Source organism: Umezawaea tangerina (assembly GCF_003002815.1).
Taxonomy (GTDB): Bacteria; Actinomycetota; Actinomycetes; order Mycobacteriales; family Pseudonocardiaceae; genus Umezawaea; species Umezawaea tangerina.
Genome location: NZ_PVTF01000026.1, coordinates 1 through 56,728, shown reverse-complemented (window position 1 = coordinate 56,728; position 56,728 = coordinate 1). Strand labels below are relative to the sequence as shown.

The window sequence follows — 56,728 nt, the reverse complement described above, 5'->3', positions numbered from 1 at the left end:
GAAGCGCACCGCAGCCGGTACCGAGCGCAGGTCGTCGACGCGAGCGAGTTGGTCGCTGTCCTCCACGCTCACTCCCATCCATACGTTGGAGGGCCAGTCGAGCTTGTCGGCCAATTTACGAAGCCGGGCCGAACGCTTCGTGAGCACCTGGTAGGTGTGTTGAGGGGTGTCGGCCATGACCTGGAAAACCTGCCGCACGAAGGCCAATGGGACCTTGGCGTGGAACAGGTCGCTCATGGAGTTGACGAACACCACCCGCGGGGTGCGCCACCGGTAGGGCTGGTCAAGGGTGTCCGGGTGCAGCGTGACCCCGAATCCGGGGCCTGACGTGCGTGGATCACCGTCGTTCTGGTACTTCTCCGCACCCATCGCCTTGAGCCGCTTGGACAGGGCCAGCGCGTAGCAGTTGTCACAGCCCCTCGAGATCCGATCACACCCTGTTGTGGGGTTCCAGGTGACCTCGGTCCACTCGATCGTCGAGCGACTGCCCATGACGTTGCCTGCCCATCCTCAACACCAGTTCGAACACCGGTTCGACTTTTCTTACGAGGTAGTCGTAACTTAAATCTCGTAAGATGACCATATGGCGTCACCGGATCGAGTTCTTCTGCGGGACAGGTCGCAGGCCGCGTTCGGCCAGCGCTACCGGCTGGAGGTCATGCTCGCGGTGCTCGATGCCGAAGACGGGTTCGTCTCGCTGAGCGCTCTGGCCAAGTATCTGGACGTCACCATCAGCAACCTGCAGGGTCCGATTCGGTCTCTGGTGGCGCTCGGCCTGCTGACACCGGTTCCACACGGAGATTCACGCCACCGCTTCTATCTACGCAACCCAAGCACGGCCTGGAACTGGGCAGAAGAGCTCCGAGATCAAGCTTTACTCGACATGGAAACGGTTCGGCCAGGTCCTCATCTTTCGCCATCGTCAGGGTGAGTCTGTTCCTGTCGAGCCGTGCTGCAGTCCAAGCTCATCGCGACGGTGTCGGCTGCCGGATACATACCAGCTGCGCCAAGTGTCCGATCAGGACTTGAGTTCCCAGCTACGTAGCGGTATGACCCAGCCATGAGGTCACACTGGCACGCAAAGTGATCGAAAAGGCGATGAGAAAATCGGCGGTTGCGTGTCCCCAAAGGGGTCAAATTTCGGAGTTCAGGGGTGTCGACCCAGACCACACTCCTGGAGGACAGCATGACCCGGCCGGATCCGAGTAACCATCGTCTGCTGTACACCCCCGCTGAAGCGGCAACGCTGCTGGCTGTCCGTGAGTCGTGGCTGCGGCGAAAGGCTGGCCTTCGGGAGATTCCACGTACCTTCGTGGGCAAGCACCTTCGGTTCTCCGATGCCGATCTACGATCGATCGCAAAGTCCGGCGCTCGTGCGCCTCGAACTCGTGATGGTCGCATGAGGACTACACCCCGGCGCACCAAGTCCTCTTCGGACTAACAGAAGTTCTTGTACTGCAATGCTTGCGCTTCTACGCGTATGGAGCGTTCATGCATCTGTCACGCCCGTGACCCCCACACCACAAAGCGAGAAGGGCTCCCACATGGCCTGGGCGGAGCAGTCTGGAAGCAACCACTGGCGCGTACGATTCCGCCGCGACGACGGCTCGATCGGCTCCATACCTGGCTTCCACAGCCAGAAGGCCGCCGAAGACCATGCCGCCGATCTGGAGTCGGACCAGCGGCGCGGCACCTGGCTCGATCCCACTGGAGGCCGCACCACGCTCGATGAGTGGCTGGTCGAGTGGCTCGAAGCGCTCGACGTCGACATCCGCACGGAGGACAACTACCGGGGCATGCTGCGCAACCACATCCGGCCCCGTTGGGGCGACACCGCGTTGGCCGGCATCACCAATCTCAAAGTTCAGGCGTGGGCCAAGCAGCTGCGGGCCACGAAGCTCGCTCCGACCACCGTCGCCGGGTTCGTGAAGCTGCTGTCACAGATCCTCACCGATGCTGCCGAGGAGAAGCTGATCACTGCCAATCCGATTCGGCCTCGGAGGCGTGGACGTCGCAACCATGCCGCCCGCGTGCCCGAGAAGGTCTGGGCGGATCCGGCCGAAGTGCTGCGCGTCGCTGATCAGATCGCTGCTTGCTACGACCCCGGCGCGGCCGTGCTGGTGGTCACCGCAGCCTGGACCGGTGCACGCTGGGGTGAGTTGACCGGCTTGCAACGCCACAACCTGCACCTGTTTGACGACGACACCGGAGTCATGATCGTCGACCCGCAGAATGGTGCGCTGCACGAGTCGGCGGGCGGCAAGTTGTGGCTTGGCCCGCCGAAGACGGAAGCATCGGTCCGCACCATCGCGCTCGTCCCGCCCACGGTCCGGCTCTTGCGAGCGCACCTGAGCACTCACCGCCACGCGCACGTGTTCACCAGTCCTGGAGACCACCTGCATCGCCGCAGCAACTTCAGCCGCCGCGCCATGCGCCCCGCCGCCGACGGGAACCTCCAGTGGGCCAACCCGATCCTGCGACTGCATCCGGTCAAGCCCGGCCTGACTTTTCACGGGCTTCGGCATAGCCACAAGACGTGGATGATCGCCGACAGCATTCCCGAGATCGCCCAGTCGCTTCGGCTCGGCCACATCCTCAGGGACCCCGTCCAGCGCACGTACTCCCACGTCGCACCGGAAGTCACCGTCCGACTTCTTCAGCGCCTGCAAGATCGGTGGGACAAGGCGATCGCCGACGTCGGCGACAGCACCTGGCGCAGAGCGGCCCAGTAGCCCTGACACCGCGGTACAGCCCACGCCGACACGGGATCCGGTACCCAACCGGCGTGGTCGCGGTTAGCGGGGCGCGAAGAGTCGCGACGATAGACAACCCGACAGGGTGAACGGTGCTGGAGCAATATGGCTGACCCTGTTTCGGGTCATTCCAGGCCGTGCTCCAGATTTGCTCCAGTTTCGGAGACGCAGTCCACAGTGGACGCACAGACAAGATCACCCGCTGACCAGGTAATCCCAGGTCAGCGGGTGATTTGCGTTCTATGTCAAGTTGTGGAGCTGAGGGGACTCGAACCCCTGACCCTCACACTGCCAGTGTGATGCGCTACCAGCTGCGCCACAGCCCCGTGCTTCCACGTTCCCGGTGGTCACCCGCCGTTCTTGTGTGGTCATACCGTACAACATCAGCCCCACCGGATAAAAATCGGGGGTCCCCCATCGCCGTTCGCCCTGATAGAGGAGGTGCGACGGCCCGCCCCGTGAGTGGCAGGGGCGGGCCGTCGGGGGTGATCTCAGGCCTTGAGGAGGTCGGAGATCCAGTTCTGGTTGTCGAGGCTGATGAGCTTGTCGCCGACGGCGACGGCCGGGGTGCCGCGGAAGCCCTTGGAGCCGTCGCTGCGCTCCGCCTGGAGGTGGGGGGTGGCGTCGGCCTTGTCGAGGTCGGCGTCGAGTGCCTGGTTGTAGGTGCCGTTCTCCACACAGGACTTGAAGGTGTCGCCGGTGATGCCCAGATCGGCGCCCAGCTGGGCCAGTTGGGCCTTGGTGTAGCCGGCTCCGCCTTCCTCGGGCTGCTTGGCGTACAGGGTGTCGTGGAACTCGGTGAACTTGCCCGCGTCGGCGGCGCAGACGGCGGCGTTGGCGCTGTCGCGGGAGTAGCCCTCGGGGTCGGAGAGGCGGACCAGGAGCGGTAGCACGTGGTAGCGGATGCGGAGGTCGCCCGCTTCCACGTGGTCGCGGAGCTGGGAGCCGTACTTCTCCTCGAAGGTGCCGCAGATGGGGCAGAGGAAGTCCTCGTACACGTCCACGGTGACCTTGGCGGTGTCCTTGCCGACCAGCACGGTGGCGTCGGCCTGGCGCTGCACGGGGACCGAGAGGGCCTTGAGGTCGGCGGCGGGGGTGAGGGCCTCCGGTGTGGACGGTTTGTTGAGCACGATGCCGACGACCAGCGCGGCGGCCAGTGCGGCGACGACGGCCACGCCGGTGAGGATCTTCTTGCGGTCACCGCCGGTCGACCCGCGTGCGGCGGCCACCGACTTGGCCGCCTGTTGCTGCTGCTTCCTCTTGCGAGCGTTCCGCTCAGCCCCACCCACGTCTTCGCGTTCCTTCCGTGCGCCTACTGCCCGAGAGGCTAGCGGCGGAGGCTGAGCGGAACCTGAGCGTTCACGCGTCGGGCTGGCGGGGGCGGCCGCCGACGCGGGCGCCGGTGGGCAGTTCGGGGCCTTCGTCGAGGGCGCCGCACTCGCCCGCGACGACCTCGGCGACGCGCTCGTCAACGGGCCTGGTCTCCTCGGCGACGAGCCAGAAGGCGATGGCGACGACCATGATGGCGCCGGTCACGGTGAACGCGGCCTGGTAGGAGAGCCTGTCGGCCAGCACGCCCGCGAGCAGCGGGCCGACGATGGCGCCGAGGTCGGTGACCATCTGGAACGCGGCGAGCACGGGCCCGCCCTTGGCCTTCGAGCCGATCACGTCGGCGACGACGGCGTTCTGCGGCGGGTTGAGCAGGCCCGCGCCGACGCCCGCGACGAGCGAGGCGACCATGAACAGCGGCACGGTGCCGGTGAAGCCCATGCCGAACGTGCCGACGGCCGACACGGCGAGCCCGGCGACGGCCATCGGCTTGCGGCCGATGCTGTCGGAGAGCTTGCCGGACAGCATCAGCACGGACGCGTTGCCTACCGCGAACACCGACAGCGAGATGCCCGCGACGGCCGGGCTGCCGTGCAGCGCCTCGACGACGAACAGCGGCACCAGCGAGATGCGCAGCCCGAACACCGCCCAGCCGTTGGCGAACCCGGAGGCCAGCGAGGCGCGGTAGGCGCCGGACCGGATCGCCTCGCGCACGGGCATCGTCCGCTGCGCCTTGTTCTGGTCCAGCGACGCGAGCGTGGACCGGCGCAGGAACAGCCACACGAACGCGGCCGCGATGATCAGCGCCACGGCGTAGGCGACGAACGGCGTGCGGATGGAGAACCCGACGAGCCCGGCTCCGACGATGGGGCCCGCGATGTTGCCGAGCAGGAACCCGGTCGCCCACAGCCCGGACGCGCGGCCGCGCAGCGGGGCGGGCGTCAGCCGGATCAGCAGGCCGACCGCGGCGACGGTGAACATGGTGGAGCCCACGCCCGCGACCGAGCGGAACACCAGCAGCATCCAGAAGTGGGTCGCGAACCCGCACGCGCCGGTGGCGACCGCGACGATCAGGATGCCCGCGACGTAGGTCCCCGTCTCGCCGAACCGGGCGACCAACCGTCCACTCACCGGCGCGAACAGCAGCCTGACCAGCGCGAACGCGCTCACGACGGCGGACACGGCGGTGGTGCCGACGTCGAAGCTGGCCGCGTACATCGGCAGCACCGGGGCGACGATGCCGAACCCGATGGCGATGATGAAGCTCGCCACGACGAGGACCCACACCTCGCTCGGGAGTCGGGATCCTGCGGTCTTGACCACGTCGGTCCCCTGCACTCACGGCCTCCCAGCATCGTTTAGCTGTGCTAAAGATATAACCGGTTGGCCACCGATCTCAATCCAGCAGTTCGTCGACCCTGCGGACGTAGGCCGTCACGGGGTAGCCGGACCCGAAGCCGCAGGCCTCCGCGAACCGCTCACCCGCACCGCCCTCGTCCACGTGCGCAGCGACCAGCAGCGCCCCGGCGTCGCGCAACGCGGCCACCACACCCGACACCAGGTCGACGCCGATCCCCCGCCGCCGTCGCGCGGGCAGCACCACGACCTGCTCCACCAGCCCGACGCCGCGTTCGGTGAACCCGCCCGCGAACCCGACGACCCGCTCGCCGTCGTCGACCACCAGCTGCACGCAGCGCGGGTCGTCCCAGCGCTGCCCGAGGTGGCGCACCAACCGCCGCTGGCCGCTGAGCCGCAGCCCGAGCTCGTCCGCGACGAGCACCGCGACCTGCTCCAGGTCCACGTCCCGCGCGGGTCGCACCCGTGCCGGGAGTTCCGGCCGACCGCGGTGCACGACGGCCATCGACTCCTCGACGGCGTACCAGCCCGCGTCGTCCGCGATGCCCTCGATCTCGGCCACGGTCGTCGGCGAGGCGTACACCACGGCCTCGGCGCGCCCGATGTCGGCGAACGTCCGCTCCAGCCGCATCAGCGTGCCCGCGACCTCCGCCGACGACCCGTCCAGCGCGCAGGCGAAGTTGCCGGACGGGAACGGGTTGTCGCGGTTGACGACGACCGTCGCGCAGCCGACCTTCCCGATCTTGCCGTACCGGACCGCGCCCGAGGCGACCCGTGCCGCCTCGACGAGTCCGGCCAGCTCACGGGCTCGGTACGGGTCGAGCAGGTCGGGGTCGTCGGGGTCGTGCAGCGGGTCAACCACCCGGTCAGCGTGACACGTCGCGGCCCTTCCAGGTCACGCCGCGCCACGCCGTCGAGCACGCCGCGTCCCCCCTCCGGCCAGGTTGGCACACTGGCTCACCGTGGAACTGCCGAACCTCCCAGTCCGTGCCGTGCTCGACGACGTGGTCGGCGCGCTCGCCGAGCGGGGCTGCGCGGTGCTGGTGGCGCCACCGGGTACCGGCAAGACGACGCTGGTGCCGTTGGCGCTGGCCGAGGCGCACGCGGGCCGGGTGGTCGTGGCCGAGCCGCGGCGGATCGCGGCCCGCGCGGCCGCCGCGCGGATGGCGTCGCTGCTGGGGGAACCGGTCGGGCGGACCGTCGGGTACTCGGTGCGCGGTGACCGGAAGGTGTCGAAGGCCACCCGGATCGAGGTCGTGACGTCGGGGCTGCTGGTGCGCAGGCTCCAGTCCGACCCGGAGCTGGCGGGCGTGGGGACGGTGCTGCTCGACGAGTGCCACGAGCGGCACCTGGACGCGGACCTGCTGCTCGCGCTGCTGCTGGACGCGCGCGCCGGGCTGCGGCCGGACCTGCGGCTGCTGGCCACGTCCGCGACCGTCGCCGCGGACCGGTTGGCCGGGCTGCTCGGCGACGCGCCGGTGCTGCGCGCCGAGGCCAGGACGTTCCCGACGACGACGGAGCACGTCGCACCGGCGCGCCAGGAGCGGATCGAGGGCTGCGTGGCCCGCGCGACCCGGCGGGCACTGTCCGAAGGGGACGGTGACGTGCTCGTGTTCCTGCCCGGTGCGGCGGAGATCCGACGCACGGCGGCGTTGCTGACGATGCCGGACGTGGACGTGCTGACGTTGCACGGGCGGCTGTCCGCGGGCACGCAGGACGCGGCGCTGCGGCCGGGCGCGCGGCGGCGGGTCGTGCTGTCGACGGCGATCGCGGAGTCGAGCCTCACCGTGCCCGGTGTGCGCGCGGTGGTGGACTCGGGGCTCGCGCGCGTGCCGCGGGTGGACCACCGGCGCGGGCTGTCGGGGCTGGCGACCGTGCGGGTGTCGATGGCGGTGGCCGACCAGCGGGCCGGTCGCGCCGGACGCGAGGCGCCCGGCCGGGTGTACCGGTGCTGGCCGGAGCACGAGCACAGCACGTTGCCGCGCTACCCGGAGCCGGAGATCAAGACCGCGGACCTGACCAGGCTGGCGTTGGAGCTGGCCTGCTGGGGCACACCCGACGGCAGCGCGCTGAACTGGTGGGACGCGCCGCCCGCCGGTGCGCTGGAGGTCGGGCGGACGGTGCTGCGCGCGTTGGGGGCGCTGGACTCCGACGGCCGCGCGACCGACCGCGGCAGGCGGATGTCCGACCTCGGGCTGCACCCCCGGCTGGCGCGCGCGTTGCTGGACGGGGCGGTCGAGGTGGGCGCGCGCACGGCAGCCGAGGTGGTGGCGCTGCTGGACGACGACGCGCTGACCGACAGCGCGGAGCTGTCGACCGCGTTGCGGGACCTGCGGTCCGGGCACACCGACCGGTCGCGGCGGTGGTCGCGCGAGGCGAAACGGCTGGCCGAGCTGGTGACCGGACGTGGGCACGACGACCCGGCGCTGGTGGTGGCGCTGGCGCACCCGGAACGGTTGGCGCGGCGGCGGTCCGGCGGTGCCGGGGTGTACCTGATGGCGGGCGGGACGGCGGTGGAACTCCCGCCCGGTAGCGGTCTCGGCGACGCCGAGTGGTTGGCGGTCGCCGTCGCCGACCGCGAGCCGGGACGCAGCCACGGCCGGGTCCGGTTGGCCGCACGGGTGGACGAAGCCCTTGCCGTGCAAGCGGCTCCGGCACTGGTGTCCACTGTGGACGAGGTGCGCTGGGACCGCGACGTGGTGGCCGACCGGGTCCGGCGGCTCGGCGCGATCGTCTTGTCCAGCAAGCCGTTGCGCGATCCCCCGGCCGCCGCGGTGCGCGACGCGCTCGTCGCCGGGCTGCGCTCCGAGGGGCTGGGGCTGCTGCGGTGGCACGCCGACGCCACCCGGTTGCGCGAGCGGTTGGAGTTCCTGCACCGCGTGCTGGGCGACCCGTGGCCGGACGTGACCGACGAGGTGCTGCTCACCGGGGTCGACGGGTGGCTCGGCGGCGCCCGCCGACGGGCCGACCTCGCGAAGATCGACGCGGAGAAGGTGTTGCGGCAGCAGCTGCCCTGGCCCGCGGCCGGGCGGTTGGACGAGCTGGCGCCGGACCGGCTGGAGGTGCCGTCGGGGTCGCGGATCCGGATCGACTACAGCGGGGCGAACCCGGCGCTGCTGGTGAAGGTGCAGGAGGTGTTCGGGTGGACCGGGACGCCGCACATCGCCGACGGGCGCGTGCCCGTGGTGCTGCACCTGCTCTCCCCCGCGGGCCGGGCCACCGCCGTGACCGGTGACCTGGAGTCGTTCTGGCGGACCGGCTACCCGCGGGTGCGCTCCGAGCTGCGCGGCCGGTACCCCAAGCACCGCTGGCCGGAGGACCCGATGACCGCCCCGCCCGCCCGGCGGTGACCGCACAAGTGCGTTGCGCGCGCCCGGCTTCGTGACGACTGTCTGCACAGCATGATCGGCGGCCGCGGTCCGCGGCACGGGAACGCCGTGCGCCCCCTTTCGAGTGGTTCCGGAGAACGGGTGAAACGCGGGCGCGCGGCGGAACCGATGATCCATGCGTTCGCAGGGCGCGATCCACGCGTCCGCGGGCAGTTCCGAGCTTCGGTCGGGGTCACGTTTCGGCGATGAGGGGCCAAGGACAACCATGACGGCAGATGCGGGACGCCCGGCACGGGCGTCGGTGCGGCGGCAGGAGTGGTCCGCCGTCGCACCGCCGGACCACCAGCGGATCAGGGAGATCTGGGAGGAGGCGTTCCCGCCGAACGAGCGGAGCGAGCACGACACGGTCTCCCGCCGCGACAGCACCTGGCTGTGGACCGCGCACCTGCCCGACGAAGGGCTGGTCGGGTTCGCCACCGCCCTGCACCTGCCCACCGCGCGGGTCGCCTACCTCGAGTACCTGGCCGTGGCACCGGAGGTCCGCGGCAGCGGGGCGGGTGCCGCGCTGCTCGCGGCGATCGTCGACGACCTCGACTCCGAGCCCTCGGTCCAGGGGGTCGCGCTCGAGGTGGAGGACCCCGCCCGGACCCCTGGGAACGACCCGATGCTCACCAGGCGGATCGGGTTCTACGAGCGGTGGGGCGCCCGTCCCGCGAGCCTGCTGACCGACTACTCCATGCCCGATCTCGCCGTGCCGGGCGCGCGAGTGCCGATGATCGTGCTGTGGCGCGGGGTCAGGGACAACCCCGAGCTCGACGCCGACCAGGTCGAACGCCTGCTGACCGATCTCTTCCGCGGTTACTACGCGCACGCGGCGGTGGAGGGCCACCTCGAGGAAATGGTAGGGCGAATATCCCGTGACGGTCCCCGAACAACGCGGTGACGGCGGTCGGCCCGGATGACCGGCGAGGCCGACCCCACCCGCAACGTCGTCAGCGGCCACACCGGCCACGTGGTGCAGGCCGGTGTGGTCAGCGGCGACGTGAACGTCAACCTCCCGCGCCCGGTCCACGTGCTGCCGCACCAGCTCCCCGCCACCGTCGCGCCGTTCGTCGGCCGCAAGGCCGAGCTGGAGCTGCTCGACGCCGCGCTGGACGACGAGGCCGCCCCCGTCCAGGTGATCAGCGCGACGGCGGGCGCGGGCAAGACCACGCTGGCGGTGCACTGGGCGCACCGGGCCGCGCACCGGTTCCCCGACGGCCAGCTCTACGTCAACCTCAGGGGCTTCGACCCGACCGGACCACCGGTGGTACCGGGCGAGGCCATCCGCGGTTTCCTCGACGCGTTCGGCGTCCAGGCCGACAACATCCCGGTGGCGCTGGACGCCCAGGCCGCGCTCTACCGCAGCCTGCTGGCCGAACGCCGGGTGCTCGTGGTGCTGGACAACGCCCGCGACGCCGACCAGGTCGGCCTGCTGCTGCCGGGATCGGCGAGCAGCCGGGTGCTGGTGACCAGCCGGGACCGGATGCACGACCTGATCGTCATGCAGGGGGCGCGGACGATCGCGTTGCGGCCGATGAGCGACGGGGACGCGATCCGGCTGATCGCCTCGCGGATCGGGGAGGAACGGGTGGTGAACAGCGGTGTGGCGGTGCGGGAGCTGATCGACACCTGCGTCCGGCTGCCGCTGGCGCTGGTGCTCGTCGCGGCCCGCGCCACGCTGGACCCCGACCTGCCGCTGGAAGCGCTCGCGGAGGAGGTCCGCGACGAGGAGCACCGGCTCGACGCGCTGGAGCTCGGCGACAACCGCACCGGCATCCGGGCCGTGTTCTCCTGGTCCTGCAACGCCTTGAGCCCGCAGGCGACCGCCATGTTCCGGCTGCTCGGCCCGCACGCGGGCCCGACGTTCGGGTCGGGAGCGGCCGCGGCGTTGACCGGCGTACCGGTGAAGCGCGCGAAGCAGCTGCTGGCGGAGCTGACCAAGGCGCACCTGCTGGAGGAGTCCGATCGCCGGTACTCCTTCCACGACCTGCTGCGCAGCTACGCCGCCGAGCTCGCCACCGCGGTGGAGACCGGACCCGACAACAGGATCGCGGCAGGCCGGATGCTCGACCACTACCTGCACACGGCCCTGGCCGCGGACCGGCTCATCGCGCCGCAACGCGCGCCCATCGCGGTTCCCGAGCCGCCCGACGGGATCCAGGTCGTCGCGGTCGACGACGAGCAGCAGGCGTTCCGGTGGTTCACGACGGAGCACGCCACGCTGTTGGCGGCGGTCGAGGTGGCAGGCCGGTACGGCCTGCACTCCCACCTGTGGCAGCTGGCCTGGAGCATGACGACGTACCTGGAGCGCAAAGGGCACTGGCGGGACTGGCTCAGCACCCAGACCGCGGCGGCGTCGGCGGCCGAGGAGTCCGGGGAGAAGGCGGCCGAAGCCAGGGCGCGCCGGTTGGCCAGCCGCGCGGCGATCCGACTGGGGATGCCGGACGTGGCGGCGGTGCACCTGGAACGGGCCCTCGCGCTGTACGAGGAACTGGGCAGCGCGATCGGGAAAGCCCGCACCCACATCGTGTTCAGCTGGGTGCGGGAACTCCAGGAGCGGTACTCGGACGCGGTGGACCACGCGGCGGAGTCGCTCGACCTGTTCCGGCAGGTGGGGAACAGGCCAGGGGAAGCGCGGGCGCTGGACCAGCTGGGGTGGGAGCTGGCGTTGGCGGAGCAGCACGAGGAAGGGCTGGGGTACTGCGAGGCGGCGCTGGAGCTGTTCACGGAGCTGGGGCACCTGGCGGGGCTGGCGGACACCGAAGACAGCCTGGGGTACATCAACTTCCGGTTGGGGAGGTACGAGGTTGCCGTGGAGCACCTGGTTCGGGCCATCGGGCTGTGCCGGGAGCTGGGGGACCAGCACACGGCGGCGATCTCGTGGGACCGGTTGGGGGATGTCTGCCTTGCTCTGGGGGATGTTAGGGGGGCGTTGGACGCTTGGGGGGCGGCGATCGGGGTGTTGGAGAAGAGGTCGGCGCCGGAGGTGGTGGCTGTGCGGGCGAAGAGGGATGGGGTTGTGTTGAGTGGGGGGTGAGGGGTGGAGCGAAGTCCGGCTCCGGCCCTCTCACTCCTGGGGAAGCCCAGCCCCCGGCGCGCGATTGTCTCAATGCCCGATCTTCGTTGTCAAGACGATGAAGCTGTCTTGACAACGAAGATCGGGCAGGAGGGCGCTGTGGATCGGGGGCAGAGGGGAAGTCTGGCTTCGCCAGCATCAGGCTCCGCCTGACTCAAGCATCCTCGCTACGCGTCGGACAAGGCATCGGCTGGCGCCGACAAGGCCCCAGGCGCTCCGCGCCGGATGCGCGCTGGCGGGCTGCGCCCAACGGGGTGGGGTGGGTGCTCGCTTCGCATCGATGGGCGGCGGTGGGTGGCTATTGGCCTTCGGTTGGGACGGGGATGTTGCCGTTGCGGAGGAGGGTCATGGCGTGGTTGGCGAGGGTGTGCATGTCGGCTTGGCCGCGGCTTTCGACCCAGGCGAGGACGACTGTTTCGATGATGTTGATGGCGAAGGCGGCGGTGAGGGCGGCGGTCATGCGGCAGGGTGGGGGGTCGAGGAGTTGTTCGACCTCGTGGGCGAGGTTGTCGCGCCATTGCCAGAGGACGTCGGCGAGTTGGGCGCGGACCGAGGCGTTGGTGCCGGCTAGCTCGTAGACGGCCATGACGCGGGCGGGGTCGGTGGACATGACGCGGAGGACGTTGGCGATGACGGTGTTGAGGGCGACGGGGAGTGGGGCGGGGGTGGCGTGGAGGTCTGAGAGGGCGTCGAAGAGGCTGGTTTGGACGAACTCGATGACCAGCGTCTCCTTGGTGGGGAAGTAGCGGTAGAGGGTGCGGGGGCCGACCTCGGCGGCGGCGGCGATCTGCTCGATGGTGGTGCGGTGGTAGCCGTTGCAGGCGAACAGCTCGAACGCCTTGTCGGAGATCAGACGTCTGGTCCTGGCCATCTTGAGCTCGCGGAGCCCCATCGTCACCTCCTCGGGAACGGGCGCGGGCAGCGAGGCTAGCACCGCTACCTGGCGCTTTCCGGTGATGACGTGGGCCACTTGCCGTGATGTCGCCATCACTGGCAGTGTAGAGGTCGTGGCAGTGACTGCCACATTTTTTCCCACCACGAGGGGTACCCATGACCGAGGCTCCGAGCAAGCCCACGAGCGGATCGTTCCCGACGACGCGGGCGGAGGGGTGTCCCTTCGACCCGGCCGTCGGGTACACCGAGCTCCGCGAGAAGGACCCGATCGCGCGGGTCGAGTGCCCCGCGGGCATCGACGCGTGGTTGGTGACGCGGTACGACGACGTGCGGACGGTGCTGTCGAGCCCCGGCCTGAGCTCGGCCGTGCCGGTGATGGGGCACGCCAACAGCGAGGTCGACCTGACCCAGGCGGGCACGCCGGGGTCGATCATCCAGAGCGACGGCGAGGCGCACTCGCGGCTGCGCCGCCTGCTGACCTCGGAGTTCACCGTCAAGCGCATCCAGGCGCTGCGGCCCTACATCCAGCAGCTGATCGACGACCACATCGACGCGATGCTGGCGAGCGACGAACCGGCCGACCTGGTCCGCGACTTCGCGCTGCCCATCCCCTCGCTGGTGATCTGCGAGCTGCTCGGCGTCGCCTACGAGGACCGCGACCAGTTCCAGCGGCAGAGCGCGATCCTGACCTCGGTCGACGTGGCGCCGGAGGTCTCGGCGCAGGCGAACGGCGAGATCCAACAGTTCGTGGCGCAGCTGGTCGTGTCGAAGATGCAGGCGCCGACCGACGACCTGATCTCGCGGCTCATCACCCGCGCCAACGAGTCCGGGCAGCCGCTGAGCGTGCAGGAGCTGGTCGTCCTCGCGCTGTCGCTGCTGGTCGCCGGGCATGAGACGACGGCGAACATGATCGCGCTGAGCACCGTGGCGCTGCTGCGCAACCCCGACCAGCTCGAAGAGCTGCGCGCGAACCCGGACCTGGTGCCGTCGGCGGTCGAGGAGATGCTGCGCTACCTGTCGGTCGTGCAGTTCGGCCTGTTCCGCGCGATCACCGAGGACATCCCGCTCGGCGACGAGACCCTGCGCGCGGGCGAGTGGCTGGTCACGTCGCTGGCGTCGGGCAACCGGGACACGTCGGTGTTCCCCGACGCCGACTCGCTCGACCTCAAGCGCAAGGCGTCCGCGCACCTGGCGTTCGGCTACGGCGCCCACCAGTGCCTCGGCCAGCAGCTGGCCCGCGTCGAGCTGCAGCAGGTGTTCAGCACGCTGTTCACCCGCATCCCGACGCTGCGCCTCGCGGTGCCGTTCGAGGACCTCAAGTTCAAGGACAACACCCTCGTGTACGGGGTGCGCTCGCTCCCCGTCGCCTGGGACGCGCGGACCTGACCCACCCAACACCCACAAGGAGAACACCCCCATGCGCGTGAGCATCGACGAGGACGGCTGCGTGGGCGCGGGCCAATGCGTCCTCGCCGCACCGGACGTCTTCGACCAGCGCGACGAGGACGGGATCGTGGTGCTGCTCGACAAGGAGCCCGGCGAACACCTCCACGAGGCGACGCGCGAGGCCGCCCTGCTCTGCCCCGCCCTCGTGATCCACCTGGCCGAGTGATGTCGGACATCAACCGGGTCGTCGTGGTGGGGGCCTCGGCGGCGGGGCTCACCACCGCGGAGACGCTGCGCCGCGAGGGCTTCGACGGTCTCGTGACGCTGATCGGCGACGAGCTGCACCTGCCCTACGACCGGCCGCCGCTGTCCAAGCAGGTGCTGCTGGGCACGTGGGAGCCGGAGCGGACGTCGTTCCGCGACGACGCCACCTACCAGCGGCTGGAGATCGGGCTGCGCCTCGGCGTGGCCGCCACCGGCGTCGACACGGGCGCGCGCACGGTGGCGCTGTCCACCGGCGACCGGGTGCCCTACGACCGACTGGTCATCGCGACCGGTGTCCGCCCGGCCGAGCTGCGCGCCGGGCACGAGCTGGCGGGCGTGCACGTCATGCGCACGCTCGACGACGCGCTCGCGTTGCAGGCCGGTCTGGCGCGGGCGACGTCGGTGGTCGTCGTGGGCGCGGGCTTCCTGGGCTCCGAGGCCGCCGCGGCCGCGCGCACGCTCGGCAAGGACGTGGCGCTGGTGGACATGGCGCCGGTCCCGATGTCCCGCCAGTTCGGCGACGAGCTGGGCGGCTGGATCGGCGACCTGCACCGCGACAACGGCGTCGACGTCCGCACCGGGGTCGGCGTGGCCCGGCTGCTGGGCGAGGGCGCGGTCACCGGCGTGGAGCTGGCCGACGGCTCGGTGCTGGCCGCGGACGTCGTGCTGGTGGCCATCGGGTCCGTCCCGGCCACCGACTGGCTGGTGGGCAGCGGCATCCCGCTGGACGACGGCGTGCTGTGCGACGACATGTGCGAGGCCGTGCCCGGCGTGTACGCGGCGGGCGACGTCGCCCGCTGGCACCACCGCAGGTTCGGCGTCCGGATGCGGGTCGAGCACCGGATGAACGCCACCGAGCAGGCGATGGCCGTGGCCAAGAACATCCTCGGCGAGCCGAAGCCGTTCACCCCGGTCCCGTACTTCTGGACCGACCAGTTCGACGCGCGCATCCAGGCGTACGGGATGTTCCCGCCCGACGCGAAGATGACCGTGGCGCAGGGCGACCCGGCGGACCGCAAGCTCGTCGCGCACTACCACCACGAGGGCGCGCTCGTCGGCGTCCTCGGCTGGAACATGCCGCGTGAGCTGCGGGCCGCACGAGCCCTGCTGCTGGAGGACTAAACACCCCGTGCGGTGGCGTTGATCCCACCAGCGGCACCGCACGGGTCTCTCCCGACGCGAAACCCCCGGTTCACGAACAGGAGAGCCACTCCACCATGACCACGGCCACCCTCGGACCGAGCAGGCTGAAGCTCGTCGGCTTGCTGGGCGCCCTCTGCACCCTGGGCCCGCTCTCGGTCGACATGTACCTCCCCGCATTCCCCTCGATGGCGCGGGAGCTCGGCACGACAGCGCCGCAGATCCAGCTGTCGCTCACCACGTTCATCATCGGACTGGCCCTCGGCCAGCTGGTGGTGGGCCCGATCTCCGACGCGGTGGGCAGGCGCAAGCCGCTGCTCATCGGCCTGAGCGCCTACGTGCTGTTCTCCCTGATGGCCGCCATCGCCCCCACCGCCCTCGCACTGGCCGGCATCCGCCTCGCCCAGGCGTTCGGCGTGGCCGCGGGCTTCGTCGTCGCCACGGCGGTGGCGCGGGACATGTTCTCCGGCATGGCGATGGCCAAGTTCATGAGCATGCTCATGCTGGTCAACGGCCTGGGCCCGGTCATCGCGCCGGTGCTGGGCGGCCAGGTCCTGCGGCTCACGTCCTGGCGCGGCACGTTCCTGGTGCTGGCCCTGATCGGCACCGTCCTGCTGGTCGTCCTCGCCATGGCCCTGCCCGAGACCCACCCCGAGGAGAAACGGGCTCCCGCCAACCTGAAGGGCACCCTCCGCACCTTCGGCGGCCTGCTCTCCGACCGCTTCTTCGTCGGCTACGCCCTCGCGGCGTCCTTCGCCCTGGGCTCCCTGTTCGCCTACGTCTCCGGCGCCTCGTTCGTGCTGCAGAACGTCTTCGGCCTCACGCCCCAGCAGTTCAGCCTGGTGTTCGGCCTCAACTCGTTCGGCATCCTGCTCGCGGGTTCCCTCAACACCTGGCTGACCGGTCGCATCACCCCCAGGGTCCTGCTGACCGCGGGCCTGGTCATGGCCACCGCGGGCGGCCTCGGCCTGCTCACGGCGGGCCTGCTGGGCGGCAACCTGCTCGCGTTCCTGCCGCCGCTGTTCCTGCTCACCACCAGCGTCGGCGTCCTGCTCCCCAACGCCGCCACGCTGGCCATGAACCGCCACCCGGAGTCGGCGGGCAGCGCCTCGGCCCTGCTCGGCGTGCTCCAGTTCCTCGCGGGCGGCCTGGTCGCGCCGGTCGTCGGCGCCGCGGGCACCTCCAGCGTCATCCCGATGGCGACCGTCATGTTCGGCCTCACCGTCGCCGCCACCCTGGCGTTCACCGTCCTGACCAGGGGCGACAAGGGCATCACCAAGGACACCGACACCATCCCGGAAGCCGCGGTCGAGGTCGCCCCGCACTAGGCCCCGGATGAGGAAGAGCCCCGCCCACGACTTCCGTGGGCGGGGCTCCGGCCATCTGGTGGAGGTGCCGGGAATCGAACCCGGGTCCTCTGCCGGCTCATCAGGGCTTCTCCGTGCGCAGTCGACTACGTCTCTACTCGGCCCGACCGATCACGTCGACAAGTTCGGTCTGACAGGCCCAGACACTGTGGGATTCCCAACCGGTTCCCGTGCCCGGAACCGGAGGTGAGCCTCCTTGCTGATGCCGGGATCCGGAACGGAGGCGCTTCCGGGCCGACAGCGTCTTCCCTAGCCTCAGGCGGCGAGGGCGAACGCGCGCTGGTCGTTAGACTTGGCGCTTATAGGTTTGCGATGACGCTTGCGGTGGTCTCTCGCCTGCACCGGCACGCTTCCCCTGAATCAACGAACAAAGTCGAAACCGTTCACCCCCGTCAGGTGTTGCTGGGTCTTGCCTCGTACAGCATAACGCCCCCGCCGCACCGGTTCATCCCAATAGGCTTTGGTAGGGCTGGCCCCACCCCAGGCACGCTGGCTGACCTGATGGTCGTCCGGCCACGATCCGGTGATGCTGGTCTGGCACACCGAGCGGACTAGGCGGGGACATGACGACGCGACCACTTCCGAAGATCGCCAAGGCCAGCGCTTTCCTGCTGGTCAACTTCTTCATCAGCACCCTGTGGTTCGTGGTGCTCGTGTCGATGTTCGCGACCAGCGTCGGGTTGGCGGTCATCTGGGTGGGGGTCCCGCTGCTGGCCGCGACGCTGCTGGTGGCCCGCGGCGCGTCCACGTTGGAGCGCAGGTGGGTGCACACGATGCTGGACAGCTACGTGGCGTCGCCCTACCGGCCGCTGCCGGAGGGCGGGCTGCTGGCCAGGACGAAGGCCGTGATCACCGATCCGGCCGGGTGGCGCGACCTCGGCTACTGGATGCTGATGTTCCCGCTGAGCATCGTCGAGTTCGTCCTGGTGGTCACGTTCTGGCCGGTGGCGCTGACCCTGATCGCGTACCCGCTGGTCTACCAGTGGGCGAACGGCTACCTGGTCATCGAGCTGCCCGGTGGGAACGAGTGGGCCATCGACTCGTTCGCCCACGCCGTCCCGGTGACGGTGGTCGGCCTGCTGCTCGGCCTGCTCACGGTGCCGATGGTCCGCGGTCTCGGCAGGATGCACGCGTCGCTGGCCCGCACCGTCCTCGGCCCGTCCCGCACGGCCCTGCTGTCCGCCGAGACGAAGCGGCTCCAGGCGAGCCGGGCGCGCGGCGTGGACTCGGCCGAGGCTGAGCGGCGGCGGATCGAACGGGACCTGCACGACGGCGCGCAGCAGCGGCTGGTCTCGGTGGCGATGACGCTGGGCCGCGCGAAGACGAAGATGGACTCCGACCCGGACGCCGCCCGCGAGCTGATCGCCGAGGCGCACGTCGACGCGAAGCTGGCCATCTCCGAGCTGCGCGACCTGGCCCGCGGCATCTACCCGTCGGTGCTGGGCGACCGCGGGCTCGACCCGGCGCTGTCGTCGCTGATCTCGAAGTGCCCGATCCCGGTCGACCTGAGCGTGGACGTGGAGCCGCGGCCGCCGACGGCCGTGGAGAGCGCCGCCTACTTCACCGTGGCCGAGACGCTGACGAACATCGCCAAGCACGCGGGGGCGACCCGCGCCGGGGTGAAGGTGTTCCGCACCGACCACTCGGTGGTCGTGGAGGTCACCGACGACGGCAAGGGCGGCGCCGAGGTGCGCAAGGGTGGAGGCCTCGCGGGCCTCGCGGACCGGGCTGCGACCATTGACGGTGTGGTCGTGGTGGTCAGCCCCGTCGGTGGGCCGACAGTGATCCGGACGGAGCTGCCGTGCGCGTGGTGATCGCGGAGGACTCGGTCCTCCTGCGGGTGGGGGTCCAGCGCCTGCTGGCCGACGAGGGCATCGAGACGGTCGCCGCCGTCGACGACGGGGTGGCGCTGCTCGCGGCCATCGAGGAGCACCGGCCGGACCTGGCGCTGGTGGACGTGCGGATGCCCCCGACGTTCACCGACGAGGGTCTGCGCGCGGCCATCGAGGCCCGCAAGCGCATCCCGAACCTGCCGGTCCTGGTGCTGTCGCAGTACGTGGAGGAGCGCTACGCGGTCGAACTGCTGGCCGGTGGCGCGAGCGGCGTCGGCTACCTGCTCAAGGAGCGGGTGGCCGACGTCGCCGAGTTCGTCTCGGCGGTCCGCCGGGTCGCCGACGGCGGCACGAGCATCGACCACGAGGTCATCACCCAGCTGATGGCGCGCAGCAAGCGCAACCCGGTCGACTCGCTGACCGCCCGCGAGCGCGAGGTGCTCGGCCTGATGGCGGAGGGCCTGTCGAACGCGGCCATCGCCGCCTCGCTCGTGGTGTCCGACGGCGCGGTCGAGAAGCACGTCGGCAACATCTTCGCGAAGCTCGGGCTGGAGCCCAGCACTTCGGAGCACCGAAGGGTCCGCGCGGTGCTCGCCTACCTCGACATCGGGTAGCCCAGGAGCCGCGCCGGGTTGTCGTGCAGCACGGCGCGCAGGAACGGGGTACCGAGCCGGTCGTCCGACCCCGCCCAGCCCGCGATGGCGCGCAGCTGCTCGGAGTAGGCGTACGGGATGTTGGGGAAGTCCGTGCCGAGCACGATCCGGTCCGGTACGTCGGCGATCCGCGCCGCCCAGTCCGCCGGGAGCGGCTGGTTCCGCTCGCTGAACGGCACCCCGACCATCGTGGTGTCCAGGTGCACGCGCGGGTAGCGGGCGACCAGGTCGAGCGCGTCGCCGTAGTCGGGCATCCCCGCGTGCGCGATCACCGCCGTGAGCCGCGGGTGCCTGCGGAGCACCGCCTCGTACCGGTCGAGCCCCGTGTGCGCGCCGGGCACGGGGCCGTGCCCGCAGTGCACCACGGCGGGCACACCGGCCTCGGCCAGCAGCCCCCACGCGCCGTCCAGCAGCGGGTCGGCCGGCTCGTAGGCGCCGACCTGGACGTGCGCCTTCACGCACCGGGCACCGGCGTCGAGCGCCTTGCCGAGGTAGGTCTCCACACCGGGTTCGGGGTACAGCGTCGCGGTCGGCACGGCACCCGGCGTGCGCTGCCCGAAGTCGAGCGCCCACTCGGTGAGCCATTCCGCCATGTCCGGCTTGTGCGGGTACACCAGCGGGGCGAACCCGACCACGCCCAGCGCCCGCAGCCGGTCGAGGCGCTCCGGCTCGCCGAGCCGGTAGTGGATCGGCCACGGCACGCCGTAGTGCTCGCCCGCGCGGTCGAAGAACGCCCACACCTTCGCGAGCACGCGTTCGGGCATGAAGTGCACGTGCAGGTCCACGAGACCGGGAAGTCCCAGGCCGGTGACCCAGCCCGGGACCTCCGCGTCGTTCTCGGGTCCGTTCAGTACCGGCCCCCGCGGCCCTTCAGCGCACGGCCGTACGCCTTCTGGATGTCGCGGTCGGCGTCCCGCTTGGCGATGTCCTGGCGCTTGTCGTAGGACTTCTTGCCCTTCGCCAGCGCCAGCTCCAGCTTCACGTACCCGTCGCTGAAGTACATCGACAGCGGGATCAGGCTCAGACCGCTCTCCTTGGTCTTGCCGATCAGCCGTTCGATCTCGCTCTTGTGCAGCAGCAGCTTCCGCCGCCTGCGCACCTCGTGGTTGGTCCACGTCCCCGCCACGTACTCGGGGATGTGCAGCGCGTGCAACCAGATCTCGCCGTCGTCGACCTGGGCGAAGGCGTCCACAAGGGACGCCCGGCCCAGGCGGAGACTCTTCACCTCGGTGCCCACGAGCACGACACCCGCTTCGAAGACGTCGAGGATGGTGTAGTCGTGTCGAGCCTTGCGGTTCGACGCGATCACCTTCCTGCCGCGTTCCTTGACCATGATGCGACTTTACGTGACCGGGCCAGCGGTTAAAGCCGGACGTAGAGGCGCAGGGTGACGTAGCCGGTCAGCGCCGAGATCAGCACGGAGACGCCGAACAGGATCGGGGCGATCAGCAGCACGTCGAGCTGGCTCAGCGTCGGCAGGATGCCGGAGGAGAACAGGTCGCCCAGCACCCGGTCCAGGATGAAGGCCTTGAACAGGATCAGGCCCACGACCGAGACGATGGCGCCGATGATGCCCGCGACCACCGCCTCGATGAGGAACGGGAGCTGCGTGTACCACCGCGTCGCGCCCACCAGGCGCATGATGCCGACCTCCGTCCTCCGCGTGTAGGCGGAGACCTGGATCGTGTTGGAGATCAGCAGGAGGGCGGCGAGTGCCTGCAGGAGCGCCAGGAACAGCGCGCCGTCCCGGACCCCGTTCAGCACGTTGAACAACCGGTCCAGGAACTTGCCCTGGTCGTCGACGCTCTTCACGCCCGCCTTGCCGGAGAACTCGCGCACGATCACGTCCGCGCGCTCCGGGTCCTCGAGCTTGACCCGGAACGTGGCCGGGATGGCCTCGGGTCGGGCGAGCTTCACGAGCTCCGGCTGGGCCTCGAAGATCCGCTTGAAGCGCTCGAAGCCCTTGTCGCGGTTCTCGAAGACGACCGTCTCGACGCCGGAGGTCGTCTCCAGCGAGGTGCGCAGACCGGAGCAGGGCTGACTGGAGCAGTCCTGGTCGTTGGCGCTCACGTCGTTGGTGAGCAGGACCGCTACTTCGAGCTTGCCCTGGTAGTTGGCCTGCATCTTGTCGACCATGCGGACGACGAGCAAACCACCACCGAGCAGGCCGAGCGAGATAGCGGTCGTGAGGATCATCGCGATGGTCATCGTGACGTTCCGGCGCAGGCCGGTGACGACCTCGCTGAACACGAAGCTGGTACGCATCGGGGGTGGCGTTCCTTGGGGTCGGGGGAAGGTGTGCGGAGGTAACTACCGGCCTACGCCGTAGACGCCTCGCGCGTCGTCGCGGACGACCCTGCCGTTGTCGAGCTCGACGACACGGCGCCGCATGGAGTCGACGATGCCGTGGTCGTGCGTTGCCATCACGACTGTGGTGCCGGTGCGGTTGATCCGCTCCAGCAGCAGCATGATGTCCTGGCTCGTGTCGGGGTCCAGGTTTCCGGTCGGCTCGTCGGCGATGAGGACCAGCGGGCGGTTCACGAACGCGCGGGCGATCGCGACGCGCTGCTGCTCACCACCGGAGAGCTCGTGCGGCAGCCGGTCCGCCTTGCCTTCGAGGCCGACCAGCTGGAGCACCTCGGGGACCACCTTGACGATGGTGTTCTTGGGCTTGCCGATGACCTCGAGCGCGAACGCGACGTTCTCCGCCACGGTCTTGTTGCTGAGGAGTCGGAAGTCCTGGAACACGCAGCCGATGGACTGGCGCAGGCGGGGGACCCTGCGCCGGGACATCTTGGCGACGTCGAAGTTGGACACGTAGACGCGCCCCTTGCTGGGCACCTCTTCACGGAGCAACAAGCGCAAGAACGTGGATTTGCCGGACCCCGAGGGCCCGATGAGGAACACGAACTCACCCTTGTCCATCTCGACCGAGACGTCGTCGAGTGCGGGACGCGTGGAGGTCTTGTAGACCTTGGAAACGTGTTCTAGGCGAATCACGAGGGCGGAGTCTACCCGTGGCCAGGGTAAAGCCTTCGTCTCGCCCGGCGAAGTGCGGAGCGTGACGACTCGTCACCGATCAGGACGTTTGCTGCTGCTTGCGCCACCGGATGCCCGCCTCGAGGAAGTCGTCGATCTCGCCGTCGAGCACCGCGCCGGGGTTGCCGACCTCGTGCTCGGTCCGGAGGTCCTTGACCATCTGGTACGGGTGCAGGACGTAGGAGCGCATCTGGTTGCCCCAGCTGGACCCGCTGTCCTTGAGCGCGTCCATCTTGTCCTTGTCCTCCTGGCGCTGCCGCTCCAGCAGCTTCGCCTGCAGCACGGCCATCGCGGTCGCCTTGTTCTGCAGCTGCGAGCGCTCGTTCTGGCAGGACACCACGATCCCGGTCGGGATGTGGGTCAGCCGCACCGCGGAGTCCGTGGTGTTGACGCCCTGGCCACCGGGGCCGGACGACCGGTACACGTCGACGCGGAGGTCCTTCTCGTCGATCTCGACGTGGTCGGTCTGCTCGACGACCGGCACGACCTCGACGCCCGCGAACGACGTCTGGCGGCGGCCCTGGTTGTCGAACGGGGAGATGCGCACGAGCCGGTGCGTGCCCTGCTCGACCGACAGGGTCCCGTAGGCGTACGGGGCGGTGATGCGGAAGGTGGCGGACTTGATGCCCGCCTCCTCGGCGTAGGACGTGTCGAACACGTCGACGCCGTAGCCGTGGCGTTCGGCCCAGCGGGAGTACATGCGGAGCAGCATCTCGGCGAAGTCGGCGGCGTCGATCCCACCGGCCTCGGCACGCACGGTGATGAGCGCGTTGCGCTCGTCGTACTCGCCGGAGAGCAGCGTGCGGACTTCCAGGGAAGCGATTTCCTCGCGCAGCTTCGCCCGTTCGCCGTCGGCGTCGGCGATGCTGTCCGCGTCGTCCTCGGCCTCGGCGAGCTCGTACATGATGCCGAGGTCCTCGAGGCGGCCGCGCAGGTTGGTGATGCGCCGGAGCTCGCCCTGCTTGTGGGACAGCTCGCTGGTGAGCTTCTGCGCCTTCTCCTGGTCGTTCCAGAGGTCCGGGAGGGCGGCCTGCTCTTCCAGATCGGCGACCTGGGCGCGCAACGTGTCGAGGTCCATCACCGCCTCGATGCTGCCGAGGGTCGCGGAGAGGTCCTTGATGTCTGCTTCGACGTCCGGGTTCACGTCGAAAGATTACGCCGGCACCGGCCGCGGGGAGCGACCGGTCGCCGGGTAACCGGGGCTTCAGCCGGTGGGGATGGCGTCCAGGAGCTTGAGGACGGCCTTGGCGTGCGCGAGGCCGAACTCGGCCACCGCCTTCGCGTAGGGGTCCTCGGCGGTCTTCACGGCCGTCTTGGCGCTCTCCTGCTCGGCCCCGTACACACCGCGGGCGGTGTCCACGAGTCCGGCGCGCTGCTTGGCCGTCAGCGACCCCGCGTGGACGAGGCGCAGGATCAGCGGGCTGCGCAGGTGGTCAGGTCCCGGCTCGGAGAGGAGCCAGTTCTTGAACGCCTTCTTGCCCGCCGCGGTCAGCACGTACTGCTGGCTGGAGCGCGGCCCCTGCTTGCCGAGGCGGAGCAGGCCCGCGTCGGCGAGCGCGGGCAGCTCGCGGTAGACCTGGCTGCGGGTGACGCTGAAAAACGCGCCGAAGCGCTCTCCGGCCTCAGCCACGAGCTGGCCACCGGTCTTGGGTCCGTCGTGCAGCAGCCCGAGCAGGGCAGCGGCAGTCGCATTGAGGTCCGACATATCACCAACGGTGCCACGACATCGGGGCGCTGTCCACAATGGTCAACCGTTCTGTCCACTGTGGCTGATCACGGGCTAGTGGAATTGGGCCATGCGGAGCAACGGAAAGCTCCGCACGGTGACGACGCCCTGATCGACACCACGCTTTCGGCCCCTTGACCGCCCTCGTCCAGCTCACGTGGAAAATCCGTTCACGGCAACGGAAGTCGATCCCGGTGGCGGCGGCCGCACGCCCGACCCGACTCACTCGAACGGCAGCAGGAGGGCCTCGAAGCTCACCCGCCGGAGCCGTCGCGAGCCATGTGCTCATCCCCTGTTCGCACAACAAGGTGGTTCCCGGCTCGGGGTCTGGCGCACGCCTGGAGCACTGGGACGATTGTCCTGGTGCGCGGCCTGGTCGGGGGCGCGCTCAAGCTGGAGGTGCGGGCGATGGGCATCAAGTGGATGGACGGGAAGGTCGCGCGCGGGGCCAAGGTCGTGCGCGGGGCGCGCGCGTGGGCGAGCGGCACGATCCCGGACCAGGCGGGCAAGGACGAGTGCATGGTCTGCGGGAAGCAGATCAGGCGCACCCGCAACGTCAGCGGCGGCGGCCGCGTCTGCTCCCTCAAGTGCAACGAGTACTGGATCGAAAACATGACCTGACCCACCACACCCAAGACACCCGAGAGGCCCGAGAGGCCCGATCCCCACCAGGGATCGGGCCTCTCGTCCATCCACAACCGGTTAACCACACCCGAATGCAGAAAATCCCGGCCCGACCGAAGTCGAACCGGGATCTTCCCAACAAGTAGCGGGGACAGGATTTGAACCTGCGACCTCTGGGTTATGAGCCCAGCGAGCTACCGAGCTGCTCCACCCCGCGCCGCTTAAACCATTTACTTGTTTCACTTCGTCCTGCTGAAAACAACTATACACCCTCCCGCACCCCCTTTTCACCACCCCCACCCAACGCCCACCCAACGCCCACCCAACGCCCACCCAACGCCCACCCAACCCCCCATTCCCCCAGCTCAACCCCACCCCACTCCCCACCTCACCCCCCACCAAGCCAGGCGACCCCCAACGTTCCCCCACCCGCCCGGGGGTGCAGGGGGCGAAGCCCTCCTGCCTTGGGGGCCCGGGGGCGAGAGCCCCCGTGAAACGCGAAAAATCCCCATGCGGCCGAAGCCGCATAGGGATATCCCGGATTTGTAGCGGGGACAGGATTTGAACCTGCGACCTCTGGGTTATGAGCCCAGCGAGCTACCGAGCTGCTCCACCCCGCGCCGTTGTTGCTGAGGTGAACTGTACTGGAGTGTTGTCCGGACATGCAAATCGGGTGGCCCCCTTGTGCTGGGGGCCACCCGATTCCGCTGTTCAGCGGTGGTGTCAGCCCGAGGGTGTCGCCGTGGCCGCGACCGACGAGGACGACGCCGGTGGCGTCGAACTGGTGGTGGCGGACGCGTTGGCGGTCTCGAACTTCTTCGTGGCCTCGTCCAGCGCCTTGTAGGCGTTGCCGAGCGCCGCGAAGTCACCGCTCGCCTGGGCGGACTTGATGGCCGCCAGAGCGCTCTGCATGTCCTTCACGGCCTGGGTGAGCTCGGGGCTGGCCTGCCCGGTGCCCGGTGGCGTGGAGGTCGACGGCGAGGTGGGCGTGGTCGACGGCGGTGTCGTGCCGCCGGGGACGTTCGGCACCTGGGTCGAGGCGCCGGTCAGCACCTGTTCCAGCGCCTCCGCCAGCGTCGGCGCGTACCCGACCTTGTCGCCGAAGCTGACCAGGACCTTGGACAGCTGCGGGTACGACGTGTTCTGGCTGGCCCGTTCGATGTAGACCGGTTCGACGTAGAGCAGGCCGCCGCCGACCGGGAGGGTCAGCAGGTTGCCGTAGACGACCTTGGTCTTCTGCTGGGTCAGCAGGTTCAGCTCGGAGCTGACCGTCGCCGAGGTGAGGAACTGCGTCTGGATCTGCTGCGGGCCCTTGGCCTCGTTGTTCAGCGTCAGGACGCTGATCTTCCCGTAGTTGTCCGGGTCGGACCTCGCCGTGACGTAGGAGGCCATGAACTCGCGGTTCTGCCGCACCAGCGAGCTGGTCAGCTGGAAGCTCACCTTGTTCTGCCCGGCGGTCGGGTCGCCCGCCACCACGTAGAACGGCGGTTGCTGGTCGCGCGGCTGCGAGTTGACCTGCGCCTGCTGTTCCAGGGTGGTCGCGTTGTCGACCGTGGGGTCGGACGGGACGCCCCAGAACGAGACGCCGGAGAAGAAGTCCCTCGGCTCGGAGACGTGGTACTTCGACAGCGTCTCGCGCTGGACCTTGAACAGGTCCTCCGGGTAGCGGAAGTGCTCGCGCAGCGACGCCGAGATGGCGCTGTTCGGCTTGACCGTGCCGGGGAAGACGCCCATCCAGGCCTTGAGGACCGGGTCCTGCTCGTCCATCGCGTACAGGGTCACCGTGCCGTCGTAGGCGTCCACAGTGGCCTTGACCGAGTTGCGGATGTAGCTGATCTCCTCGTTCGGCAGCTGCGCGACGCCGGGGAGCGAGTCGTTGGTGACCTCGCCGAGGGGGGTCTTCTTGGCGTACGGGTAGTTGGCGAGCGTGGTGTAGCCGTCGACGATCCAGGTGATCTTGCCGTCGACGACGGCCGGGTACGGGTCGCCGTCGACCGTCAGCCACGGGGCGACCTCTTCGACGCGGTCCCGCGGGTGCCGGTTGAAGATGATCTTCGACTCGTCCGTGATGGACTGGTTGAAGAGGATGTTCCGCTCGCCGTAGTACGAGGCGAACACCAGCTTGTTGAACAGCCCGCCGATGCGGACGCCGCCCGCGCCGTCGTAGGTGTAGGACGAGGTGTCGGTGTCGTACTCGCCCGGCGAGCCCGCGTCGCGGCCGCCGACGATCGCGTAGTCGCCCACCGCGCCCAGCTCGCCGTAGTACGTGCGCGGCTGCTGCACGCCGAACGGGCCCGGCTGCACCTTGCCGTCCGGTGCGACCTCGCTGGCCTGGAAGACCGGGTAGCCGCCGTTGCCGCCGTTGTCGGCGGGGGTGTTGACCTTGCTCGCCTCGGCGGCCACGAAGCCGTTGCCGTGGGTGTAGACGAGGTGCTGGTTGATCCAGTCGCGCTGGCCCTGCGGGATGCCCGCGGTGTTCAGCTCGCGGACCGCCACGATGTAGTCCTGCAGCTCCTGGTCCTGCACCTTGTACCGGTCGACGTCGAGCTTCTCCGGGAAGGCGTAGAACGGCCGGAGCTGCTGGAACTGGGTGAAGGTCTTGGCCACCACGGCGGGGTCGAGCAACCGGATGTTGCCCAGCGTCGCCTGGTCCTTCTTCAGCTCGTCGAGCGAGACGTTCTGCTTGCCCTCGTAGGGTTTCGTCTCGACCTTGTCGTCGGTCAGCCCGAACGCCTGCTTGGTCGCGTTGATGTTGCGCTTGATCGACTCGGCCTCGCGCTCGATGGCGTTCGGCTTCACCGAGAACTGCTCCAGCACCGCGGGCCACGCGGCGCCGACGAGGATGCTCGACAGGATCAGCAGCACCGTCGCGATCGCGGGCAGCTGGAGGTTGCGCAGCACCGCGCCGACGAAGAACGCGACCGCGCAGAACACCGCGATGCACAACAGGATCAGCTTGGCGGGCAGCACCGCGTTGAGGTCGGTGTACGTCGCGCCGTTGAACTTGTCGTTGCGGTCGGAGAACAGCAGCATGTACCGGTCGAAGAAGTACGCGACCGCCTTGAGCAGCACGAACACACCGGCCACGATGGACAGGTGGGTGCGCGACGGGCCGGAGAGCTGGCCGCCGCGACCGGCGAGGCGGATGCCGCCGAACAGGTAGTGCGCGACGATCGCGGCTACGAAGGACACCGCGGTGGCGATGAACAGCCACGACAGCAGCCACGTGTAGAAGGGGAGCTTGAAGGCGTAGAAGCCGATGTCGTGACCGAACTGCGGGTCGGTCACCCCGAACGCCGTGGCGTTCAGGAAGAGCTGGAACTGCTGCCAGTCCGCCTGGGCCGACACACCGGCGATCAGCCCGATCAGGACCGGGATGCCGATCGCGAACAGGCGCATCCGGCGCGACACGACGGCGCGGTAGCGCGCCACCGGGTCGTCCGGTCCCGTCACGGGCACGAACACCGGCCGCGTCCGGTAGGCGAGGATCAGGTTGATCGCGACGAGGCCGCCGACCAGCAGGCCGACGCCGAGGAAGAGCCCGAACCGCGTCAGCAGCATGGTGCTGTAGACGCTCTGGAAGCCGACCTCCCCGAACCACAGCCAGTTGACGTAGGTGCCGAGCAGTCGTGATCCGGTGATCAGCCCGACCAGGATCACGCCGCCGATGATGAGCAGCAGCCTGCTTCGTCGGGACAGCTTGGGCAGTCCGACCGGGGGCCGTGTGGCCACGGTGCACCCTCCAGGTTCGCAGTGGTCCGATTGTCGGCTTGCCGACTCTTCAATTAGTACGTTCTGTCCAACTCTACGGAGGCCGTGCCGAGTTCCCCGATCGGTTCTCCGTTTCCCCCCTGCCGGCGGCCGCCGGTGCCGGGGGATGCGACCATAACCACCGTGTCAGCCAATCCTTCGCCTTCGCCGGAGAACTCGCCCGTACTGCTCCGCGCCGTCGCGCGCGAGGTCGAGGAGTTCGTGTCCACGGCCGGGTGGGACCAGGGCCTCCAGCTGTTCGCCCTGGTGCCGACCGCCGAGCTGCTCGCGCAGCAGCCGGAACTGACCGGCCAGCTCGACCCGGAGGCGTCCCCGCTGACGCCCATCGCGCAGGACGAGCTGCCCGACGCCGACCTGGCCGACGCCCTGCTGGGCATCGTGTGGCCCGACGCCGTCGCGGGCTGCGCGCTGGCGCAGGAGATCCTGGTGCTGCCGCCGGAGGCCGAGGAGAAGCTGCGCGCCGAGGAGCTCGGCGACGAGGAGGCGCGCGCGTTCGCCGCGGCCCACCCGCAGCGCCGCGAGGCCCGGCTGGTCGCCGCGGTGCTGCGCGACGGCACGGCCGCGTGCGTGCTGCACCTGCGCGGCAACACGGAGATGCCCGACGAGGTCGTCGAGCACCCCGAACTGGCCCCGAACCTGACCAACGCGCTGCTGGAGACCTTCAAGCCGTAGGTCCCCCACCCACCGGGTGGTCCGCGATCCGGCGTGCCGGCCGGGCGTGTCCCGCTCCCGTGACGCGGCTCGGGCCCGTGGCCAAGGTGCACGACCTTGGCCACGGGCCCGAGTGCGTTCCCCACGGGTCAGCAGCCGGGTGCGTCCTTGCCCGCCACGACCGCCTCGACGGCCTGCACGGCCCCGGTCAGCGTCTCCACCTTCACCAGCCGCAGCCCCTCGGGCGCTTGCTGCTTGGCCTCGACGCAGTTGTCGGCGGGCACCAGGAACGTCGTGGCACCGCCTTCGCGCGCGGCGACCATCTTGAACGGGATGCCGCCGATGGGGCCGACCTCGCCCTTCTCGTTGATCTCGCCGGTGCCCGCGATGGACTGGCCGCCGTTGAGCTCGCCGGGGGTCAGCTTGTCCACGATGGACAGGGCGAACAGCAGGCCCGCCGACGGTCCGCCGACCTCCGGCACGCCGATCTTGATCTCGAACGGGGCGTCCGCGCGGTCCACGGCCAGCACGCCGAGGAAGCCGGTCTCGCGGTTGTCGGCGCGGCCGAGCGGGACCCGCGAGGTCTGCTGCTTGCCGTCGCGGTCGTAGGTCAGCTCGATCTCGTCGCCCGGCTTGGTGTTCTCCAGGGCGGCCTTCACGTCGTCGGCCACGCCGATCTGCTTGCCGTTGACGACGCGCAGCCGGTCGTTGGGCTGGAGCACGGCGTCCGCGGCGCTGCCCTTGGTGATCTCGGCGGCGAGCACCTTCACCGGGTAGCCCAGGTAGCGCAGCGCGGCGACCTCGGCGCTGGTCTGCGAGTCCTGGAAGGCCTTGGTGTTCTGGTCGCGGACCTCGTCCTTGGACACGCCGGGCTTGAAGAACTCCTCGCGCGGCGCCAGCGCGTACCGGCCGCTCACCCACAGCCCCATCGCGCCGAACAGCGACAGGTCGTCGATCAGCGACACCGTGGTCATGGTCAGGTGCCCGCCGGTGGGGAACGTGTCCTGGCCCTCGATCGAGACCACGTTGTTGCCGTCGACCTGGCCGAGGGTGTCGTAGGTCGGGCCGGGGCCGAGCGCCACGTAGGGCACGCGGGCGAACCCGCCCGCCAGGCCGAGGCCGATGACGACCAGGAAGCTGATCAGCAGCGTCCAGGTGCGGCGGGTCGGGCCCGACTTCCCGCGCGGGGGCGGCAGCGGGGTCGCGGCCAGGCCACCCGAGTCGTCGCCGTCGCCGACGACGGTGTCCGTGGTGCCGCCCTCGCTGTGCTCGCTCACGGTTCGACAGAGTACGACCTGCGCATGTGAACGACGTGACGTCCTCAAGCTCGCAGCGAACCTGGGCCGCGTCGCCAGGCGTCTCCGCGTACCGTTGTGGGCATGACTGACCTGCCGTTCGGGTTCGGCCCGTCGGACCCCGACGACCCCAACCGCAAGCCCTCCGACCAGGCCGGGCAGGGCAATCCCTTCGACTTCAACCAACTCGGCGCGATGCTGAGCCAGCTCGGCGCGATGTTCAGCAACCAGAACGCGTCAGCCGGTCCGGTGAACTACGAGCTCGCCAAGCAGATCGCCCTCCAGCAGTTGGCGGGCAAGGGCGGTCCCGCCATCGGCTTCACCGCCGACCAGGGCACCGCCGTGGCGGACGCGGTCCACCTGGCCGAGATGTGGCTGGACCCGGCGACCGCGCTGCCCGCGGGCACCCGTGCCGTGCAGAGCTGGACCGCGCGTGAGTGGGTCGAGCGGACGCTGCCGACGTGGCAGCGGCTGTGCGACCCGGTGGCGCGGCGCGTGTCCGGCGCCTGGGTCGAGGCGATGCCCGCCGAGGCGAAGGAAGCAGCCGGTCCGCTGCTGTCGATGCTCAGCCAGATGGGCGGCATGGCGTTCGGCTCCCAGCTGGGCGGCGCGCTCGCCCAGCTGGGCTCCGAGGTGCTGACCTCGACCGAGGTGGGTCTCCCCCTCGGCCCCGAGGGCACCGGCGCCCTGCTCCCGGCCAACATCGAGAAGTTCACCGAGGGCCTGGAGCGCCCGGCCAGCGAGGTCATGGTGTTCCTCGCCGCCCGCGAGGCCGCCCACCAGCGCCTCTTCACCCACGTCCCGTGGCTGCGCCAGCGGCTGCTGGACACGGTCGAGGAGTTCGCCAAGGGCATCAAGGTCGACACGAGCGCGCTCGAGCAGATGGCGGGGCAGATCGACCCGTCGAACCCCGAGAGCATCGAGGAGGCCATGAAGTCCGGCATGCTCGAGCCCCAGACCACGCCTGAGCAGAAGGCGGCGCTCACCCGCCTCGAGACGCTCCTGGCACTGGTCGAGGGCTGGGTGGACGTCGTGGTCGCGGAGGCCGTGGGCGAACGCCTGCCCGGCGCGTCCGCGCTGCGCGAGACCCTCCAGCGCCGTCGCGCCACCGGCGGTCCCGCCGAGCAGACGTTCGCCACCCTCGTGGGCCTGGAGCTGCGGCCGCGGCGCATGCGCTCGGCCTCCGCGTTGTGGAAGCTCGTGGGCGACCAGCACGGCATCGAGGTGCGCGACAGCCTGTGGGAGCACCCGGACCTGATCCCCACCACGACGGACCTGGACGACCCGCTGGAGTTCGCCGAACGCCTCGGCAACACCCGCAAGGCGCTCGAGGACCCGATGGCGGAGCTGGAGCGGACGCTGCGCGAGGAAAAGGAGTCGGAGACCGGGAAGAAGCCGGAAGACCCGACTCCGGAATCCTAGTCACCCCATTCGACCGAAAGGCCACCACGCACCGCGTGGTGGCCTTTTTCACGCTCGACCGGAAATCGGAAGGCCGGGGCGAGTTCCCCGGCGGACAGGTCGGCCACACCCGCCGACCTGCGATTACTAGGCCATCAGCTCAGTTGCCGGACCGCCGACGACAACCCCGTCGCGGGTCCACACCACCTACCGGCGCGAAGCGCGCGCACCCCACGTCGTCAACACGCGGAACGGCGAGTCGCATGTGCGGCTCCGGTACGAAAAATCATCCACCCCTGTTTCGAAATCCCCCGGTCTCCCCTATTCCTCCACCCCGATCCCCAGCCCGGCGGCCGCCGAGATCCCCTCCAGGTACCCCATGGCCCGCTCCGACTTCGGGTACCGGTGCACCAGCTCCCAGAAGTCCTTCCCGTGCCCTGGGACCCGCAGGTGCGCCAGCTCGTGCACGAGCACGTAGTCCAGCACCCACGACGGCACGTCCCGCAGCCGTTCGCTCACCCTGATCGTGCCCTCGGTGGGCGTGCAGGACGCCCAGCGCGTCCGCATCGGCGGCACCCACCGCACGCTGGTCGGTTCCGCGTCGTTGTCCAGGTACCGCCCGGACAGCTCCTCGCACCTCGTCAGCAGCGCCGCGTCCGACGTGCGGGCGGGCGACCGCCTGCGCGTCTCGCTGCGCTGCAGGCGGCTGAGCATCTCCGCCACCCAGTGTTCTTCCTCGCCCTTGCTCATCCGGGCGGGGAGCAGCACGACAACCGTGTCCCCTTCCCGGTACGCGCTGACCATGCGGCGCCGCCGCGCGCTGCGGCGGACCTCCACATGGGTTTTGGCTACCCGCGGTTCGGCCATGGCTCAACGGTAAGGCCCGCCACCGACAATTCGCGGCCGCCAAGCGGCGGTGAGGAGCGACACGGTCGGGCAGATTCCACCGAAAGGCGGCTGGACACGCGCTGGTGGACATGCACGCATCCGCACGTCCGCACAGGTAGCGTGCTGAGCAGGCCCCCGAGGGCGGTGCAGAACGCCCCGCCCTCACGACGCTGTCGCCGCCTGTGCGGCTACCGCCAAAGCAAGGGAGGAACCCGTGGCCGAGACCTACAACGGCTACTGCGTGAAGTGTCGCGAGAAGCGCGACTTCTCGGGAGAGATCCACGAGAACAACAACCGCAGGATGGCTAAGGGCAAGTGCCCCACGTGCGGCACCACGGTCACCCGAATCCTGGGCAAGGCCAAGGTCTGACGTGAACCCGCTGGTGGGCGTCCTGCGGGGGCGCCCACCAGCACCTTCGCACCACCCCCGTCAACCCCCGATCCCGCGCCCTGTGGACAACTCCGGGGCCTGTGGACGGGCGTTTTGAGCCCGCCGGATCCGGGAGCACGCTGACCCCGTGGACACCGACACCCAGGACCAGGTCGACCTCTCCCGCAGGCCCCGCGTGCTGCCCGGACTGCCCGTGCTGCTGCGCCGCGCGGGCGAGGTGCAGATAGGCACCGACCCCCGCCACGCCGTCGTCGTGGACGACCTCCCTCCCCCTTTCGTGGATGAACTGCTGGCTCTGGACGGCAGGCACACGGTCGCTGAACTGGGTGAACGTCTGGCCGCGAAGGACGCGGACCCGGCCGAGTTCCTGCACCTGCTCGACCAGCTCGCCGAGGTCGGTCTGGTCGACGACGCGGTCCCGGTACCGGGGCGGCTGACGGCCGACACGACGAGTCGGGCGCTGCGCACCGGGCGGTCGGGCACCGGGATCGTCGCGGCCCGCGACAAGCTCGCGGTCGTCGTGCACGGGAACGGCCGCATCGCCGTGGCGACCGCCTCGCTGCTCGCCGCGGCGGGCGTCGGGCGGGTGCACCTCGTCGCCGCCGGCCGGGTCGGCCCCGAGGACACCGGCTCCGGCTACCTCGACGTCGACGTGGGCCGCCCCCGGCGCGAGGCCGCGGTCGACGCCATCGGCCGGGCGTCCGGCGACGTGCGCACGGGGTGGTTGACCAGCACCGGGGCGCCGGACCTCGTCGTGCTGGCCGACTCGCTGGTGCCGCCGCCCGCGCTGCTCAACACGCTGATGCTGGAGGGCACGCAGCACCTGGTGGTCCGCGCGCGGGAGGGCATCGGCGTGGTCGGCCCGCTCGTGGTGCCGGGGCGGACGAGCTGCGTGCGCTGCGCGCACCTGCACCGGTCGGACCAGGACGGGGCCTGGGCGGCGTGCGCGACGCAGCTCGCGGACCGGACGCAGCCCACCGACCTGGCCACGGCGGCGGCGTGCGCGGCGCTCGCCGTGGGGCAGGTGCTGTCCGCGCTCGACCCCGCCGAGGTGGGGCTGAGCCCGCCGACGACGTGGAACGCGACCCTGGAGGTGCAGCCCCAACTGGGGGTCCTGGAGCGCCGGCCGAGCGACCCCCACGTGTCCTGCGGCTGCGGCAGCGCGGGCCACCCCGCCGCCGCTGTGTAGGTTTTGTGGTGGACAGGCGTTCCACTGCAGCTGCGAGAACGGGCGGGGGAGAATCACCGGGTGAGCGAGATCCCGCGCAAGGCCGTCCAGCGCACCGCCAAGCTGGCCACCCTCCCGATAGGGGTGGCCGGGCGTGTCGTCGGTGGCTGGGGCAAGCGACTGACCGGTATGAGTTCCGAGCAGGTCAACGCCGACGTGACCGCGAAGACCGCGGAACAGGTGTTCGCCGTGCTCGGGCAGCTCAAGGGCGGGGCCATGAAGTTCGGCCAGGCCCTGAGCGTGTTCGAGGCCGCGGTGCCGGAGGAGATGGCGGCGCCGTACCGCGAGGCGCTCACCAAGCTCCAGACCGCGGCGCCACCGATGCCGACGCGCACGGTGCACCGGGTGCTCGCCGAGCAGCTCGGGTCGGCCTGGGCGAAGCGGTTCCAGGAGTTCGCCGACGAGCCCGCGGCGTCGGCCAGCATCGGCCAGGTGCACAAGGCGGTGTGGCACGACGGCCGCGAGGTCGCCGTAAAGGTGCAGTACCCCGGTGCCGACGAGGCGTTGAACGCCGACCTGAAGCAGCTGCTGAGGTTCAGCAGGCTGGTGCAGGCGATCATCCCCGGCGCCGAGGTGAAACCGCTGCTCGAGGAGCTGCGCGACCGGATGGTCGAGGAGCTCGACTACCGGACGGAGGCGGACAACCAGCGCACGTTCGCCAAGGCGTTCGACGACGACGAGCACGTGCTAGTGCCGAAGGTCGTGGCCAGCGCGCCCAAGGTCATGGTCACCGAGTGGATCGACGGCACGCCGCTGGCGGCCATCATCCGCGAGGGCACCCGTGAGCAGCGCGACCTGGCGGGCCTGCGGCTGGCCGAGTTCCACTTCTCGGCCCCCAGCCGGTCCGGGCTGCTGCACGCCGACCCGCATCCGGGCAACTTCCTGCTCGGCGCCGACGGCAGGCTGCGCGCGATCGACTTCGGCGCCTGCGCCCGGCTGCCCGACGGCCTGCCCAGGACGCTCGGCGTCATGACCAGGCTCGCGTTGGACAAGCGGTCCGACGACCTGCTGGAGCTGCTGCGCAACGAGCACTTCATCCGCCCCGGCACGGAACTGGAGGGCGAGGACGTCCTCAACTACCTCGGCCCGTTCGTCGAGCCGCTGCGCAACGAGACGTTCAAGTTCACCCGCAAGTGGCTCCAGGGCCAGGCCGAACGCGTCGGCGACATGCGCAAACCCGACTCCCGCACCGGCCGCTCCCTCAACCTCCCACCCCAGTACCTGCTCATCCACCGGGTCACGCTCGGCGCCACCGGCATCCTCTGCCAGCTCGACGCCGAAGTCCCCACCCGCTCCATCGTCGCCCGCTGGCAACCGGGCTTCGACGACTAGTCCGGTGACCACTCGGGTTCACCTGGTTGTCCAGGCTGCTCGCCAGCCCCAGCGTCGTTGACGTTCGCTGCGAACGCGGGCTCGTTCGCGACGTTGGGCGGCCAGGACGTCGGGATGGCGGGCATTGGCGTTGCGCCACCGCGGACACGCCTGGGTCCGGCGGGCGAGCACGGTGTGGTTGGGGCGGTGGGAGTTGCTCATCGTGAAGGTCCGCAACAGCCCGAACCGCGCCCCGATCGGATTGGCCCAGGACGCGTTGGTCGGGGTCGGACAGAGTTCGACGTTGTTCCGCTTCGCCCAGGCTCTGGCCTTCGGGGCTTGTTCGCCAACAGGTTGTCCAGGATCACGTGGATCAGGGCGCCATCGGGTCTTACCGCTCTGATCGACTTGAGGGCGGCGAGGCTGTGGTCACCGCCTGTGCGGCGGCGCATCACACCCCAGAGGTGGTCGTCACCCAGCGGGTAGCAGCCGTGGAAGTAGCGGATGCAGTGCGTGCGGGTGTGGGTCGCGGGGCAACCGGTCGAGCCTGGACCGTGGTGCCCAGCCGGACCCGTGGTGCGGACGGATCGACAGCGGCCCGAACTGGTCGAAGGCGAAGCACCGCCGCGGGAACCGGGTCGTGACTTGCTCGATCCGGTCCAGCTTGGTGTCGAAGTCAGGATCGGTGGAGTCCTTCCAGGTGTCCTCGTGCGCGGCGAGCAACCGGGCGATCGAGGTGACCGGGGTCCCTGACGCCGAGGCCATGATGGTCGTCGCTCGGCGTACCCGGATCGACTCGTGCTTGCCGCGGCGGGTGATCCGTAGGAGCTTGCGGCCCTCGTCCTCGGTTAACCGTCGTGCTCTGACCGGGTCGGCCATTGGTGAGATCAACACGGACCGGGGGCCAGGATCTTGCCCGGCGTGTCATCAACCCGGTGAATGTTCGTGGCCAACGCGTTAGTGGGCGGACCAGTTGTCCACAGCCCCGGTACCCAGGGTCAAGGGCTGGTTCGGTGACCCGGAAACCGGACCACCACCAGGGATTCCGCTCGTGGAAGCCGCAACTCGGCGGACCGGGGTTGTCCACATCTCCACAAGTTATCCACAGGCTGTCGACTCCTGATCGCGAAGCGCTGCGCACCGCCGCACCATGGGTCCATGCGAGATGGTGTGACCAGCACGGCGGACCTGGTCCGATCAGGGGTTTCGAGGTACACGATCGACACCAGGTGCCGTCCCGGCGGCCCCTGGCTCCGCCTCCTGCCCGGCGTGATCCTGCTGACTCCGGGCAGCCCCACCCGCCTTCAACAGGTGCGCGCCGCCGCGTTGTACACAGGCCCGGAGTCGGTCATCACCGGTGTCGACGCCCTGCACGCCCACGGCCTGCCCGCGCTGCCGCTGCCGCCTCGGGTCCACGTGCTCCAGCGTCCGAACCAGCGGCTCAACGGACACGACTTCCTGCTGCTCGAACGCACGACCAGACGCCCACCCACCACCACCAGGTCCGACCTCCACCTGGCCACCCCCGCCAGAGCGACCCTCGACGCCGCCCGCCGCGAACAACACCCGCTCCGCCTGCACCAACTCCTCGCCGCCGTCCTCCGCGCCGGACTCGCCACCGCCACCGAACTCCTGGACGAACTCGACGCAGGCAGCAAACGCGGCGCCGCCGCCCCCCGCGCCGCCCTCCGCCAGCTCACCGGCGGCTAGTGGGCCGGTGGATCGGAGTCGACAACGGAGTGGCCTGCCGGACATCAAGCACCAGGTCGTGTGGGGGCAAGGCCGATACGCCAGCCGCACCAGCTGGCCCCTCGGACCACGGATCACCGCCTCGGCGCGCCGGTCACCAGTAGTCGATGGGGAGCTTGGACTCCATGTCGCGGACGTGGGCGCGGGCGCAGGTGGGGCAGAGCCAGGTGCGGGTGCCGTTGTCGGTCTGGCTGACCCAGGCGAGGCGTTGAGCGGGGTCGGTGATCGAGGCGCGGGGAGTGCCGCAGCGGGAGCAGGTGTCGGTCATGGTCTGCGGCCCACGTGCACGGTGTTGGTCTGGAGGTAGAAGACGTCGTCGCGGTCGCCGACGTAGGCGGGGTCCGCCGGGTCGAGGAGGCGGCGGACGGTGGCGCGGTCGGCGGGGTGGGTGAGGGCGCCGGTGACGTCGGCGCGCCAGCGGAGCCAGTCCTCGATGGAGTCGCGGACCACGGGTTTCGTGGGGGCCGGGTGGTCGACGAGGTAGCTGAAGGCGGTGACCTCGCGCAGGCCCGCCTCGGCCAGGACGGTGTTCCAGCCGACCGGGAGGCGGACGACGTCGGGGATCTGCTCGCGCATGCGGGTGAACCACTCGCCGCGGGCGGCGGCGAGGCGGTCCTGGAGTCCGGGTTCGCCGATGCCGAGGTCCCACGGGAGGCAGCGGGTCTCCAGGCCGCCCTCGGCGAGGGCGAACCAGCCGCCGGGGGCGAGGGCGTTGACCAGGTTGACCGCGCCCGCGCGCTGGTCGGGGAGGTGGTGCAGGACGTTCGACGCCCACACGAGGTGGGCGGACTCGGCGAACTCGGTCGGTTCCTCGGTGGCGATGTCGGCCAGCACCGGGCGCACCCGGACCGTCGTGGTCGTGGTGTCCGACTCGTAGGTGGCCGCCGACCGGGCGGCGGTGGTGGCCGCGTCGAGCAGTTCGGGCACGGCGTCGACCAAGACGACGGTGCCGCCGCCCCGCGCGCACAACGCCTCGGTGAGCGCGACGCTCATACCGCCCGCGCCGGACCCGACGTCGATGACGGTCGGGTTGTCGGGCAGGGACCGGACGAGTCTGCGCGCCACGACGCGCAGGGCGTCGGCGTGCAGCTCGTCGGCGCGCCGCATCGCGATCAACCTGGATGGCCAGTCGATTCCGTCGTGCGTGTGTCGTCCCACCTCCGCACCGTACCCATGACGACGGCCGCTCTCCCGTCGAAACGGGAGAGCGGCCGTCGTCATACCTGTCAGAGGTCGCGGGCGGAGCGCGCCGCTCGCTTCTGGGCCCAACCGGACAGTCGTCGCCATCGCTGCGCGGCGACCAGCCGGTGGGCCAACCGTTGGCGTTCAGCGAGATTTTCCCAATCCCGCATTCGGGCACGTGCTAGGTCTTCATGGAGCAACATTCGGCCGATCCCCTGGTTCTTGTGGTCGAGGTGGTGCAGTTCGTCGCTGGTGATGCGGTCCGTGGTCACGCGGCGGCCTCCTGGCTGGTAGCCCCCCGGACAACGGTCGCGGCGGGCGCCGCGGGAACTGCGGGTGCAACAGGTGCGGCGTCCTTGCGCGGACGGCCACGCGGACGCTTGCGCGCGATGACGGCACCGCGCTCGAAGATCTCGCCGCCCCAGACACCCCACGGCTCGTGGCGGGCCAGCGCCCCGGCGAGGCACTCGGCGATCACGGGGCAGCCGACGCAGAACGTCTTGGCCTTCTCGAGCTCGGCGGGCGCGTCGGCGAACCACAGGTCGGGGTTGTTGGTGCGGCAGGGCAGGTCGAGACCGGCGTCGGGCGCGGTGTCGATCAAGCAGGCGACTCCGGCTCCTCCGTGGTCGGCGGGCTCCGGGAACGTTCCGGCGGTTATCGGAACGGTTGCGGTCAACATCAGGTGAACTCCTGTCGGGTACTGCGATGGGGTTTTTCGTTCTGGGACAGCAAAAAGGCCGCGGTCCCGATTCGGGTCCGCGGCCTAGGTGAGCCAGGTAGTCCTGACAGTCCTGTGTCAGGTCCTACTTCGCTCGTGCGCGGACGGCGCATCGATCGAGTTGTCAGAGGTGGTGACGCCAGCGGTGACGACGCCCGTGATGGCGGTCGGCACCTGGATCAGCAGCAGGCCTCGCTCGGCGTTCCACGGCTGGGCGTGGCGAACGCGGGCAGACTTCTGCCCCGCAGCGAGTTCCATCGGCGACACGCAAACGACCCCGGTCGGGAGGTAACCGGGCGTCGCGAAGGCGTTGAGAGTCTTCACGGGGGTCACCTCCATCAGTGGGTTCGTAGTCGCCATGTCGGTCTTCTTGTCTTCCCCAGTCGGGCACTCCGTGCCCGGCATCAGCAGGTTACGAGGCCTCGCGGGAGGCGTGCAACTGGTTTTACGAAATCTCTGCCGATCGGATGGATTTTCACCGTTCGCCCTGGACAAGGCCCAGAACGTCGGCCCCGAACTTGTCCAGCTTCGAGGCTCCGATGCCGGAGATCGACACCAGTCCGGCGTTGTCCTCCGGGCGCACCTCCGCGATCGCCAGGAGGGTCGCGTCGGTGAACACGACGTAGGACGGCACCTTCAGCTCACGCGCGCGCCCGGCCCGCCAGGTCCGAAGGCGCTCCAGCAGTTCCTCGTCCACGTCGGACGGGCAGTTCTTGCACCGGCCGAGCTTCACGGCCACCGCCTCGACGAGCGTGGCCGAGCAGATCCGGCACGTCGGCTTGGACCGCTTCTGCAGCGAGTCGCGCTTGGTGCCCAGGGTCGCCGGGTGACCGTCGGGCACGAGCCCGTACATGAACCGGCTGCGCCGCCGGTACTTGCGACCGCCCGCCGCGCGGGCCAGCGCCCACGACAGCCAGAGGTGCTCGCGCGCACGGGTCACGCCGACGTAGAGGAGCCTGCGCTCCTCCTCGATCGCCGCGTCGTCGCCGTCGGCGTGCATGATCGGCAGCGTGCCCTCGACGAGCCCGACGAGGAACACCGCGTCCCACTCCAGGCCCTTGGCGGCGTGCAGGGACGCCAGCGTGACGCCCTCGACGGTCGGCGGGTGCTGGGCCTCGGCCCGCATGTCCAGCTCGACGGCGAACCTGGCCAGGTCCGCGTCCGCGAGGACGGTCACCAGCTCCTCGGCCAGCTCGACGAGCGCGAGCAGCGACTCCCACTTCTCACGGGCGGAGCCACCGGCGGGCGGCTCGTCGGTGAGGCCGAGCCGGGCGAGCACCTGCCGCACCTGGCTGGGCAGGTCGCCCTCGGGCGGGGCGTGGCTCGCGCCGCGCAGGGCCACCATCGCCTGCCGCACCTCGCCGCGCGCGAAGAACCGCTCGCCACCGCGCACCTGGTAGGGGATGTCCAGCTCGGTCAGCGCCTGCTCGAACACCTCCGACTGCGCGTTGACCCGGTACAGGATCGCGATCTCGCTCGCGGCCACGCCGTCGGCGAGCAGCTTGCGGACGCGCTGGGCGACCGCCGACGCCTCCTCCGGCTCGTCGCCGAACTCGGTGAACGTCGGCCGCGGCCCGTCCGGGCGCTGGCCGATCAGCTGCAACCGCGACCCCGCGGGCCTACCGCGCGCCCACTTGATCACCTCGTTGGCGAGCCCGACGACCTGCGGCGTCGACCGGTAATCGCGCTCCAGCCGGACCACGTGCGCCTCGGGGAACCGGCGGGCGAAGTCGAGCAGCGGCCGCGGCGAGGCGCCCGCGAACGAGTAGATGGTCTGGTTGGCGTCGCCGACGACGGTCAGGTCGTCGCGCTGCCCGACCCACGCGTCGAGCACGCGCTGCTGCAACGGGGTGACGTCCTGGTACTCGTCGACCACGAAGCACCGGTACCGGTCGCGGAACTCGTCGGCGACCTCGCTGTGCTCCTCCAGCGCGGCGGCCGTGTGCAGCAGCAGGTCGTCGAAGTCGAGCATCTGCGCGCGGTTCTTGAGCTGCTCGTAGGCCTGGTAGACGAGGACGAGCTGGTCGGCGGGCACCGGCGTGTCCCGGTGCGTGCTCGCCGCGGCCGCCGGGTAGCCGTCCGGCGTGATCAGCGAGGCCTTCGACCACTCGATCTCGCTCGCCATGTCCCGCAACGACTCCGCCGACGTCGGCGCCCCGACCTTGCTCGCGGCCTGCGCGACGATCCGCAGCTTCCCCTCGACGAGCTGCCACTGGTCGCCACCGACGACCTTCGGCCAGAAGTAGCGCAGCTGCCGCAACGCGGCGGCGTGGAACGTGCGGGCCTGCGCGGCCGTCACGCCCAACGCCCGCAACCGCGTGCGCATCTCCCCCGCCGCCCGCGCGGTGAACGTGACCGCGAGCACCTGACCAGGGGCGACGTGCCCGCGCTGGACCAGGTAGGCGATGCGGTGGGTGATGGTGCGGGTCTTGCCCGTCCCCGCGCCGGCGAGCACGCACACCGGCCCCCGAGGCGCCTCGACCGCGGCGCGCTGTTCCGGGTCGAGTCCCTCCAGCAGCGGGTCCATGCGGAGCATCCTCGCAGACGGTCCGGCAACGATTGTGGGAGGCGGTGAACAGGAAGTCGCCGCGCCCGTATCCTGGTGTGCATGGCTGGTAAGCAGGACAAGGCTGCCAAAGTGGACAAGACGGCTGCCAAAGAGGCGAAGAAGGAGCGGCGCGCCGCATCCCGAGCCAAGCGCGGGCAGATCTTCGAGGCGTTCAAGATGCAACGCCGCGAGGACAAGGCGCTGGTGCCGCTGATGCTCGGCGCCGTCCTCGGCGCCACCGCGCTCGCGTTCGGCATCGGCTACCTCTTCGACATGCAGTGGGTGTTCCTGCCGATGGGCATCGCGCTCGGCGCGCTGCTCGCGGTGGTCATCTTCGGCCGCCGGGTCCAGGCGAACGTCTTCAAGAAGGCGGACGGCCAGCCGGGTGCCGCGGCGTGGGCGCTGGAGAACCTGCGCGGGAAGTGGCGGGTGACCCCCGCCGTCGCGGGCACCACGCAGCTCGACGCACTCCACCGCGTGATCGGCAGGCCCGGCGTCGTACTGGTCGCCGAAGGCGCGCCGCACCGGGTGAAGGCGCTGATCGCGCAGGAGAAGAAGCGCGTGTCGCGAGTGGTCGGGGACACCCCGATCTACGACCTGACCGTGGGCGGCGAAGAAGGCCAGATCCCGCTGCGGAAGCTGCAGAGCTACCTGATGAAGCTGCCGCGCAACATCTCGGCGGCGCAGATGGACACGATCGAGAACCGGTTGAACGCGTTGGCGAGCCGGGGGGCGGCGTTGCCCAAGGGGCCGATGCCCGCTGGGGCGAAGATGCGGAGTGTTCAGAGGACTATGCGGCGGCGTTGAGGTTGGTGTGACGGAGGGGCCCTGGGTGACCGGGGCCTCTTTTTTGTTGGTCTTGCGTTGTTCTCAACCCCACGGAGCCCGGCGCACGTTGTGTCCACCCCGCGAAGCCCGGCCCCCGTGCGCGCAATTGTCTCAATGCCTCACCCTCGTTTGTCAAGACGATAAAGCTGTCTTGACAAACGAGGGTGAGGCAGGAGGGCGCTGTGTATCGGGGGCGGGAGGGGATCTGGCTTCGCCAGACATCAGGCTGCGCCTGACTCAGGCATCGGCTGGCGCCGACAAGGCCCCAGGCGCTCCGCGCCGGATGTGCGCTGGCGGGCTGCGCCCAACATGGAGGGGTGGGTGGGTGGGTGGCGCGCTTCGCGTCGGGTTTGGTTTTTGTTAGCGGACGCGGATGACGACGGTGTTGGTGGCTTTGTCGTGTAGGCAGCGGCCGTCGGCGTCCCAGATCACAGCGGGGATGACCAGGAAGATGAGGGCGGTGCGGAGGGTGGCTCTTGGTAGGCCGACCATGGGGGAGCCGTCGAGGCGGGCGACGCGGAGGCCGAAGAGGGCGTGGCCGGGGGTGAAGCCGAAGAAGGCGACGGCGATGATGGTGATGGCGAACCAGGCCAGGAGGCTCCAGTTGCGGGGGAGGTCCGGGTAGGTGAACAGGCCCGCCACGCCTGCTGCCAGCAGGAAGTCGGTCAAGATGGCGAAGGCGCGGCGGCCGCTGGAGGCGATCGAGCCGGGGCCGGTCTGGGGGAGGCCGAGGCGTTCGCCTTTGAAGCGCTGGGCGGTGCCGTCGCCTGAATCAGCGCCCGGTTCCAGGACGCTGCGCGGGCCCGTAAGCCACGAACCGGTCCATCTGCTCACTCCTACAGAGTAATGCCGTCGTCACCCGTTGCGTACCGGCAGGTCGGCTTGCCCTCGATGCGGGCCCCGTTAACACTGGCGAAACATCGGAGTGACGGCCGGGCAACACCCGCGACATAGCGTCACCCCTGATGGCCAGCCGCGATCCCGTGGTGGCGTACGACCGCGCCCAAATCTTGTCGACCGGGCTAGCGGCCAGCGCAGCACTCAAGACGTGAGGAGTCGACGAGGGTGTTCAAGAATTCCGACGAGGTACTGAAGTACATCTCCGACGAGGGCGTGAAGTTCGTCGACGTGCGCTTCAGCGACCTTCCCGGCGTGATGCAGCACTTCACGCTTCCGGTGTCGGCCTTCGACGCGGACGCGATCAGCGAGGGTCTGGCCTTCGACGGCTCTTCCGTCCGCGGCTTCCAGTCGATCCACGAGTCGGACATGCTGCTGCTGCCCGACCTCGCCACGTCGCGCCTCGACCCGTACCGGATCGAGAAGACGTTGATCATCAACTTCTTCGTGCACGACCCGTTCACCCGCGAGGCGTACAGCCGCGACCCGCGCAACATCGCGCGCAAGGCCGAGCAGTACCTGGCGGAGTCCGGCATCGCCGACACCGCGTACTTCGGCTCCGAGGCGGAGTTCTACATCTTCGACTCGATCCGGTTCGAGAACAAGGAGAACAAGTCGTTCCACGAGATCGACTCGATCTCCGGCTGGTGGAACACGGGCCGCGAGGAAGAGGGCGGCAACAAGGGCTACAAGGTCAAGTACAAGGGCGGGTACTTCCCCGTCAGCCCGACCGACCACTACGCCGACCTGCGCGACAAGATGGTCCTCGACCTCGAGTCCTCGGGCTTCTCCGTCGAGCGCGCGCACCACGAGGTGGGCACCGCCGGTCAGGCCGAGATCAACTACAGGTTCAACACGCTGCTGCACGCGGCGGACGACCTGCAGTTCTTCAAGTACATCATCAAGAACCGCGCCCACGCCGAGGGCAAGACGGTCACGTTCATGCCCAAGCCGCTGTTCGGTGACAACGGTTCCGGCATGCACACGCACCAGTCGCTGTGGAAGGACGGCAACCCGCTGTTCCACGACGAGTCCGGCTACGCCGGCCTGTCGGACACGGCGCGCCACTACATCGGCGGCATCCTGCACCACGCGCCGTCGCTGCTGGCGTTCACCAACCCCACGGTGAACTCCTACCACCGCCTGGTCCCCGGCTACGAGGCCCCGGTCAGCCTGGTCTACTCCCAGCGCAACCGCTCGGCGTGCGTCCGCATCCCGATCACGGGCAACAACCCGAAGGCCAAGCGCATCGAGTTCCGCTGCCCCGACTCCTCGGGCAACCCGTACCTGGCGTTCGCCGCCATGATGATGGCGGGCCTCGACGGCGTGAAGAACAAGATCGAGCCCCCGGCCCCGATCGACAAGGACCTCTACGAACTCCCGCCCGAGGAGGCCAAGGACGTCAAGCAGGTCCCGGCCACCCTCGACGCCGTGCTCAACAGCCTCGAGGCCGACCACGAGTTCCTCCTCGAAGGCGGCGTGTTCACGCCCGACCTCATCGAGACCTGGATCGCCCTCAAGCGCGAGAACGAGATCGACCCGCTCCGCCTCCGCCCGCACCCGTACGAGTTCGCCCTGTACTACGACGTGTGACGCGCGACTGAACGACACCGAGGGCCCCGTGCGAACCGCACGGGGCCCTCGGCCTGTCAGGGGACGCGGTAGGCGGCGGCGCCGTTGTGCAGGTAGCGGGCGCGGCCGTGGGAGTCGGTGCCGACGAGGGACATGACTTGGTGGAGGCCTGCTGTCGGGGTGGTGGTGATGAGGGTGTCGTCGTGGAGGTGGACGACCTCGACGCGGTCCTCCGCCTTGCGGAGGAAGGACTTCGCGAGGTCGTTGCGGGGGTGGCGGACCAGGAAGGCGCGGTCGGCGTCGGTGGTGAGGGTGAGGTCGTACAGGGTGGTGCGGTAGGTGCCGCACAGGCGGGCCACGTCGATCGGGGCGGGGTTCGCGGGTGGTGTGGGCGGTGGGGTCGTGGTGACACCGGCTAGGTCGGCGAGGACGGTGCTGAGGACGGTGTGGGCGAGGGGGTCGCCGCCCGCGCTGTTGGTGAGCACGGCGACGGCCACGCCCGCGGCCGGGACCGCGCGGAGGAAGGCCTTCTGGCCCTTGGAGACGCCGGTGTGGCCGACGACGCCGTCGCGGTGGAGCATCCAGCCGAGTCCCCACCCGGTGATGCCGCCACCGAAGTCGGGGACGGAGTCGAGCTGGGGTTCGCGCAGGGCGGCGAGTCCAGGGTCGGTGAGGTGCAGGCGGACGAACGCCAGCAGGTCGCGGGCGCTCATCGCGAGGTGCGAGCCGCTGGGGGCGGTGGCGTAGGAGACTGCCCACTTCGTCGTGGGCACGAGCTCGCCGCCGGACCGCACGTGGCCGACCGCGGCGCGGTGCAGGATCGCCTCGTAGGTGTTGGTGGCGACGGTGTCCAGGCCGAGCGGGGTCACCAGGTATTGGCGCAGGACGTCGTGGAAGGGCTTGGCGCGCAACACTTCCACCAGTCTGCCCAGCAGTGCGAACCCGCTGTTGGAGTACGAGTGGACGGTGCCCGGCGGGAACGGGTGGACGGCGTCGGCGAGGGTGGCGACGAACTTCGCGATGGCGTCGTCGTCCCGGCCGGTGTCGGTGAAGTGGTTGCCGTCCACGCCGCCGGTGTGGGTCAGCAGGTGGCGGGCGGTCAGCGAGTCGGTGGCCGCGGGATCGCTCAGCCGGAAGCCGGGCAGGTGGTCGCGGACGGGGCGGTCGAGGTCCAGCACGCCCTCGGTCACGAGCTGGTGGACCAGGGTGGCGGTCCAGATCTTGGTGATCGAGCCGATCTTGAACACCGAGTCGGTCGTCGCCTCGACCCGCGTGCGCAGGCTCAGCACGCCCGCGGCTTCGTCGTGGATCTCGCCGCCGACCAGCACGGCCACCTGAGCGCCCGGCACGTCGTGCTCCTCGATCAGCTCACCCAGGTTCCACCCCACCCCGCCAACCTAGCGGCGGCCTGCACGAAGGGGCCGCACCGCGCGTGTACGAATACGGGCGCCAATTGTTCAGTCGTGACGGGGAATATCGACGTGAGGCCGATCACAACCATGGCGACTGCTACTTCGTCGAGAATTTTCCACCACTGCCGGAAAACGCCGGAACGCCCCGAACACGCGGTTCGGGGCGTTCCGGGAGCAGTGGTCTAGCGCGGGATCGCGATGCCGGGGACGGCCACCGCGCCACCCGTCGGGGCGAGCGAGCCGGTGATGCCGTTGAAGGCGATGTCGATGGTCTGGGCGACCTTGCTGACCGTCTGGTCCAGCTCGATCGTGCCCGTGATGCTGGCGCCCTTGGCGATCGAGGTCGGCCACTTGCTGGTGGCCAGGGACGCCCCGTACTCGCGCTTCTGGTCGTCCACGGCCTTGAACGGGCCGAGCGGGAGGTCCATCTTGGCGGTGCTGGCGTTGACCGCCGTGATGTACAGCTTGATGCGTCCGCCCTGGTTCTCGACCTTCGTGACCTCGATGGTCAGCAGACCGCGGGACTGCTTGAACGAGCCCTCGGCGACCTTGGTCTCGGCACTGGTCGTGGTCGGCGGCTCCGCCGTGTCCGACGACGGGGTGGACCCCACGGCCCCGTTGAGGCCGCCCTGGCCGACCGGCTGGGTGGTGGACGTGCTCGGCGTCGTGGAGTCCCGCAGGTTGACGCTGAGGGCGCCGACACCGACCGTTCCCGCGGTGACCGCCTGGATGACGCCGAGGAGCACGAGCACTCCGAGCATCACCAGGCTGATCTTGAGGATCGTGTTGGTCTTCCTGAGGTGGTTTATCTCGTCGTCCATGACGTCCTTGGTCCCGGCGCGCGCCGCACTAACGTGAATGTGTCTCCGATGAACCGTGGCCAGTGTTGACATGAACAACGGTACTAGTCAATGCAGTCCGGCATATTCGTTCACACCATTCAACGCTCTGTGATCGACGTCCGACGCACCGTCGTAGACCATTCGGTCCGGTGGGCTGGAGGAGAACACCGGGCGAACGGCACGGGGCTGGCCGAGCGACGGGCGCGGCAGGGCGTTAGGGTCGCGCCGTGTCTGATGACGTTGCTGAATTCCACGCCCCGCAGTTGCTCTCCACCCAGATCGTCGACTCCGCGGCCGAGGCCGTCGAGGCGGTGCTCGCCGCCGACACGCTGGATCTCGGCGTGCGCGTCTACAACCGCCTCGTGCCCGACGACGACTCCGACGACACGCTGGTGGAGGAGTGGGTCGTCGAGATCTACACCAACGCCCCGGCCGTCGACCCCGATGACGACGAGGACGACGACACCCCCGCCGAGGCCTGACCCAGGACCCGACCGCCGATGGGCCCGCGCACACCGCGCGGGCCCATCGGCGTCTCCTCACACCGTCAGGACGACCTTGCCGCGCACGTGACCGCCCTCAAGCAGCCGCTGCGCGTCTACGGCCTGCGCCAACGGGAACGTCTGCTGCACCTCGACCCGCAGGTCACCGGCACCGGCCCTCTCGGCCAGCCACTCCAGGTCCTCGGCCACCGGCCGGGCGAACGCCCACCGCCCGCCGAGCCCGACCGCGTTGGTGTCCACGATCGACACGATCCGCGCGGGGTCGCGCACCAGCGCGGGCGAGTCGCCCAGCGCGGCACCTCCCGCGCAGTCGAACGCGACGTCGACCTTGCCGTCGCCGCCCACGAGCTCGGCCACGTTGTCCACCAGCGCGTCCCCGTACGCGGCGGGTTCGGCGCCGAGCCCGCGCAGGAAGTCGTGGTTGCGCGGCGACGCCGTGCCCACCACCCGCGACGCGCCCAGCAGCCGCGCGATCTGCACGGCGAGGTGCCCCACACCGCCCGCGGCGGCGTGCACGAGGACCGTGTCGCCCTCGCCGACGCCGACGAGCCGCAACGCCTGCAACGCGGTCAGCCCGCACAGCGCGAGCCCACCCGCCTCCTCGAACCCCAACGACGCCGGCTTGTGCGCGAGGCCCCGTTCGGTGGCCGCGATCCGCTCCGCGTACGTGCCGAACTGCACGTGGTCCTGGCGCTGGTAGCCGAACACCTCGTCACCGGGCGCGAACCGGGTCACGGCGGGCCCGACCGAGACGACCACACCGGCCACGTCCCAGCCGGGGACCAGCGGGAAGTGGTGCGGCAGCTGGCCCTGGAGGTACCCGGCGCGCACGGCGCCGTCGACGGGGTTCACCCCCGCCGTCCTGATCTCGACGAGCACCTGGTCCGGTCCCACCAGCGGATCCGGCACGTCCCGCAACGCCAGCACGTCGACGTCGCCGAAGGCTTCCTGCGCGATCGCTTTCACAGCAACCCCCACTCCGGTTCGGGCATGATCCACTCCAGTCTCTACGAGTCGTAGAAGACCCGCTCGGCGACAGCGCGCGCCCGCCTGGTCGTGCGCCGGTACTCGTCGAGGAACTCACCCGGATCGGTGCCCGGCGGGTGCCCCATCACCGCGGCGACGGCCGTGAGGTCCCGCCCGATCGTGGGGAGCTGGTCACCGGGCTTGCCCTTCACCAGCATCACGGCGTTGCGCGCCCGCGTGGCCATCACCCACGCGGCCTTCAGCTCGGCAGCGTCCTCCGGGTCCACCAGCCCGGCCTCGGTGCCCGCCTCGATTCCCTCGATCGTGGACGGCGTGCGCAACGCCGGAACCGCGTGCGCGTGCTGGAGCTGCAACAGCTGCACGGTCCACTCGACGTCGGCGAGCCCGCCGCGGCCGAGCTTCGTGTGCGTGGTCGGGTCGGCGCCGCGCGGCAGCCGTTCGGCGTCGACCCGCGCCTTGATCCGCCGGATCTCGCGCACGGCCGTCGCGTCCAGACCGCCCTCGGGGTACCGGATCGGGTCGATCATCTCGACGAACCGCTCGCCGAGGCCCTCGTCACCGGCGATGGGACGCGCGCGCAGCAACGCCTGCGCCTCCCACACCTCCGCCCACTGCGCGTAGTAGGCGCGGTAGGACTCGAACGTCCGCACCAGCGGCCCCTGCCTGCCCTCGGGCCGCAGGTCCGCGTCGACCTGCAACGCCGGGTCCTGGCTCGGCGATGACAGCAGCCGCCGCACCGTCTCGGCCAGGGAACTGGCGTACCGCAACGCGTCCCCGTCGGTCGCGCCCTCGACGGGCTCGCACACGAACAGCACGTCGGCGTCCGAGCCGTACCCCAGCTCGCGGCCGCCGAGCCTGCCCATGCCGATCACCGCGACCCGCGCGGGCCGCACGTCCCCCGCCGCGCGCACGGCCGCGTCCAACGCGGACTGCAACACCGCCACCCACACCTCGGACAGCGACACGCATACCGTCCGCACCGACACGAGCCCCAGCAGGTCCGCGCTCGCCACGCGCAGCATCTCCTGGCGCCGCAACGACCTCGCCGCCGCGACCGCCCGTTCCAGCGCGTTGTGCCGGGACACCGCGCTGCGCAACGGGTTCCCGACGGTCATCGGGTCGCGGCCCACGAGCGCGTCGGTGTCCGCCAGCATCGGCAGCACCTCGGGCGCGCGCACCAGCAGGTCCGGCACCAGTCTCGACGTGCCCAGCAGCGCCGCCAACCGCTGCACCACCGCGCCCTCGTCGCGCAGGAGCCTGAGGTACCAAGGGGTCTCGGCCAGCGCCTCGGACACCTTGCGGTAGGCCAGCAGCCCGCCGTCCGGGTCGGGCGTGGTGGCGAACAGGTCCAGCAGCAGCGGCAGCAGCGCGCCCTGGATGCGCGAGCGGCGCGACATCCCCGCGGTGAGCGCCTGGATGTGCCGCAGCGCCCCGTCCGGCGCCGCGTACCCGAGCGCGGCCAGCCGGGCGACGGCCTCCTTCGTGGTCAGCCGCAACGCCTCCGTCGGCACGTTCGCGACGGCCTGGAGCAGCGGGCGGTAGAACAGCTTCTCGTGCAGCCGCCGGACCTGGTTGCCGTGCTTGCGGAACTCCGCCAGCAGCACCTGGCTCTCCGACAGCCGCCCCTCCGCGGACAGCCCCGCGGCGCGCGCCAGCCACCGCAGCCCCGCGGTGTCGTCGTCGGCCGGGAACAGGTGCGTCCGCAGCATCTTCTGCAACTGCAACCGGTGCTCCAGCGTGCGCAGGAACCGGTAGGAGCGCCCGAACTCCACGGCGTCCTCACGACCGACGTACCCGCCCTTGCCCAACGCGGCCAACGCCTGCGTGGTCGCCGTGATGCGCAACGCCTCGTCGCTGCGGCCGTGCACGAGCTGCAGCAGCTGCACGGCGAACTCCACGTCGCGCAGCCCGCCGCGGCCCAGCTTCAGCTCGCGCCGCACCAGCTCGCTGGGCACGTGCTCCTCGACGCGGCGGCGCATGGCCTGCACGTCGGGCACGAAGTTGTCGCGGTCGGCGGCCGTCCACACCAGCGGCCGCACCACCTCCAGGTACTGCCTGCCCAGCTCCTCGTCACCCGCGACCGGGCGGGCCTTGAGCAGCGCCTGGAACTCCCAGGTCCGCGCCCACCTCTTGTAGTAGGACGCGTGCCCGTCCAGGGTCCGCACCAGCGCGCCCGCCTTGCCCTCCGGGCGCAGCGCGGCGTCGACCTCGAAGCACGCCTGGCCCGCGATCTGCATCATCGTGCTGGCCACGCGGGTCGCGACACCGATGTCACCGTCCCCGACGAACACCACGTCGACGTCGCTGACGTAGTTCAGCTCGCGCGCACCGCACTTGCCCATCGCGATCACCGACAGGGTGCACTCGTCGGAGCGGTGGGTCTGCGCGGACGCGACGGACAACGCGGCCCGCAGCGCGGCGACCGCGAGGTCGGAGATCTGGCTGGCGACGTCGTCGTAGCTCACGAACGGCAGGTCCGGGTCGACCACGTGCGCTAGGTCGTCGGCCGCCACCAGGCACACCAGCGCCCGGTACTCCAGCCGCAGCACCCGGATCGCCTCCTGGTCGCGCAGCCCGGCGACCGCGTCGGCCAGCACCGGCGTGAACCGCTCGACGTCGACGGTCTCGGTGCCCGCGAGCAGTCGCCAGCGCTTCGCGTTCGCCACCAGGAAGTCCGACAGCGCCGTGGACGAGCCGAGCACGGCCAGCAGCCGACCCCGCAGCACCGGGTCGGCGCGCACCGCGTCGGACAGCTCGGACCACTGGTCGCCGAGCGCTTCGCGGACGCGGTCCACACCGCGCAGCGCCAGGTCCGGGTCGGGGCTGCGGGACAGGGCGAAGAGCACTGGCTCGGCACCCTCGGCCGGGCGCCCGCCCGACCACCAGCCCGTGGCGTGGAGCTGCTCTTCGCTGCGCGGCCCGGTCAGCCCGAACCTGGCGGGTGAAGCGGACGTGCGGGACGGATCACTCATCGGTGTCCACGGTAGTCCGGCGCACCGCGGGGCGAACGGTCAGGCGGCCACGATCAAGTAAAGCCCGAACAGCACAACGCACGCGCACGCCGCGAAGCTCACGACGGCCGTGACCGCGCCGTTCACCCCGTTCCGACCGTCCTCACGGGCCGCTTCGCGCGCGGACACCCCGCGCAGGCCGACCGAGAACAGCAGGACCAGTCCCAGCACGACCGCGATGCTGACCCCGAAGACCGCGCCGAGCGCCGCCCAGTCGACCTTCATGCCGCCACGTCCAGCTTGTGCGTCTCGGCCTGTGCCGCGATCTCGTCCACCACGTGCTCGGGGCGGACCGGCTCACGGCGCGACAGCAGCCACACGAGCACCGCGACCGCGATGCCGAGCACGGCGACCAGCACCACGCCGTACGTGCCCTGACCGGCCAGGAGCCCGGCCAGCGCGCCGACGATCCCGGCGGCGGGCAGCGTGAACAGCCACGCCATCGCCATCCGGCCCGCCACGTTCCACCGCACACCGTCGCGCTGGCGGCCGAGACCGGAGCCCATGATGCCGCCGGAGGCGACGTGCGTGGTCGACAGCGCGAACCCGAGGTGCGACGACGCCATGATCACGGTCGCCGCGCTGGTCTGCGCCGCGAAGCCCTGCGGCGCCTCGATCGTGGTCAGCCCCTTGCCCAGGGTGTGCGTGATCCGCCACCCGCCCAGGTAGGTGCCCAGCGCGATCGCCACACCGGCGCTCAGGATCACCCACACCGGCGGACCCGAGCCCGCGGGCAGCGTGCCCGCGGTGATCAGCGTCAGGGTGATGATGCCCATCGTCTTCTGGGCGTCGTTCGTCCCGTGCGCGAGCGACATCAGCGCCGCCGACGCGACCTGGCCGACCTTGAAGCCCTTGTCGGCCACCGACGCGCGGGTCCGCCTGGTGAGGCGGTAGGTCAGGAACGTCGCCAGCAGCGCGATCACCCCGGCCACCAGCGGCGCCGCGATCGCGGGCACCAGCACCTTGTCCACGACCTTCGTGAAGTGCACCGCGTCCGCGCCCGAGGACACCCAGGTGGCGCCGATCAGGCCGCCGAACAGGGCGTGCGACGAACTGGACGGCAGGCCGACGTACCAGGTCACCAGGTTCCACACGATGGCGCCGATGAGGCCGCCGAACACGATCGCGGGGGTGATCTTGGCGTCGTCGACGATGCCGCCGGAAATGGTCTTGGCCACCTCGACCGAGAGGAACGCCCCCACCAGGTTCAGCACCGCCGACAGGGCGACGGCCGTTCTGGGGCGGAGCGCACCGGTCGCGATGGACGTGGCCATCGCGTTCGCGGTGTCGTGGAAGCCGTTCGTGAAGTCGAAAGCCAACGCCGTGATGACCACGATGACGACTAGGAGTGAGGCATCCACACTGATTCCTCCGGCTGAACCGACACAGTCGTAGGGGAACGCTACCTGGAGCACTGGTGAACGCAGGCCCAACGAACGTAGGGAGAAAGGTTTGTCACACCAGCGGGAGCTCGAGCCCGACGTGCCCGGCGGGCTCCAGCTCACCCCTGGTCAGCCGGACGAAGCGCTCGGCGAACGGCTGCCACACCTCGGCGAGGTCCGCGTGCGCCTCGGCGAGCCGCTCGGCGTCGAACGTGCCGGGCCGGGCCGTCGCCGCCGAGTCGGGTGAGCCCAGCGCCCAGTCCAGCACGACGTCCGGGGTCGTCTCGATGTGGAACTGGAGCCCGTAGGCGCTCTCCCCCACCCGGAACGCCTGGTTGTCGTACTTCGGCGACGCCGCGAGGTGCTCCGCGCTCGGCGGCAGCACGTGCACCTCGTCGTCGTGGAACTGGATCACGTCCGGCGTCCACGGCAGCTCGGCGAACAGCGGGTCGCGGCTCGACACGTCGCGCTTGGCGACCAGCATCACCCCGACCTCCGGCCCCTTCGGACCGCGGCGCACCTGGCCCCCGGTGGCCACGGCCAGCAGCTGGGCGCCGAGGCAGATCGCCAACGCCGGGACCCGCTTGGCCACCGACTGCGACAGCAGCTTGCGCACGGCGGCGAGCCAGGGGTGCTCGGCGTCGTCCAGCGCGTTCATGCGGCCGCCGAGGCAGATCAGCCCCTGGTAGCCGTCGAGGGTCTCCGGGACGGGCTGCTCGAACGCGCGGACGACGTCCAGTTCGGCGCCCGCGCCGGTCAGCCAGCCGTCCAGCGTGCCGAGCGGGTCGCCGGAGTCGAGTTCGAGCACGAGCAAACGAGGTGCGGTCACACGATTGAGCGTAGGTCGCCCGGTTCAGCAGGCGCAGGTCACCCCTTCCACCCCGTCTCCCTCCACCGGATAGCCGGCAGCCCGCCAGGCCGTGATCCCACCCGCGAGCCGCTTCACCTTGAAGCCCAGCCGCGCCAGCCGCAGCGCGCCCTTCGTCGCGGCGTTGCACTGGAAGCTCTCGCAGTAGCAGACGTAGACGGTGTCGCGGTCGAGGTCCTCAGTGGACTCCGCGCTCATCTCCGCGTACGGGAGGTTGACCGCACCGGGGATGCGCGCGTGCGCGAACGCTTGCGCACCACGCGTCTCGACGAGCAGGAACCCCTTGGTGTCACCGGATTCCAGGTCGCGGACCACGTCGTCGGGATCGGCCTCGAACGCCAGCTCTGCGGCGAAGAACGCGGCGGCGGCCTCGGGGTCCGCGGGCGGGAAGCGCAACGTGTTGGTCATGCCCCAATCCTGGTCTGACGGTGCCGCCCTGGCCCATGCGGAAGTCCAGCCGTCACGGCGATCCTGCTTACGATTTCCCGGTGGAACCGGACGAGGTGGACTGGAAGCTCATCGGGCTGCTCCAGGAGGACGGGCGGATGACGTTCGTCGAACTGGGCAGACGGGTGTCGTTGTCCGCGCCCGCGGTGACCGAACGGGTGCGGCGGCTGGAGCAGGCCGGGGTGATCACGGGGTACCGCGCGGTGGTGGACCAGCGGCGGTTGGGGCTGCCGATCGAGGCTGTGGTGCGGGTGAAGGTGCGGTCGCTGGACACGCCTCGGTTCCGGGAGCGGGTGGTGGTGTTGCCGCAGGTGGTGGATGCGGATCACGTGAGTGGGGAGGACTGCTGGTTGTTGAGGGTGGTGTGTCGGTCGACGGGGGATTTGGAGGGGTTCGTGGAGGAGGCGCAGAGGTATGGGGATACGACTACGTCGTTGGTGTTCTCGTCGCCGGTGAGGAATCGGGCGGTGGGGAGGGGGATGGTGGAGGGGTAGGTGCGCGTGGGCCTGGGGTGGGAGCCGGCGTGTGTCGCGCTGTGTGGGTCGCGGTGTGGGTCGCCCGGTATGGGTGGCTCGGTGTGTGTCGCCCGGTGTCGCTACCACGGACTACGGGGGTATCGCTGCAGCGGACCCAGGTGCGGTCGGCTTGACTTGGGGCCCCTTTTTTGGGCTTCGTCGGGCGAAAAAGGGCAGGTGGTAGAGCCTGCCCGCCGACCAATTTTAAGCCCAAAAACCCCAAGTCAAGCCGACCGCACTAGCGGACGAGCACCGCTCGCTTCCAGCGTCGCGGGCCGCTTGTTGACCGCTTCCAGCCAGCCGGATTGGTCGCAGCTCGCTTCCAGCGTCGTCGGGCCCTCTCCACAGCGCTTGCCTCCAGCTCGATTCCCTACTTCTAGCCTTGTCCCCATGGCCACTGACCGCTCTCCCTCAGGCTGGTCGGCCTTGTCCCCTTCCTCTTCCCAGGATGGTCAGGGTGGTTGGGTGAAGGTCAGTTCGGTGGCGTCGAGGACTGGGGTGAAGCCGAGGCGGTGGTAGAGGGCGTTGGAGGTTGGGTTGGCCAGGTCGGTGTAGAGGAGGACGGTGGTGGCGCCGGAGTTGAGGGCCCAGGTGGAGGCGGCGGCGGTGATGGCGGCGGCGTAGCCGTGGTTGCGGTACTGGGGTGGGGTGTAGACGGGGCTGATTCGGCTCATGTTCTGGATTGGGGGGCTGGCGGCGGCCCAGGAGACGGGGATGCAGCCGACGGACCAGATGAGGTGGCCGTAGCCCTGGGAGATCTGGCGGCGGATCACGGTCCTGGCGTCGACGGGTGGGGTGTGGGTCGTGGCTTCGACTGCGAAGGCGTGGTGCCAGGAACTGAGGAGGTCGACGTCGAGGTCGGAAGTGGTGGCGAGGGTCGCGTGGCCGGGGACGTCGGGGGTGTGGAGGGTGGTGAGGCGGTGGAGGCGCATGGACATGGATTCGGTCGCGGTGCGGCCGGTTTTCGCAGTCCAGGAGGTGGCGAAGGCTTCGGCGGTGGTGCGGTCGCCGCTGACGCCGTCCAGATCGGGGACGATCTCGTGGAGGATGGCGACGAAGTCGTCGATGAGCGGGAGCGGGATGGCGCCGGCGATGAGCGGGTGCGGTGGGGTTTGGATGGCGGCGCCGAGGAGCTCGCCGTGCTCGTGGGCGGTGACGAGGATCGCCGGTTCGGCGTCCGGGTTCGGGTGCGTCAGCCTGCGGGTGATCACGCTGAGGGCGACGGTGTGCCGGACGGGATCGGCCGTGTAGAGCTGCTGGGTCGCGGCCCAGAAGCTGGTGAGGTCGTCGTGCACCACGAGGTCGGGCATGGTTCGGACGGTAGCCCGATGGCGGAGGGCGCGGAAGCGGGTTTCGGGGTCTGAGAACGCCAAAAAGCCCTCAGGGGGAGTTCCTGTGAAGGAACTCCCCCTGAGGGAAAGATTGCCCCGCGGTGACCTACTCTCCCACACCGTCACCAGTGCAGTACCATCGGCGCAGGAGGGCTTAACTACCGGGTTCGGAATGGGACCGGGTGTTTCC

At 70.2% G+C, this 56,728-nt stretch carries 53 protein-coding genes, 3 tRNA genes, 1 rRNA gene and 1 other RNA gene (1 of these 58 cut by a window edge); 22 read left to right on the top strand and 36 right to left on the bottom strand.

What is annotated here, in order from left to right; genetic code table 11:
- A protein-coding gene (locus tag CLV43_RS46355) for a DUF5131 family protein (protein WP_106196951.1) crosses the window boundary here: on the bottom strand, positions 1-492 show its 5' portion. The gene continues 261 nt to the left of window position 1, outside the view; 492 of the gene's 753 nt are visible here — the first part of the coding sequence; the start codon lies at positions 490-492; the stop codon falls past the left edge of the window.
- A 91-nt stretch (positions 493-583) separates the two neighbouring features.
- Between CLV43_RS46355 and CLV43_RS46350 the strand changes: the two genes are divergently transcribed.
- Positions 584-931 (top strand): MarR family transcriptional regulator, encoded by a 348-nt coding sequence (locus CLV43_RS46350; RefSeq protein WP_106196950.1) that lies wholly within the window; start codon positions 584-586, stop codon positions 929-931.
- Between the two features lie 613 nt (positions 932-1,544).
- Positions 1,545-2,732, top strand: a complete 1,188-nt coding sequence (locus CLV43_RS46340; protein WP_106196949.1) for a tyrosine-type recombinase/integrase — start codon at positions 1,545-1,547, stop codon at positions 2,730-2,732.
- Positions 2,733-3,006: 274 nt separating this feature from the next.
- Here the strand turns inward: CLV43_RS46340 and CLV43_RS46335 are convergent.
- The 4 genes from CLV43_RS46335 to CLV43_RS46320 form a co-directional block, all read right to left on the bottom strand.
- A tRNA-Ala gene (locus CLV43_RS46335) sits at positions 3,007-3,079 on the bottom strand.
- 165 nt (positions 3,080-3,244) lie between these two features.
- Complete coding sequence (locus CLV43_RS46330) at positions 3,245-4,042, bottom strand: DsbA family protein (RefSeq protein ID WP_106196948.1); 798 nt, start codon at positions 4,040-4,042, stop codon at positions 3,245-3,247.
- Between the two features lie 70 nt (positions 4,043-4,112).
- Complete coding sequence (locus tag CLV43_RS46325) at positions 4,113-5,405, bottom strand: MFS transporter (protein ID WP_106196990.1); 1,293 nt, start codon at positions 5,403-5,405, stop codon at positions 4,113-4,115.
- 73 nt (positions 5,406-5,478) lie between these two features.
- Positions 5,479-6,300 carry a GNAT family N-acetyltransferase gene (locus tag CLV43_RS46320; protein WP_106196947.1) on the bottom strand — a complete coding sequence of 274 codons (822 nt, stop codon included), beginning with the start codon at positions 6,298-6,300 and terminating at the stop codon, positions 5,479-5,481.
- A 100-nt stretch (positions 6,301-6,400) separates the two neighbouring features.
- On the opposite strand from CLV43_RS46320, the gene hrpB reads away from it, so the two are divergent.
- From hrpB to CLV43_RS50300, 3 genes are all read left to right on the top strand, one after another.
- Positions 6,401-8,788 carry an ATP-dependent helicase HrpB gene (gene hrpB, locus CLV43_RS46315; protein ID WP_106196989.1) on the top strand — a complete coding sequence of 796 codons (2,388 nt, stop codon included), beginning with the start codon at positions 6,401-6,403 and terminating at the stop codon, positions 8,786-8,788.
- Between the two features lie 244 nt (positions 8,789-9,032).
- The gene (locus CLV43_RS46310; RefSeq protein WP_170156314.1) at positions 9,033-9,710 is read left to right on the top strand and encodes a GNAT family N-acetyltransferase; all 678 of its coding nucleotides are present in this window, start codon (positions 9,033-9,035) and stop codon (positions 9,708-9,710) included.
- A 15-nt stretch (positions 9,711-9,725) separates the two neighbouring features.
- Complete coding sequence (locus CLV43_RS50300; RefSeq protein WP_106196945.1) at positions 9,726-11,846, top strand: ATP-binding protein; 2,121 nt, start codon at positions 9,726-9,728, stop codon at positions 11,844-11,846.
- Positions 11,847-12,183: 337 nt separating this feature from the next.
- On the opposite strand, the gene CLV43_RS46300 is transcribed toward CLV43_RS50300, so the two are convergent.
- On the bottom strand, positions 12,184-12,873 hold the full coding sequence (locus CLV43_RS46300; protein ID WP_245887531.1) for a TetR/AcrR family transcriptional regulator: 690 nt from the start codon (positions 12,871-12,873) through the stop codon (positions 12,184-12,186).
- A 62-nt stretch (positions 12,874-12,935) separates the two neighbouring features.
- Between CLV43_RS46300 and CLV43_RS46295 the strand changes: the two genes are divergently transcribed.
- The 4 genes from CLV43_RS46295 (at position 12,936) to CLV43_RS46280 (ending at position 16,897) form a co-directional block, all read left to right on the top strand.
- On the top strand, positions 12,936-14,165 hold the full coding sequence (locus CLV43_RS46295; RefSeq protein WP_106196943.1) for a cytochrome P450: 1,230 nt from the start codon (positions 12,936-12,938) through the stop codon (positions 14,163-14,165).
- 31 nt (positions 14,166-14,196) lie between these two features.
- Complete coding sequence (locus CLV43_RS46290) at positions 14,197-14,391, top strand: ferredoxin (protein ID WP_106196942.1); 195 nt, start codon at positions 14,197-14,199, stop codon at positions 14,389-14,391.
- Positions 14,391-15,551 carry an NAD(P)/FAD-dependent oxidoreductase gene (locus CLV43_RS46285; protein WP_106196941.1) on the top strand — a complete coding sequence of 387 codons (1,161 nt, stop codon included), beginning with the start codon at positions 14,391-14,393 and terminating at the stop codon, positions 15,549-15,551. The genes CLV43_RS46290 and CLV43_RS46285 overlap by 1 nt, the downstream gene beginning before the upstream one ends.
- Before the next feature lie 95 nt (positions 15,552-15,646).
- Positions 15,647-16,897, top strand: a complete 1,251-nt coding sequence (locus CLV43_RS46280; RefSeq protein WP_106196940.1) for a multidrug effflux MFS transporter — start codon at positions 15,647-15,649, stop codon at positions 16,895-16,897.
- Between the two features lie 56 nt (positions 16,898-16,953).
- Here CLV43_RS46280 and ssrA read toward each other — a convergent pair.
- Positions 16,954-17,327: a transfer-messenger RNA gene (gene ssrA / locus CLV43_RS46275) on the bottom strand.
- Between the two features lie 172 nt (positions 17,328-17,499).
- Between ssrA and CLV43_RS46270 the strand changes: the two genes are divergently transcribed.
- On the top strand, positions 17,500-18,750 hold the full coding sequence (locus tag CLV43_RS46270; protein ID WP_106196939.1) for a sensor histidine kinase: 1,251 nt from the start codon (positions 17,500-17,502) through the stop codon (positions 18,748-18,750).
- On the top strand, positions 18,738-19,382 hold the full coding sequence (locus CLV43_RS46265; RefSeq protein ID WP_170156313.1) for a response regulator transcription factor: 645 nt from the start codon (positions 18,738-18,740) through the stop codon (positions 19,380-19,382). The genes CLV43_RS46270 and CLV43_RS46265 overlap by 13 nt, the downstream gene beginning before the upstream one ends.
- On the opposite strand, the gene CLV43_RS46260 is transcribed toward CLV43_RS46265, so the two are convergent.
- The 6 genes from CLV43_RS46260 to CLV43_RS46235 all read right to left on the bottom strand — a co-directional run bounded on the left by CLV43_RS46260 (position 19,364) and on the right by CLV43_RS46235 (position 24,165).
- Positions 19,364-20,272 (bottom strand): amidohydrolase family protein, encoded by a 909-nt coding sequence (locus CLV43_RS46260; protein ID WP_106196987.1) that lies wholly within the window; start codon positions 20,270-20,272, stop codon positions 19,364-19,366. The two genes, CLV43_RS46265 and CLV43_RS46260, sit on opposite strands and share 19 nt — an antisense overlap.
- Positions 20,269-20,754 carry an SsrA-binding protein SmpB gene (smpB, locus tag CLV43_RS46255; RefSeq protein WP_106196938.1) on the bottom strand — a complete coding sequence of 162 codons (486 nt, stop codon included), beginning with the start codon at positions 20,752-20,754 and terminating at the stop codon, positions 20,269-20,271. The genes CLV43_RS46260 and smpB overlap by 4 nt, the downstream gene beginning before the upstream one ends.
- Positions 20,755-20,783: 29 nt before the next feature.
- Entirely contained in the window at positions 20,784-21,686 is a 903-nt protein-coding gene (gene ftsX, locus CLV43_RS46250) for a permease-like cell division protein FtsX (RefSeq protein ID WP_106196937.1), read from the bottom strand.
- A 45-nt stretch (positions 21,687-21,731) separates the two neighbouring features.
- On the bottom strand, positions 21,732-22,421 hold the full coding sequence (gene ftsE / locus CLV43_RS46245) for a cell division ATP-binding protein FtsE (RefSeq protein ID WP_106196936.1): 690 nt from the start codon (positions 22,419-22,421) through the stop codon (positions 21,732-21,734).
- A gap of 79 nt (positions 22,422-22,500) precedes the next feature.
- The gene (gene prfB / locus CLV43_RS46240) at positions 22,501-23,604 is read right to left on the bottom strand and encodes a peptide chain release factor 2 (RefSeq protein WP_106196935.1); all 1,104 of its coding nucleotides are present in this window, start codon (positions 23,602-23,604) and stop codon (positions 22,501-22,503) included.
- Between the two features lie 60 nt (positions 23,605-23,664).
- Positions 23,665-24,165 (bottom strand): PadR family transcriptional regulator, encoded by a 501-nt coding sequence (locus CLV43_RS46235; RefSeq protein WP_106196934.1) that lies wholly within the window; start codon positions 24,163-24,165, stop codon positions 23,665-23,667.
- 384 nt (positions 24,166-24,549) lie between these two features.
- Here CLV43_RS46235 and CLV43_RS46230 point away from each other — a divergent pair, with 384 nt between their 5' ends.
- Positions 24,550-24,807 carry a hypothetical protein gene (locus CLV43_RS46230; protein ID WP_245887529.1) on the top strand — a complete coding sequence of 86 codons (258 nt, stop codon included), beginning with the start codon at positions 24,550-24,552 and terminating at the stop codon, positions 24,805-24,807.
- Positions 24,808-24,953: 146 nt separating this feature from the next.
- Here the strand turns inward: CLV43_RS46230 and CLV43_RS46225 are convergent.
- The 3 genes from CLV43_RS46225 to CLV43_RS46215 form a co-directional block, all read right to left on the bottom strand.
- Positions 24,954-25,027: transfer RNA gene (locus CLV43_RS46225), tRNA-Met, on the bottom strand.
- 329 nt (positions 25,028-25,356) lie between these two features.
- Positions 25,357-25,430 (bottom strand) — tRNA-Met (locus CLV43_RS46220).
- 103 nt (positions 25,431-25,533) lie between these two features.
- Complete coding sequence (locus CLV43_RS46215) at positions 25,534-28,542, bottom strand: UPF0182 family protein (protein ID WP_106196933.1); 3,009 nt, start codon at positions 28,540-28,542, stop codon at positions 25,534-25,536.
- Positions 28,543-28,704: 162 nt separating this feature from the next.
- Here CLV43_RS46215 and CLV43_RS46210 point away from each other — a divergent pair, with 162 nt between their 5' ends.
- Positions 28,705-29,253, top strand: a complete 549-nt coding sequence (locus CLV43_RS46210; protein WP_211304891.1) for a PPA1309 family protein — start codon at positions 28,705-28,707, stop codon at positions 29,251-29,253.
- Between the two features lie 128 nt (positions 29,254-29,381).
- Here CLV43_RS46210 and CLV43_RS46205 read toward each other — a convergent pair whose 3' ends face one another.
- Positions 29,382-30,509 carry a YlbL family protein gene (locus CLV43_RS46205; RefSeq protein WP_245887528.1) on the bottom strand — a complete coding sequence of 376 codons (1,128 nt, stop codon included), beginning with the start codon at positions 30,507-30,509 and terminating at the stop codon, positions 29,382-29,384.
- 102 nt (positions 30,510-30,611) lie between these two features.
- Here CLV43_RS46205 and CLV43_RS46200 point away from each other — a divergent pair, with 102 nt between their 5' ends.
- Positions 30,612-31,949, top strand: coding sequence for a zinc-dependent metalloprotease (locus tag CLV43_RS46200; protein ID WP_106196932.1), 1,338 nt, complete (start codon positions 30,612-30,614; stop codon positions 31,947-31,949).
- Between the two features lie 300 nt (positions 31,950-32,249).
- On the opposite strand, the gene CLV43_RS46195 is transcribed toward CLV43_RS46200, so the two are convergent.
- Positions 32,250-32,795, bottom strand: a complete 546-nt coding sequence (locus tag CLV43_RS46195; RefSeq protein WP_106196931.1) for a M48 metallopeptidase family protein — start codon at positions 32,793-32,795, stop codon at positions 32,250-32,252.
- 235 nt (positions 32,796-33,030) lie between these two features.
- On the opposite strand from CLV43_RS46195, the gene CLV43_RS48340 reads away from it, so the two are divergent.
- The 3 genes from CLV43_RS48340 to CLV43_RS46185 all read left to right on the top strand — a co-directional run bounded on the left by CLV43_RS48340 (position 33,031) and on the right by CLV43_RS46185 (position 35,767).
- The gene (locus CLV43_RS48340; RefSeq protein WP_170156312.1) at positions 33,031-33,186 is read left to right on the top strand and encodes a DUF5679 domain-containing protein; all 156 of its coding nucleotides are present in this window, start codon (positions 33,031-33,033) and stop codon (positions 33,184-33,186) included.
- Positions 33,187-33,334: 148 nt separating this feature from the next.
- Positions 33,335-34,396, top strand: a complete 1,062-nt coding sequence (locus CLV43_RS46190; protein WP_106196930.1) for a thiamine biosynthesis protein ThiF — start codon at positions 33,335-33,337, stop codon at positions 34,394-34,396.
- A gap of 60 nt (positions 34,397-34,456) precedes the next feature.
- Entirely contained in the window at positions 34,457-35,767 is a 1,311-nt protein-coding gene (locus CLV43_RS46185; protein WP_106196929.1) for an ABC1 kinase family protein, read from the top strand.
- A gap of 450 nt (positions 35,768-36,217) precedes the next feature.
- Here the strand turns inward: CLV43_RS46185 and CLV43_RS49010 are convergent, their stop codons facing one another.
- Positions 36,218-36,625, bottom strand: a complete 408-nt coding sequence (locus CLV43_RS49010; RefSeq protein WP_211304890.1) for a hypothetical protein — start codon at positions 36,623-36,625, stop codon at positions 36,218-36,220.
- Positions 36,626-36,904: 279 nt separating this feature from the next.
- On the opposite strand from CLV43_RS49010, the gene CLV43_RS46175 reads away from it, so the two are divergent.
- Entirely contained in the window at positions 36,905-37,456 is a 552-nt protein-coding gene (locus tag CLV43_RS46175) for a hypothetical protein (protein ID WP_106196928.1), read from the top strand.
- A 133-nt stretch (positions 37,457-37,589) separates the two neighbouring features.
- Here CLV43_RS46175 and CLV43_RS48335 read toward each other — a convergent pair whose 3' ends face one another.
- From CLV43_RS48335 to CLV43_RS46155, 6 genes are all read right to left on the bottom strand, one after another.
- Positions 37,590-37,763 carry a hypothetical protein gene (locus CLV43_RS48335; RefSeq protein ID WP_170156311.1) on the bottom strand — a complete coding sequence of 58 codons (174 nt, stop codon included), beginning with the start codon at positions 37,761-37,763 and terminating at the stop codon, positions 37,590-37,592.
- On the bottom strand, positions 37,760-38,602 hold the full coding sequence (locus CLV43_RS46170) for a class I SAM-dependent methyltransferase (RefSeq protein ID WP_245887527.1): 843 nt from the start codon (positions 38,600-38,602) through the stop codon (positions 37,760-37,762). Before CLV43_RS46170 ends, CLV43_RS48335 begins: the two co-directional genes overlap by 4 nt.
- Positions 38,603-38,721: 119 nt before the next feature.
- Positions 38,722-38,949, bottom strand: a complete 228-nt coding sequence (locus CLV43_RS47505) for a hypothetical protein (protein ID WP_146175164.1) — start codon at positions 38,947-38,949, stop codon at positions 38,722-38,724.
- Entirely contained in the window at positions 38,946-39,356 is a 411-nt protein-coding gene (locus CLV43_RS46165; RefSeq protein ID WP_106196926.1) for a WhiB family transcriptional regulator, read from the bottom strand. The genes CLV43_RS47505 and CLV43_RS46165 overlap by 4 nt, the downstream gene beginning before the upstream one ends.
- 117 nt (positions 39,357-39,473) lie before the next feature.
- Complete coding sequence (locus tag CLV43_RS46160; RefSeq protein ID WP_146175163.1) at positions 39,474-39,719, bottom strand: hypothetical protein; 246 nt, start codon at positions 39,717-39,719, stop codon at positions 39,474-39,476.
- Positions 39,720-39,870: 151 nt separating this feature from the next.
- Positions 39,871-41,922 (bottom strand): ATP-dependent DNA helicase UvrD2, encoded by a 2,052-nt coding sequence (locus tag CLV43_RS46155; protein WP_106196924.1) that lies wholly within the window; start codon positions 41,920-41,922, stop codon positions 39,871-39,873.
- A gap of 81 nt (positions 41,923-42,003) precedes the next feature.
- Between CLV43_RS46155 and CLV43_RS46150 the strand changes: the two genes are divergently transcribed.
- Positions 42,004-42,750 (top strand): DUF4191 domain-containing protein, encoded by a 747-nt coding sequence (locus CLV43_RS46150; RefSeq protein ID WP_106196923.1) that lies wholly within the window; start codon positions 42,004-42,006, stop codon positions 42,748-42,750.
- Between the two features lie 381 nt (positions 42,751-43,131).
- Here CLV43_RS46150 and CLV43_RS46145 read toward each other — a convergent pair whose 3' ends face one another.
- The gene (locus CLV43_RS46145; RefSeq protein ID WP_106196922.1) at positions 43,132-43,605 is read right to left on the bottom strand and encodes an RDD family protein; all 474 of its coding nucleotides are present in this window, start codon (positions 43,603-43,605) and stop codon (positions 43,132-43,134) included.
- A 231-nt stretch (positions 43,606-43,836) separates the two neighbouring features.
- Here CLV43_RS46145 and glnA point away from each other — a divergent pair, with 231 nt between their 5' ends.
- Positions 43,837-45,261 carry a type I glutamate--ammonia ligase gene (gene glnA, locus CLV43_RS46140; protein WP_106196921.1) on the top strand — a complete coding sequence of 475 codons (1,425 nt, stop codon included), beginning with the start codon at positions 43,837-43,839 and terminating at the stop codon, positions 45,259-45,261.
- A 56-nt stretch (positions 45,262-45,317) separates the two neighbouring features.
- Here the strand turns inward: glnA and CLV43_RS46135 are convergent, their stop codons facing one another.
- Together CLV43_RS46135 and CLV43_RS46130 are read right to left on the bottom strand one after the other, a co-directional pair.
- Positions 45,318-46,628: a serine hydrolase domain-containing protein gene (locus tag CLV43_RS46135; protein ID WP_106196920.1), complete on the bottom strand. Its 1,311-nt coding sequence runs from the start codon at positions 46,626-46,628 to the stop codon at positions 45,318-45,320.
- A gap of 206 nt (positions 46,629-46,834) precedes the next feature.
- A complete protein-coding gene (locus CLV43_RS46130) occupies positions 46,835-47,473 on the bottom strand; it encodes a hypothetical protein (RefSeq protein ID WP_106196919.1) in 639 nt (212 codons plus the stop codon).
- A 248-nt stretch (positions 47,474-47,721) separates the two neighbouring features.
- Here CLV43_RS46130 and CLV43_RS46125 point away from each other — a divergent pair, with 248 nt between their 5' ends.
- On the top strand, positions 47,722-47,976 hold the full coding sequence (locus CLV43_RS46125; protein WP_106196918.1) for a hypothetical protein: 255 nt from the start codon (positions 47,722-47,724) through the stop codon (positions 47,974-47,976).
- A 57-nt stretch (positions 47,977-48,033) separates the two neighbouring features.
- On the opposite strand, the gene CLV43_RS46120 is transcribed toward CLV43_RS46125, so the two are convergent.
- The 6 genes from CLV43_RS46120 to CLV43_RS46095 all read right to left on the bottom strand — a co-directional run bounded on the left by CLV43_RS46120 (position 48,034) and on the right by CLV43_RS46095 (position 54,653).
- On the bottom strand, positions 48,034-48,963 hold the full coding sequence (locus CLV43_RS46120) for an NADP-dependent oxidoreductase (RefSeq protein WP_106196917.1): 930 nt from the start codon (positions 48,961-48,963) through the stop codon (positions 48,034-48,036).
- Positions 48,964-49,004: 41 nt separating this feature from the next.
- Positions 49,005-51,956: a bifunctional [glutamine synthetase] adenylyltransferase/[glutamine synthetase]-adenylyl-L-tyrosine phosphorylase gene (locus CLV43_RS46115; RefSeq protein ID WP_106196916.1), complete on the bottom strand. Its 2,952-nt coding sequence runs from the start codon at positions 51,954-51,956 to the stop codon at positions 49,005-49,007.
- A 39-nt stretch (positions 51,957-51,995) separates the two neighbouring features.
- Positions 51,996-52,220, bottom strand: a complete 225-nt coding sequence (locus CLV43_RS46110; protein ID WP_106196915.1) for a hypothetical protein — start codon at positions 52,218-52,220, stop codon at positions 51,996-51,998.
- Entirely contained in the window at positions 52,217-53,356 is a 1,140-nt protein-coding gene (locus CLV43_RS46105; protein WP_106196914.1) for an inorganic phosphate transporter, read from the bottom strand. Before CLV43_RS46105 ends, CLV43_RS46110 begins: the two co-directional genes overlap by 4 nt.
- A gap of 94 nt (positions 53,357-53,450) precedes the next feature.
- The gene (locus CLV43_RS46100) at positions 53,451-54,206 is read right to left on the bottom strand and encodes a type 1 glutamine amidotransferase (RefSeq protein ID WP_170156309.1); all 756 of its coding nucleotides are present in this window, start codon (positions 54,204-54,206) and stop codon (positions 53,451-53,453) included.
- Positions 54,207-54,230: 24 nt separating this feature from the next.
- Entirely contained in the window at positions 54,231-54,653 is a 423-nt protein-coding gene (locus CLV43_RS46095; protein ID WP_106196913.1) for a rhodanese-like domain-containing protein, read from the bottom strand.
- Between the two features lie 35 nt (positions 54,654-54,688).
- On the opposite strand from CLV43_RS46095, the gene CLV43_RS46090 reads away from it, so the two are divergent.
- Positions 54,689-55,186, top strand: a complete 498-nt coding sequence (locus tag CLV43_RS46090; RefSeq protein WP_170156308.1) for an Lrp/AsnC family transcriptional regulator — start codon at positions 54,689-54,691, stop codon at positions 55,184-55,186.
- Between the two features lie 473 nt (positions 55,187-55,659).
- On the opposite strand, the gene CLV43_RS50295 is transcribed toward CLV43_RS46090, so the two are convergent.
- Positions 55,660-56,517: a GNAT family N-acetyltransferase gene (locus CLV43_RS50295; RefSeq protein WP_106196911.1), complete on the bottom strand. Its 858-nt coding sequence runs from the start codon at positions 56,515-56,517 to the stop codon at positions 55,660-55,662.
- 114 nt (positions 56,518-56,631) lie between these two features.
- Positions 56,632-56,728, bottom strand: a 5S ribosomal RNA gene (rrf, locus tag CLV43_RS46080); the annotation flags it as partial.

Coding starts and splice junctions, on each gene's coding strand:
- CLV43_RS46350 (WP_106196950.1), top strand. CDS start 584: ATGGCGTCACCGGATCGAGTTCTTCTGCGGGACAGGTCGCAGGCCGCG.
- CLV43_RS46340 (WP_106196949.1), top strand. CDS start 1,545: ATGGCCTGGGCGGAGCAGTCTGGAAGCAACCACTGGCGCGTACGATTC.
- CLV43_RS46310 (WP_170156314.1), top strand. CDS start 9,033: ATGACGGCAGATGCGGGACGCCCGGCACGGGCGTCGGTGCGGCGGCAG.
- CLV43_RS50300 (WP_106196945.1), top strand. CDS start 9,726: ATGACCGGCGAGGCCGACCCCACCCGCAACGTCGTCAGCGGCCACACC.
- CLV43_RS46300 (WP_245887531.1), bottom strand. CDS start 12,873: ATGGCGACATCACGGCAAGTGGCCCACGTCATCACCGGAAAGCGCCAG.
- CLV43_RS46295 (WP_106196943.1), top strand. CDS start 12,936: ATGACCGAGGCTCCGAGCAAGCCCACGAGCGGATCGTTCCCGACGACG.
- CLV43_RS46290 (WP_106196942.1), top strand. CDS start 14,197: ATGCGCGTGAGCATCGACGAGGACGGCTGCGTGGGCGCGGGCCAATGC.
- CLV43_RS46285 (WP_106196941.1), top strand. CDS start 14,391: ATGTCGGACATCAACCGGGTCGTCGTGGTGGGGGCCTCGGCGGCGGGG.
- CLV43_RS46280 (WP_106196940.1), top strand. CDS start 15,647: ATGACCACGGCCACCCTCGGACCGAGCAGGCTGAAGCTCGTCGGCTTG.
- CLV43_RS46270 (WP_106196939.1), top strand. CDS start 17,500: ATGACGACGCGACCACTTCCGAAGATCGCCAAGGCCAGCGCTTTCCTG.
- smpB (WP_106196938.1), bottom strand. CDS start 20,754: ATGGTCAAGGAACGCGGCAGGAAGGTGATCGCGTCGAACCGCAAGGCT.
- ftsX (WP_106196937.1), bottom strand. CDS start 21,686: ATGCGTACCAGCTTCGTGTTCAGCGAGGTCGTCACCGGCCTGCGCCGG.
- CLV43_RS46235 (WP_106196934.1), bottom strand. CDS start 24,165: ATGTCGGACCTCAATGCGACTGCCGCTGCCCTGCTCGGGCTGCTGCAC.
- CLV43_RS46200 (WP_106196932.1), top strand. CDS start 30,612: ATGACTGACCTGCCGTTCGGGTTCGGCCCGTCGGACCCCGACGACCCC.
- CLV43_RS46195 (WP_106196931.1), bottom strand. CDS start 32,795: ATGGCCGAACCGCGGGTAGCCAAAACCCATGTGGAGGTCCGCCGCAGC.
- CLV43_RS49010 (WP_211304890.1), bottom strand. CDS start 36,625: ATGGCCGACCCGGTCAGAGCACGACGGTTAACCGAGGACGAGGGCCGC.
- CLV43_RS46175 (WP_106196928.1), top strand. CDS start 36,905: ATGCGAGATGGTGTGACCAGCACGGCGGACCTGGTCCGATCAGGGGTT.
- CLV43_RS48335 (WP_170156311.1), bottom strand. CDS start 37,763: ATGACCGACACCTGCTCCCGCTGCGGCACTCCCCGCGCCTCGATCACC.
- CLV43_RS46170 (WP_245887527.1), bottom strand. CDS start 38,602: ATGCGGCGCGCCGACGAGCTGCACGCCGACGCCCTGCGCGTCGTGGCG.
- CLV43_RS46165 (WP_106196926.1), bottom strand. CDS start 39,356: ATGTTGACCGCAACCGTTCCGATAACCGCCGGAACGTTCCCGGAGCCC.
- CLV43_RS46155 (WP_106196924.1), bottom strand. CDS start 41,922: ATGGACCCGCTGCTGGAGGGACTCGACCCGGAACAGCGCGCCGCGGTC.
- CLV43_RS46150 (WP_106196923.1), top strand. CDS start 42,004: ATGGCTGGTAAGCAGGACAAGGCTGCCAAAGTGGACAAGACGGCTGCC.
- CLV43_RS46130 (WP_106196919.1), bottom strand. CDS start 47,473: ATGGACGACGAGATAAACCACCTCAGGAAGACCAACACGATCCTCAAG.
- CLV43_RS46115 (WP_106196916.1), bottom strand. CDS start 51,956: ATGAGTGATCCGTCCCGCACGTCCGCTTCACCCGCCAGGTTCGGGCTG.
- CLV43_RS46110 (WP_106196915.1), bottom strand. CDS start 52,220: ATGAAGGTCGACTGGGCGGCGCTCGGCGCGGTCTTCGGGGTCAGCATC.
- CLV43_RS46095 (WP_106196913.1), bottom strand. CDS start 54,653: ATGACCAACACGTTGCGCTTCCCGCCCGCGGACCCCGAGGCCGCCGCC.
- CLV43_RS46090 (WP_170156308.1), top strand. CDS start 54,689: ATGCGGAAGTCCAGCCGTCACGGCGATCCTGCTTACGATTTCCCGGTG.
- CLV43_RS50295 (WP_106196911.1), bottom strand. CDS start 56,517: ATGCCCGACCTCGTGGTGCACGACGACCTCACCAGCTTCTGGGCCGCG.